The following is a 43,073-nucleotide window of genomic DNA, read 5'->3' as shown; positions in this document are numbered from 1 at the left end:
TGAAGGCTTACGCATGATGGAGGCGGCCTTGTCCCAATTGGTGGAGAGCTGTACTGGCAACACCGACTCAGTATCATGCCCGATTATCCATAAAATCCAACGAGCCGGTACTCGCCTCTTGTTGAGTTCAAGCTATTACAATCTTTAAGGAATCAAAAAACGCAAGTCTTCTATATGCAAATTCTTTTCTAGCTCATCAGGCATTAGCAGGACATAGAGGGCCAGCAATAGGTGGTGAATGCACCCCACAAGCACTAAGGCCGAAGGAAAACGGCATGACAGAAGCTTTGCATTGGGCAATTGAAGCGGATCTGACAGTCACTTTTAATCGGGATAATTGTCTGAGAATATCATGACCGCTCGAGATAAATCATGCCATTCCTCACGACCCCATCTGATTATCGTTTTCCCTGGTACGTGCGGCTTTTCTTTTGGAACCAGAAGCGCCGATACGGCAGAGTGCTGGAAGCCGCTCGCCTATGGGCACGGACACCGAAAGTCTTTGTCGCTCTCGCTTTGCTTTATGGCGCCCTGGACCGCCGGACATCGCCAATTGAGCCCTTGCTGCGCTCACTGATCACTGTGCGTATTTCGCAAATCAATAATTGTCGTTTCTGCGTTGATCTCAATTCTTTCATTGTCCTCAGGCGGGGACTCGAACCTGACAAGCTGGCAGAACTTGCGGAATTTGAGACCAGTCCGTTGTTCAGCGACCGGGAGAAAGCGGCACTGTTATACGCCGAAGCCGTGACTGATTCAAACCGCCGGACTACGCCAGCGCACTTTGAGCAGTTGCATCGTTACTTCGATGATGAGTCCATCGTTGAATTGACCGCCTTGATCGCCTTTCAGAACCTGTCCAGCAAATTCAATGCGGCTTTGGGCGTGGAACCGCAGGGATTTTGTAGTCTCCCGAAAAAGCCGTGATAAAGGCGATAACGATGACAGATAATCGGAGTTGGAGATTCTTCATTATCAGGAGGACTTAATTACTGTTACACTATATTTAGCGTTAAATGGCGCCATGCGTTTTTATCCTTGAGACACATCAGAACCTGCAGGCTAATAGGGCCAAGACTTCACAGTCAAGCCTTATCATCCGTTGCCCGACCCAATAGCCGAATTTCAAGCATTGTTATAGCGTTTTCTGTAAGGCGTCCAAATCTCTCCGCCATGGGCCTATGCGATAGGGCATGTGATTGCCAAACTGAGTCCCAGACCCTATCATTTCCACGCATTTAAGTGAGCAACTCTTTTGTCCACTATGGTTCTTTTCTTGCCAAGCAGGCGTATGGCCGCATTTAAACCTGGAATGTCAGCCAGTCTCAATGCTTGATTTCTATAAAAATAAAAAGATGACTAATCTCCTACCAATAATTACTCAATACAAAGCTGATACGCAAAGCGTTTACAATACTTGGTTTATTGACAATGACCAGCGACTCAAAGCCTTTCGCACCATTCGCAGAGGGGTTTTACAGGTGGTGGAAGATATTAAAAATAAAACGTTTCCAAATGATTTTAAGGGCAGCTCCTTAGAATTTGTTTTGAATTGTATTGCTGAACAAAAACAAGTATTTGTAGGCATATCACATCCTTTTTATTGGAAACCGAAACTACGGATACCGGATATTTACGAAAACCAAAGTAATAAAACTGCCTTCGGTCAATTCTTAGAAAACTGTGTTAATGCTAAATCGGAAGAGCAGATTATCAGGGAAGTCATACAATTAGATGCGCTGAAAATAAAAGGCTTGGGTCCTGCCGTAGCAAGTATTTTATATTTTTTGCACCCCACTTTGTTTCCGCCTTTCAATACCGCCATCGTCAATGGCTTTAACGTCCTATTCAACGACAAAAAGAAATTGGGGTCTTGGTCAGAATATCTAAAAATCAGAGAAATATTGATTGAAACCAACCACAAACACAAATTTCAACTTTCTAATGACTTAGGAGCCATTGCCGGTTTGTGTTTTGAAGTGGGTACGCAAAAAATGCTTATCGGCAATCATGACTATTTAAGTGAAGATGAACGAAATAAGCTAGAGAAAGGCATTGAAAAACGCCAGAAAGAAATTCAAGACGAAAAACAGGAAGAAAGTCTACATTCCGAAATGCAGTTTCATCTGCTGAAAATCGGTCAAAGTTTGGGTTACAACGCTTTTGTTGCTTCCAATGACCGTTCGAGGTCTTATGCAGGCAATAGTTTTTCGTTTATGAGTCCGGATAAATTCCCCGTTCTCAATTGTGATAAAGAAACCGCCAATACCATCAAGTTGATAGATGTATTATGGTTTGAGAAAGGGACGAATAGTGTGATTTGTGCCTTTGAAGTGGAAAAAAGCACCAGCATTTATTCAGGAATTTTACGGCTGACCGATCTTTCTTATTCCATCGCTATCGGTCACGAGACTTTTTATTTGGTGGTACCCGATAGTCGAGAAAAGGATGTGATTATGCAACTCTCGCGTCCTTCGATCAAACAAACAAAAATTCCCATCAAATATATTTTATTTTCAGAACTTCGGCAGCATTGCGATGCGCTTTGTAGGTTTGGTGATAGTCATCAAATAATGACAAAAATTGCCAAAACGGCATGACGTATAACGGTACAAGCTAGAGGTCAAGCGGTAACACTTTTTCTGCTCACCCAACTGATGAACCTACATGCTCTATGAAGTTTTGAGCAGAAAAAGTAGCGCTTTAGGTCCATTGGTTATAGCTCAAGCAGGAAGCCGAATCTCAAATGTCGTTATACCCCTTTCTGAGTGCGCCCAAGCTTCTCCGCCGTGGGCGTGCGCGATAGAACGTGTGATCGCCAAACCGAGCCCAGCACCCTCACCAAAACTCTGCCGCGATGTGTGCACGCGGTAGAAGCGATCAAACAATCTCGGCAAATGCTCAGGAGCGATGGTTTTCCCGGTGTTTTGTACCGCCACTATGACATTCGAGCCATTGGAGTCATCAACGCGCACCTTTATTCGGCCACCTGCTGGCGTATGGCGCACTGCATTGGAGAGCAGATTGTTGATAGCTCTGCGCAGCATCAATCTGTCGCCATAAACAGCACCTTTTCCTGAATAGGTCAGATTAACTTCCTTTTCCTCGGCTAAAGCCTCATAAAAGTCGAATAGGCTGCTCACCTCCGCCATCAAATCGACTTTCTCGCAATGAGGCACGATGAGATTGTTGTCCGATTTGGCCAGGAACAGCATGTCAGCAATTATCCGCGACAAACGCTCTAACTCCTCCGCATTTGAAGCCAGTATGTCCTGGTATTCTGTGACGGATCGGGGCTTGGACAGAGTAACCTGGGTTTGTGTCAGCAGATTGCTGACCGGCGTGCGCAATTCGTGGGCAATGTCCGAGGAAAAATCGGTCAGCCGGCGGAAAGATTCTTCAAGCCGAGCCAGCATTGCATTCAGCGTTTCGGCTACCTCGGCCAGTTCGACGGGAATGGACGCTGCCGACAGTCGCTGATCCAGATGGTCCGCTGTGATGCTGGCCGCACTGCGACTGATATCCCGAAGCGGAGCAAGTCCTTGACGTGCCGCTATCCAGCCCAGAAAACCGGTCAGCAGCGCTGCCAGGCCCATGGCCGTCCATAATGTCGTTCGAAACGAGCGCATGAAATGTTCATGGTGCGACAGGTCGGTGGATACTGCCACGACCACCGGCGCCGCCCCTTGGATATGCGTCGGCAGTTCGGCGGCAATCCCGCGATAACGATGGTTCTCAAGATCGGTCCAGAGCACCGGACGGATGTTTTTTTCTCTGGCTTCAGCCAGCAGTGCGTTAGGTAACTTCGCACCTTCAGCCGGGTACAAAGGCTGACCGTCCGGCTTCAAAACGATTACCTCCAGGCCTGGGTGTCCTACCAGGGCATCTTCAAATTGTCTCGGCAGTGCTTCCAGTTCCTGGTCAGAATTCACTTTTTCCAAAGCGTGCCGGAGAAGTGCCAGCTTGCCATTGAGCAATGCCATGTCCAATTCTTCGAAGTGCCGCTCGACAAGCGAGCCGATCAGCAACCCCAACACTAAGAGTACGGTTGTCGAGGCCGATGCAAACAGCAGCGTCAGCTTGAAGGTGATGGATTTGTTGCCGATCCGCCTCACTCGGCGACCTCCAGCACATAGCCCATACCGCGGACAGTGTGGATAAGCTTCGGCTCCAGGCCATCATCGACTTTTGCTCTCAGACGCCGGATGGCCACCTCGATCACGTTGGTGTCGCTATCGAAATTCATGTCCCAGACCTGGGAAGCGATCAGGGAGCGGGGCAGCACCTCGCCCTGGCGCCGCAAAAGCAGTTCCAACAGAGCAAATTCCTTGGAAGTTAAGTTGATCTTTTTGCCCGAACGAGTCACTCGACGCCGCATCAGGTCAAGTTCTAGGTCTGCGGCCCGTAGAAACTCGGGCTCCTTGATCATGCCGCCGCGTCTGAGCAGAGTTCGGACACGAGCCAGTAATTCGGAAAAGGCAAACGGTTTCACCAGATAATCGTCCGCCCCGAGTTCCAGACCTTTGACTCGGTCATCCACACTGTCACGGGCCGTAAGAAAGAGGACGGGCATGTTCTTTCCCGCCCTGCGGATACCTTGCAGTACCTGCCAGCCGTCGATTCCTGGCAGCATCACATCCAAGATTGCCAAATCATAGGCTTCTGTTAGCGCCAAATGCAAACCGTCCAGCCCATCCCGCGCTAAATCGACGACGAAGCCAACCTCTGTCAGCCCCTGTCTCAGATAATCCCCGATTTTAGGCTCGTCTTCCACGATCAGGATTCTCATATGCACTCTCTCGCGTAGCTTGTCTCGTAATAATGCCATTCTATACGGGCAGCGAGACCAAGTCTCAAAGATTACAGCAATGTAATCTTCGGGTCAGTTTTCCGTTAACTAGGGCCGCGTAGAATACCGCTATACACAACTTGCCAGAGGTTATTACGAAAAAAATCCTGCTAGGCGCACTGGGGCTCCTTGGCCTAGTCACCGTAACCGTGATTGGCCTGCTCCAGGCGGGTACTATCGATGTGGCAGCCGATAAGCCCTACAGCCCCGCGATTCATCGCTTCATTGTGTGGGCACGGGAACAGTCCATTGCACGCCGGACAGTCAATCTCGTTCCACCAACCGACTTGACCGCCCCTGACCGAATTCGTCGGGGGGCAGGCAATTACGACGCTATGTGTGCGAATTGTCACCTGTCTCCCGGCAGCGAAGATTCCGAAATCCGCAAGGGGCTCTTTCCGATCCCGCCGAATCTTTCCGAACCTGCCAATGTCGTCGATTCCGATTGGGCGGACGTCCGTCGATTCTGGATCATCAAACACGGCATCAAGGCGTCCGGTATGCCGGCTTGGTCGAAAGGTGGTATGGAAGACGAAGCGATATGGGATCTGACGGCTTTCCTCAAGATCATGCCGAGCCTATCGCCGCAGGCGTATCGCCGGCAAGTCGAGACCAGCAATGGGCACATCCATGGCGGCCTGGAAAAGCACGGAGCCGAAAAGGAAAGCCAGCCAAACGCCGGACATGCTCACGACACGAAAGCGCATTCCCATAAACACGGCGTTCATAAGCACTGATCTGATTCAGGAAGATTACAGAAATGTAATGTTTCTGTCAGTCCCCGGTAAGGATCCCCTGTTTAAACTGGCCACATTCAAATCACTTAGGAAATCGTCATGAAATCAGTTCTGAAACCCCATCTCCGCTCCTTGCTGTTAATTTTCCTTACCAGCACTGGTACTGCATGGGCGCAAGACACGACGCAGGTAGACGTTTATAAAAGCCCCTCTTGCGGTTGTTGCGGCAAGTGGCTCGAGCACCTACAGCAAAACGGTTTTCAGGCAAGCATCCACGAGGTGAACGATATCCCGGCAGCACGGAAAAAATTGGGTATGCCAGATCGGTTAGGCGCCTGCCATACTGCCCGGGTCGGCGATTATGTGATTGAAGGCCATGTGTCAGCCGCCGACATTCAGCGCCTGCTCAAGGAAAAGCCTAAAGCGCTCGGTTTGGCCGTTCCCTCTATGCCGCTCGGTTCTCCCGGCATGGAAACCACCAAGCCTGTTCCCTACGAAACTCTGCTCGTTCAGACAGACGGCAGTACCCAGGTTTTTGCCAAACACTAAAACCACTAATCCCTAGGAAAGCTCATGAAAAGTTTGATTGCCCCCGTTTTTGTTATCCTCGCCGCCATAGGCTTTTCCGAACACAGCATCGCCATTACGGACCACGACGCTCATGGCAGCCATAGTGCAATGCACATGTCGACTGCTGCCGAAACCCCGCCGGCCGAAGAAACCGTGAAGAAAATCGACAAACTGACTGGCAAAGTCATGGCGTCTCAGGGGGCGCTGCGCAATTCGGAAATTAACGCGAGCCGTTCTGAACCAGCCTCGCCTGGCAGTCATACGCACAAACATACTGACAATCAATAAAAACCCCACACCCAATAATATACCTGAGAAACCTATGAAATATCTGCAATTGGCCTTAATCACTCTTTGTATTAGGCGCTGTTTCTGCGTGGGCAACAGATTCCCCTAGCTCTGCCGATAGATCGCATGACGACAGTCATGCCCAACATGGCGGCAGTGGGCATAGCCATTAAAGTAATGACAGCCTGAGCCTTATGACTGCAACTTTATCGACCCAGATCTAATACTTATCACAATGAAGCCTATCTCCCGAGCTCTCCTGAATTTACCTGATCCTTCCCGTCGGCGTTTTATTAAAGGATTAGCTGTCGGCGGCATGCTATTGGCGCTACCGTCCTGGGTTAAAACAGCGCAGGCAAAGATAGCAACGCCCGCAGAAGTGCTTGTCGGCACTGAATTTGATCTCACCATAGCCGAAACGCCTGTGGATTTTACCGGTGAGCCACGTGTGGCAACGACTGTTAACGGCTCGATGCCGGCACCGACACTGCGTTGGCGTGAGGGAGACACGGTGACGATTCGCGTCACCAACCGACTGGCCGAGGAGACGTCAATTCATTGGCACGGCATCATTCTGCCTTATGAAATGGACGGTGTGCCGGGCATTAGCTTCAAAGGCATCGCCCCTGGGGAAACCTTTACCTATCGCTTCAAAGTCCAGCAATCTGGCACTTACTGGTACCATTCTCATTCCGGTATGCAGGAGCAGACCGGGCTGTATGGGGCGATCATCATTGATCCGGTTGGAGCCGATCCTATTCAAGCTGATCGTGATTATGTGGTGCTGCTGTCAGATTGGACGGATGAAGACCCGATGACGGTTTTCGGCAAGCTCAAGAAACAAAGCGACTACTACAACTTCAATCAGCCTACGGCGTTGGATTTCTCGCAAGACATGGGGCATGAAGGATTAGGAGCCGCTATCAGTAAGCGGCACATGTGGAACATGATGCGCATGAATATGACTGATTTGGCCGATATTTCCGCTTTCACCTATACCTATCTCATGAACGGAACCACCCCAGCCGGTAATTGGACGGGGATATTTCGGCCGGGCGAACAGGTGCGGCTGCGTTTGATTAACGCTACTGCCCAAAACTTCTTCGACCTCCGTATACCTGGCCTCAAGATGCAAGTGGTCCAAGCAGATGGGCAAAACATCGAGCCTGTCACGGTGGACGAAATCCGCCTCGGCGCCGCCGAAACTTATGACGTGCTGGTTACGCCTAGTGACGAGGCCTACACCCTCTTTGCCCAGACTATGGATCGTAGCGGTTATGCGTGCGGTACCTTGGCTACGCGTGCCGGTATGAAGGCTGCACTGCCCTCGCTGGATAAACCCGAGTCACTTACTATGATGGATATGATGGGCAACATGGGGAATGACGACATGGCGGAGATGCATCACGAGGAGGGCATGGATCATCATGCGCATGCCATGGGGCACGTCACTGTGCGCCATGCCAGCACAGAATATGGCCCCAGCGTCGATATGCGGGTCGATACGCCACGCACCAATCTGGATGATCCTGGCATTGGCCTGAGGAATAATGGCCGCCGGGTACTCACCTATGCCGATCTGCATACCCTGGGAGGAGCGCCGGACCCTCGAAAACCAGATCGGGAAATTGAGCTCCACCTCACCGGCAACATGGAGCGTTATAGCTGGTCTATTGACGGCCTCGAGTTCGGTAAATCCACGCCGGTGCACTTTCGCTATGGCGAGCGGCTGCGCGTCATCTTCGTCAACGATACGATGATGGCTCATCCGATGCATTTGCACGGTCTATGGAGTGACCTGGAAAGTCCTGATGGGCATTTTCAGGTACGCAAGCATACGATCATTGTGCAGCCGGCGCAGCGGGTGACTTTTCAGGTTACTGCCGATGCGTTGGGACGCTGGGCATGGCATTGCCATCTGTTTTATCACATGCATGCCGGTATGATGCGTGAAGTCGTGGTGGCCTGAGCATGAAGCCAGCAACAATGGAGCGGGAAGCGATGATGAGCACCCGAATCAATGCAATCGCCATCATAATGATTTTTAAGATATCTTCTGCCTGGGCTCAGGAATATCAGCCCCCTGTCGATCATAATTCTCACAGTCACCATTCTGTAGCGGCCGAGCGTATAGCCCATAATGCAACGCATGGAGGCGACTCAGTGACAGCTCCAGTAGAAACGGCCGTAGACAAGGAAGCTATGCCAGCTATGGCTCACCATGCCATGCCGGACGCAACACCACATGCCGGGCATGCTATGAATCAGAATGGAGAACCTATATCCAAACAAAAAAATTCGGTTCTGCCAAACGTCCGCGATCCGCATGCCTATTCCGATGGCTATGACTTCGGGCCGATTCCAAGGCCCAAGATGGGGGATGAAGATAAGCATGGTTCGCTTTGGGTTGATCGGCTTGAAAGTGTAATGACTCGTAATAGCACGGCTATGACCTATGACTGGCAGGCTTGGTATGGACAGACTTATGATCGCGCACTGATCAGAGCCGAAGGCGAGATTGAGGACGGCAAGTTTAAAGACGCGCGCAACGAGTTGCTCTGGGCCCATGCTGTCACCGCTTATTGGGATACGCAATTGGGTATCCGTTACGACAGCGGCAAGGGTACAGACCGCGGCTGGCTCGCATTCGGCGTTCAGGGGCTGGCACCCTATTGGCTTTATGTGGAAGCAACGGCTTATGTCAACGAGCAAGGGCGTACGGCATTCCGTCTCGAAACCGAATACGACTTATTGCTGACGCAAAAGCTCATCTTGCAACCCCGTGTCGAGATGAATTTTTATAGCCGGCGAGATGACTCGCGAGACGTGAGCAGCGGCTTGTCCAACATGGAAGCGGGGCTGCGCCTGCGTTACGAATTTCAACGGGAGTTTGCCCCTTATATCGGCATTGAATGGGCCAGCCGATTTGGCTCTGCCGCAGATGCTATCCGAGCGTCCGGCAAAGATGCCGAGGAAGCGCGGCTCGTTGCCGGGGTGCGTTTCTGGTTCTGATCTTTTCGTGTAGTCCTGTTCTTTATGTGGAAATCGCGATAAATGGGAAAACTAATTGTCATTACATTAATTAGTATAGAGATTTTTGGCAGGATCTGAGTAAAACGCAATGAAACTCTAGCAGTGAGGAAACTATACACTGAAAGTCAGCAACACTTAAAGCGGTTCTAAGAACAGGTGCTGATGGTGAAAAAGAGGGCTGAATGGCAAACGGATAAAGTAAAGAAGAGGGTATATGATGACGATGCGTTGGTACAAGTTGATGGTAATTGTTTTGTTGATCGGTGCGGTTTTCTTGCTAGCGGGATGTGCTACCACCGACCCCGCATTCTACCGAGCTGCCGAATTTAAGCCGGAATTCATAGACCAGATTACGCTATTGCCGGCGGTCGATGCCAGAACTGATAAGGCTGCCGCGGTCAATCTTGAAGACTGGCTGCGTGTTGAGGCGGCAACAAACCTAAGAAAGAAAGGATATGCTGTCCTTCTGAGCGCTATGGCTCGCGGAACACCTGAACTGACATACGATACTCTGCGGGCAGCGGACCTGGCATTGATCAAACGCCTCGGCCCACCTGGAGAAAGGTGGATCATGATCTTAGCCTTGGTAGATCTGAATGTGGCCGGCAGCAGAGGCAAGGTGGAAGCGGCGGGTTTTCTCTACGACAAAGAAAAGGGCACGCTCCTATGGCGGGACACGAGCATCTGCTTGGTCGGACAAGGAGACTGGATATTTGGAACGTTGACAAGCGAAGTAAGGGGCAAAAGGGTAATTTCGGAAGCAGCCCACTGCTTGTTAGCCAGCATTCCTACGCGGGGTCCGTAGGGGGCAAAGTCATTTCAATTACTTAAACACGCCGTTTGTGAGGCTTGTTTGGTTGTCAAGGCCAATAAAGGTGTCACAGGTGCGGATGGAACCAACTTGGGAGGATTTTTTATTTCTAATGATACACAACCCAATCGAGTTGGTTATAAATAGTCATAACTCAAAACCTTAACTTAACGACATTTGACCTGTAGGGATTTTGCTGCTTTCTGAAAAGATCGATAAGCCCACCATGAAAAAGATTTGGTTCGACCAGCCGCTTCCCGAGATCACCCCGCAATTCGCAGCCTATAGTGATCGTGTGCTAGTCCCGGTAGAGGCATCGAAACGCTGGGCTCAGCAGAGGCCGAACGGACTGGGCAAGGCCCAAGGCATTTCTCCTTAGGTGCTCTTCGTGGCCCGCAAAGTAGGATGCGTTCGACGTGCTGCTTACACCGTAACGCACCCAAACAGTTAATTGAATTCGTCGCGACGGCGACAATTATTAGGAGCATTAATATGGTTTTCAGGACTCATAGTAGCCATACGCATCCATCCGGTTTACGGTATAAAATAGCCCTGGCGGTGCTTCTGGTTGTGGCTCTGTTTTTTCTGCTGACGGAGCACCGTGCGCACTTTTTGGGCATCTTGCCTTACATGTTGCTGCTGGCCTGTCCGCTGATGCATTTTTTCATGCATGGCAGTGGGCACCGCCATGAACACAACCAGGAGGATTAGTTATGCATGATACGTCCGTTTACGGCTTGTGGGGACTGGTAGCCGTCAATTCGCTGTTCTTCATCCTGTTTGCGTTCAGCTTTTTCAAACCGTGCACCGCCCGCGACTGGCGTACTTTCGGCGCCTTTTCGGCCTTTCTCGTCGCGCTGTTCTCGGAAATGTACGGTTTTCCGCTGACCATTTATTGGTTGTCCGGCTGGCTAAGCCGCCATTATCCCGACATCGACTTTTTTTCCCATGAGGCCGGTCACTTGTGGCATACCCTGCTGGGCTGGAAGGGCGATCCCCACACAGATCCGCTACATATTTTGAGTATAGCCTTTATCATTGCCGGTTTCTGGCTGCTGGCCTCAGCCTGGTCGGCGCTTTACGCAGCGCAACGCCACAATGCCCTGGCGTCTACGGGACCTTATGCGCGCTTACGTCACCCGCAGTACGCGGCTTTCATCCTCATCATGCTGGGTTTTTTGCTGCAATGGCCGACTTTGCCGACGCTGTTGATGTTTCCGGTACTGGTGTTTATGTATGTCCGCTTGGCACGCCGAGAGGAAGGCCAGGCGCTGGCGCAGTTCGGCACAGCCTATGCCCGCTATCGAGTGGAAACGCCAGCTTTCTTCCCGCATTTCCGAGCAACCCCCTTGGTTATTCCGCAAAGCCCTGGTGCTGTCCGGCTGCAAGGGCATGACCGATCTCTGGAGGCTCTCGCTGTGGAACTCGAAACCAATTCGGTTCAAGGTTTGACGGCGGAAGACGCCCGGCGGCGCTTGGAGCGCGACGGCCCTAACGCATTGCGCAAGGCCAAAGGTACTTCGCCCTTGATGCTCTTCTTGGGCCAATTCAAGAGTCTGGTGATCTGGGTGTTAATCGTTGCAGCCGCTGTCTCCATTGCTCTCGGGGAGCGGATCGATGGCGGCGCCATTCTGGCCATCGTGATCTTGAATGCCATCATCGGTTTCTTCCAGGAATATCGTGCGAGCAAGGCGGCGGCCGCACTGGCACGCCTTGCAACGCCAAAAGCCCGCGTCATCCGGGACGGGCATGCCACCGTGGTAGCCGCCGCCGAGATCGTAGGCGGCGACATCCTGCTATTAGAGGCCGGCGATCTGGTGGCGGCGGATGCCCGACTTCTGGACGCTTCACAACTGCGCGCGAACGAGGCACCGCTTACCGGCGAATCACAGTCGGTGAAGAAACAGGTCGGGATACTGCCTGGGGATACGCCATTGGCCGAACGTCGCAATATGCTCTTTTTCGGCACGAGTATTGTCGGTGGGTCCGGACGTGCCTTGGTGGTGGCAACCGGTATGAATACCGAGGTCGGACATATCGCTAATCTGCTACAAACGGCGGGAGCCGATGAAACACCGTTGCAGCGTCGGCTAGACAAGGTGGGACGGCGTTTGCTGTGGATTTGTTTAGGCATCGTGGCACTGGTGTTCGGCTTGGGTCTGCTGCGTGGTGATGAACCATTCGACCTGTTCCGTACCGCCATCAGCCTTGCGGTAGCGGCGATTCCAGAGGGATTGCCAGCCGTGGTGACGGTGGCGCTCGCTTTAGGCGTGCAACGCATGGCCAGACGCAATGCGTTGGTCAGGCGTTTACCTTCAGTAGAAACCTTGGGCTGCGCTCAGGTGATCTGTACCGACAAGACCGGCACCCTGACAGTCGGCGCCATGACCGCGCGCAAGATCGTCACGCAAGAGCGTCTGTTCAGTGTCACCGGAGAAGGTTATCAGCCGTCCGGCCTGTTCATTTCTGAGGGACGGGAACAGCGTGACGATCCTGCGCTGTTCGCTCTGTTATGGGCGGCTGCGGCTTGTAACGACGCTGAGTTGACCGTTAAGGATGGGCGCCCTGATATCGTAGGTGATCCGACCGAAGCGGCGCTGCTGGTGGCCGCGGCGAAGTGGGGTATTCACCGTGAAGCTGTTGAGGCTGAAATGCCCAGGTTGGCAGTCTTGCCTTTCGATTCCGAGCGCAAGCGTATGACCGTCATTCGACGCTGGGAAGATGACAAATCGGCAGGAAAGCCGATTTGCACGCCTAGCGCCCGAAGGGTGCGGTACAGGGATGTACCGCATGAGCCCCGTGCTTTCGTGAAGGGCGCTCCTGAAGTCATTCTGGAGCGTTGTAACTCTATACGCACCCAGGATGGCGTTAGACTCATGACGGCCGAGGACCGGGCCGCTATGGTCCGTGCCAGTAAACTGCTGGCCCACGATGCGTTGCGGGTCTTGGCCTTCGCCGAGCGGGTTCTGGAATCGTTCCCGAGCAATCTATCAGCTCTGCCTGATGCGGCTGAAATTGAACAGGACCTGGTATTGCTGGGGTTGGTTGGTCTGCAAGACCCGCCGCGCGGCGAGGTTCGTGAAGCGGTGGCCAAATGCAAACGAGCCGGCATCAAAACCGTGATGATTACCGGTGATCATCCCGACACGGCCAGGGCCATCGCTCATGAATTAGGGATTCTTGATAATGAAGGTCAAGTGGCTTTAGGTGCCGAACTGGAGGCGATGTCCGATGGTGAACTCCAGGAGCAGGTGCGGCAAATCGCGGTCTATGCCCGCGTCACGGCCGAACACAAGCTGCGGATCGTGCGGGCTTGGAAAGCGACCGGTGCCGTCGTATCGATGACCGGCGATGGCGTCAATGATGCGCCGGCGCTCAAGGAGGCATCGATCGGCATCGCCATGGGCATTACCGGCACGGAGGTCACCAAAGAGACCGCCGACCTTATCATCACTGATGACAATTTCGCTTCTATTGTTGCGGCGATCGAGGAAGGCCGAGGCATCTACGACAATATCGCCAAGACATTGGCTTATTTGCTGTTCGCTGCCGCTGCCGAGCTGGCCATCATGCTTTTTGCCGCACTGGTCGGCTGGCCATCGCCCCTGTTGCCTTTACATCTGCTTTGGATCAACCTGGTGACGGGTGGATTGCCCGCATTGGCCTTGGCTACCGATCCGATTGACGCCGATGCGCTTAGCCGGCCGCCGCGCAGTCCTCAGGCCGAGCTGCTGGATCGGAATTTTCTCAAGTTTACCCTGTTCACTGGATTTTTAACTGCCAGCGTCTCCTTCGGCACTTTCGCCTACGAGTTTTATAGAGGAGCCAGCCTGGATCAAGCCCGCGATGCCGCGTTCACTGCGCTGGTCATTGCAGAGCTCATCCGTTCCTTCGGCGCCCGCAGCCGTTACCGCACCATCTGGCAGATGGGCCTGTTTACCAATTTGCGGCTGTTTTTGATCGTAGTGGCCAGTTTTCTGCTGCAACTGGCCATTCACCATATTCCGGCGCTGCAAACTCTGTTTGGTATCGAGCCGATCACGCTTTATCAATGTGCCGCTTGGATCGGGGTAGGTTTTATTCCGTTAACGATCCTGGAGATGGTCAAAGTCGGGCGCCAGTTTTGGGATCGGCGTGCGGCGTCGCGAGCCGTACGCCGACCCACTTCTTAATGCCTAGGCTTATGAAGATTTTATCTAAGTATATTCCGGCACTTCATTTCCATTGGCTGACACCGTGGTACGATGAGGTCATACGGCGCTTGTATCCTGAACAAGCCTTAAAGACCGCATTGATTGCGCAGGCCCGCATCCAGCCTAACCAACGTGTGCTGGACATAGGCTGCGGAACGGGAACACTTGCCCTGTTGATCAAACGCACCCATCCGGCCGCAGACGTCTATGGGCTCGATGTCGATCCTCAAGTGCTCGACATCGCACGCAAAAAGGCCGAGCAGGCACGAGAGACCATCCTCCTGCAACAGGGCACCGCGACGGATTTGCCCTATGATGACGAGACTTTCGATCGCGTGTTCGCGAGCCTGATGCTACACCACTTGACGCGCGAAGATAAACGGCGGACGCTAGCGGAAGCATTCCGTATACTCAAGCCCGGCGGGGATCTGCACGTGGCCGATTTCGGCAAACCGCAGGATCGGACGATGTGGTTAATCTCACTAGCGGTACGTTGGGCCGCGAAGGCCCACGATAATATCCGAGGGCTGTTGCCGGCATTCATGGCGGAGGCTGGCTTTCACTCGGTAGAAGAGGTCAGCCATTATCGAACTATATCCGGCACTATCGCCCTGTACCGGGCTTACAAACCCACCGGAGAAGAGACAGGTGGCCATCACCCAGGAGAAACATCATGAAATCCGCATTGCTGTGGGCCAGTCTGTTGTGGCCCCTATTAGGAGGTGCCGAGGAGGGTATTCAACCGGCTTCATTGGACCAGCTGGTCCAGGAGGTGCTGTCCTACAATCCCGATATCCAGGCGGCCCGCCAGCGCTGGGAATCCGCCAAAGCCGTGATTCCCCAGGTGCAGACACTACCCGATCCCAAGGTGGGCATCAGCTACCGAGATATGGCGCCACAGAAGGAAGTGATGTACGGCATGAGCCAAGAGGTCCCTTTTCCCGGCAAGCTCCGACTCAGGGGCGAGATCGCCTCTCGCGATGCCGAGCGTCTGGAGCAGGATTACCTGTCCACCCAATTGGCGGTCATTGCCCAATTGAAAGAGCTCTTCTACGAACTGCATTTTGTCCATGCTTCAATCAATGTCGTCAGCAAGAACAAGTTGCTGCTGGAGGACTTTGAGCAAACCGCCACGGCCCGTTATAGCGTTGGCCAGACCGCCCAGCAGGATGTGTTACGGGCGCAGACGGAGATTTCGCGCTTGCTCGCCCGCCTTGCTACGCTGGAGCAGCGCCGGCAATCGCTGCATGCCGACATTAACCGTCTGCTGAACCGCTTGCCCAACGATCCGCTCGGTTCCCCGCAGGGCATGCGCTTTACGCCGCTTCGTCACTCGCCCGACGAGCTGAATAAACTCGTGGACCAAACTTCGCCTTTATTGCATGGCCAGCAAAAAGCCCTGGAACGTGGCGATCGGTCCGTCGCTCTCGCCAAGCGGGAATACTATCCTGATTTTGAACTGGATGCGCGAGGGCTTCACGATACGGCCATGAAGATGGACGGCTACCAGGTTATGCTGAACGTCAAAGTGCCGCTCTACTTTGCCACTAAGCAACGAGAGGGCGTGCGTGAGGCGGTCGCCGGACGCGAAGCGTCCTTCCAGGATTTGCAGGCGCTACGGCAGGAACTTCTGGCCCGGATCAAAGATAACCTGGCTCAGGCCGAGCGTTCGGAACGGCTTGTCAAGCTGCTGAAGGATGCCATTATCCCACAATCGCAACTGACCCTGACTTCGGCCCAGGCCAGCTATGCGGTGGGCAAGGTGGACTTTCTGACGCTCCTGAACAGCTTGCTGACCTTGCAGGAAAATGAGCTGGAATACCACAGTGAATTGGCCGAGCACGAAAAGGCCCTGGCCCGGCTGGAAGGCATCACGGGAGAGACGCCATGAGATTACGATTTCGCGACCTGCTCATCGGTATAGTCCTGGGTACCCTGGTGACGCTGGCCTTGTTTTTTTTCTTGCGGCCTCAGCCTCCGGCGATCGTCTCACCACCAGCGCCTGCCGAGCGTGCCGAAGCCCCAGCTCATCAGGGTCATGAGAGGGGAGATGAAGCTCAACCGATGCAAGAAGATCATGCCATCCCTGCTCAAAACCAAGCTTTGGCGCCGCCCGAGAATTCCATGGTCATCAGCCTGGAGCGACTTCAATCCATTGGCGTCAAGTTCGAGCCGGCGGAACAGCGCCTGCTGGAGCGGACAATCCGCACGGTAGGCCGGGTGGAAGTCGATGAGCGCCAGCTTGCCCGTGTCACCGTCAAACTGGAGGGCTGGATCGACCGGCTGTACGTCAACTATACGGGAGAGCATGTCAGGAAAGGCCAAATCCTGTTCACGCTCTACAGTCCGGAGCTGGTGGCCACTCAGGAAGAATACCTGATTGCGCTGCGCAGCAGCCGGACGTTGGGGCAGAGCGAGTTCCCGGAAGTGGCGGCCGGTGCAAAAGCCCTGTTGGCAGCGTCACGCCGCAGGCTGTTGCTGTGGGATATTCACGAAAGCCATATTCACGATCTGGAGCGCACCGGCGAGGTGCTGACCACCTTGCCCATCCATGCGCCCCTCAGCGGCACGGTCATCACCAAGACGGCCGTGGCCGGTTTGCAGACCAAGCCGGGCGACGAGTTGTACACGATCGCCAACCTGTCCCATATCTGGATTGTCGGCGACATCTACGAATACGAGCTGCCGCTCATCGAGACCGGCCAGACCGCCAATGTCAGTCTGTCTTACGCACCGGATGTCTCACTGAAAGCCCGCATCAGCTTTATCTATCCTACCGTCGACCCGCAGACCCGTACCGCCAAGGTGCGTTTCGAGCTGGATAATCCGGGGGAACGACTCAAACCCGGCATGTATACCAACCTGGAACTCAAGATACCGCTGGGCGTGCGGCTGGCTGTACCTAAGGATGCGATCCTGGAATCCGGAGAACGGCAGATCATTTTCATTCATCTCGGGGGTGGCCGGCTCGAATGGCGTAATGCCAAACTAGGCGTGCGTGCCGGGGACTGGGTGGAAGTCCTGGAAGGTGTTCAGGAAGGCGAGCACGTCGTAACCTCAGCGAATTTCCTGATCGACTCCGAAAGCCAATTGAAATCGGCGGTCGGCGGCATGCCGGGCATGAAACACTGAGGTAGGGCCATGGTCGAAAATCTAATTGAATTTTGCGCCAAAAATCGCTTCATCGTCTTTCTGCTGGTTTTTGGCTTGGCCACTGGCGGTTTGTGGGCCATGAAAAACACCCCCATCGATGCGCTGCCGGATTTGTCCGACACCCAGGTGATCGTCTATACCCCGTGGATGGGGCGCTCTCCGGACCTGGTGGAAGATCAGATCACCTATCCCATCATCACGGCCTTGCTGTCCGCACCCAATGTGACAGTCGTGCGGGGATTTTCGGATTTCGGTTACTCCTACGTCTATGTCCTGTTCAAGGACGGTACCGATATCTATTGGGCGCGCTCGCGCGTGCTGGAATATCTCAACCAGTTGGCCGGCAAACTGCCGGAAGGGGTGGCGCCGCAATTGGGGCCGGACGCCACAGCGGTGGGCTGGGTGTTCCAATACGCCCTGGTGGATGAATCCGGGCAGCAGGATTTAGCCTCGTTGCGCTCCTTCCAGGACTGGTATCTGCGCTACTGGCTGCGCGCCGTGGATGGCGTAGCCGAAGTGGCCAGTGTCGGCGGCTTCGTTCGCCAGTATCAAATCAATCTCGATCCCACCAAGGTGCTGGCTTATAAGCTTAACCTGAACGAGATCATCGACAAAGTACGGATGAGCAATCTCGATGTGGGGGGGCGGGTGGTCGAGTTTTCCGGTGTCGAGTACATGATCCGGGGACGCGGCTACATCAAGTCCACTGCCGATATTGAAAAAGTCGCTGTGGGAGTCAACATCCAGGGCACGCCGATCCTGCTGCGCGACGTGGCCTCGGTGAGTTTGGGGCCGGACATGCGACGAGGTGTGGCGGAGCTGAATGGCCGGGGCGAGGCGGTGGGCGGCGTGGTGATCATGCGCTACGGCGAAGACGCGCTGGAAGTGATCGGTCGCGTTAAAGCCAAGTTCAAGGAGATCGAATCGTCTTTGCCCAAGGGCATCAAGATTGTCACTGTCTACGACCGTAGCGACTTGATCCGGGAGTCCGTCGCTACCGCCAATGAAAACCTGATCGAGGAACTGATCGTCGTTAGCGTGCTCATCGTCGGCTTCTTGCTCCACATCCGGTCCGCTTTGATTCCCATCATCACTCTGCCGCTTGCCATCCTGATCGCCTTTATTCCGATGTATTTTCTTAGCGTCGGCTTGAACATCATGTCCATCGGCGGCATCATCGTTGCTGTAGGTGACATGGTGGATGCCTCCATCATCATGGTGGACAACGCCCACAAAAGACTGGAAGAATGGAAGGACAATGGAGGGAATGGCGATCGCAATCAAGTGCTCATCGGTTCCGCCAAGGAAGTAGGACCCGCGATTTTTTCCTCTCTTCTGGTTATCGCCATCGCATTTATGCCGGTGTTCACGCTGGAGGCCCAGGAAGGGCGCATGTTCACGCCGCTGGCGTTGACCAAGAACCTATCTATCGCGATGAGCGCAATACTGGCCGTGACGCTGATTCCGGCCCTGCTGCCGCTCCTCATCCGTGGGCGCATCATCCCTGAACAGCGCCACCCGGTCACTCGGTTTTTGCAGCGGATGTATGCGCCGCTGCTGACCCTGGCGCTGCGTTTTCGGGTCAGCATGGTGGTACTCGCCCTCTTGCTGATGGCCAGCATGGTTGTGCCATTCCAGCGCATGGGTACGGAATTCATGCCGCCGCTGTATGAAGGCACTATCCTCTACATGCCTACCACCCTGCCAGGCATTTCGGTAACAGAGGCGAGCAAACTGTTACAGCAAATGGATCAAAAGTTGAAGTCCTTTCCCGAAGTTGATCACGTGTTCGGTAAAGCCGGGCGCGCTGACACATCCACCGATCCGGCGCCGTTCAGCATGATGGAAGTCGTGGTGGAGCTTAAACCCAAGGAGCAATGGCGTGAAGGCTTGAGTTACGAAGATTTGATCGCAGAGATGGACCGGGCTTTACAATTTCCTGGCGTGACCAATGCCTGGACCATGCCCATCAAGGCGCGTTTGGATATGCTCACCACAGGCGTGCGCACACCGGTAGGCATCAAGATTTTCGGGCCGGATTTGAAAAAGATCGAGGACATCGGCAAGGCCATCGAAATGTTTGCCAAGGACGTCCCAGGTACCCGTAGCGTTTATGCCGAGAGGGTTTCCGGCGGCTACTACCTGGATTTCATCATCAACCGCGACGAAATCGCCCGTTACGGCTTCACGGTCATGGATGTGAGCCGAATTATTGAATCCGGCATCGGTGGCGAAAGCATTACTACGACTGTCGAAGGACGCGAGCGCTATCCCGTCAATATGCGTTATTTGCGCGAACTGCGCGATAACATCAATAAACTGGGTCGCCTGACGGTCAGCACGCCCAGTGGTGCTCAAGTGCCCATCGCCCAACTCGCCGAACTGCGTATGGTCAGCGGTCCCTCGATGATCCGCGACGAGGACGGCATGTTGTCAGGCTATGTCTATGTGGACATGGCCGGACGCGACGTGGGCAGCTACGTGAAGGACTTGAAGCAGGCCATGAAAGACAAGATCGAGCTGCCGGCCGGCTATACTATCGCCTGGTCCGGCCAATATGAGTTCATGGAACGGGTCAAGGCGCGGCTCAAGATTTTTGTGCCGCTGACGCTGGTCATCATTTTTGTATTGTTCTATTTGACCTTCCGTTCAGTGGCCGAGACGCTAATGGTCATGCTCGGTGTGCCGCTTTCGCTGGTGGGCGGACTTTGGTACATGGCTTTACTTGGCTACAACATGAGCATTGCAGTGTGGGTGGGCTTGATTGCACTGGCAGGAGTGGCCGCCGAAACCAGTGCCGTGATGCTCGCCTATTTGGACGAAGCCTGCAAGCGGCGCAAAGAATCGGGGCAGCTTCGAACCCTGCAAGACCTGTTGGAAACCGTGCAGCAAGGCGCGGTCGAGCGTATCCGCCCCATGGCCATGGCGGGGCTGGCCAACATCCTGGGACTCATCCCGGTCATGTGGGCCACCGGCACCGGCGCCGACGTGATGAAACGCCTGGCGGCACCGATGATCGGCGGGATCGGTTCGGCCATGCTGCTGACGCTGCTGGTGATTCCGGCGATTTACGTGATTTGGCGCTGGCATAGGGACATCAAATTTGTGGCAGATAAGTCGGCGGTATGAACGGTTCGGAGGCAACGACGAGGAAGGGCGATGACGTCAGGGCGGATTCGGGAGCCGTGCTGGCCACGAGCCGGTTCATCCATCGGAAAATCCTGATCCGGCTGTTTCTGGGATGGCTATTCCTCAGCGTGGCACTCGGCGGCATCTTCTTATGGCTGGAGCTTGATCGCATCCAGCAGTCCGTCCACGACCTCGCACTCAGAGAATCCGCGACATTCAGCGGGACATCCGCCCACAACCTGGAACGGCTCGACGCCACGGCCTACCGACATCTGACGGACTTGGCGCAGCAACTGGTCAACCAGCATTTCCTGGTCGTTGAGCTGTATGACCGCAATCAGCAACTCAGGCTGGAAATCGTTCGATCGGGACAGGAGCTTGCCGAACAAGACATCGATCGCTATCGCCATGGGTTTCCAAAGGCGGCGAGTGAGTCTTTTCACGAGTTTCATTATGTCCGAGGCGAACTGCTGCTGGTCATCCTGATTCCGCTGCATGATGCCCAGGATGCGCTGACCGGTTATTTCGAAGGCATCTATCAGGTTGATCGCGAGACGTTGAATTCGATCAAGGAAGACCTGACTCGCAGGCTGGTGTTTGTCACGCTCGGCATTACGTTTACGACGCTCCTGATGTATCCGATCCTGCTGACGCTCAGCCGGGGGATGATCAAGTTGTCCGGCGATCTGCTGAAAGGCAACCTGGAGCTGATGAACGTGCTCGGTTGTGCGATCGCCGAGCGCGACTCCGATACCAACAGTCATAACTACCGGGTAACGTTTTATGCGCTGCGGCTGGGTGAGACGATCGGACTCTCCCGAGCGAAAATTCACGACCTGATCGCAGGCAGCTTTTTGCACGATGTCGGCAAGATCGGCATCCGTGATCCCATCCTGCTCAAACCGGGCAAGCTGACACCGGAAGAATTCGAGGTCATGAAAACCCATGTGCCGCTGGGCGCGGATATTTTAAGCCAATCGAGTTGGTTGAGCGGTGCGCGGGATGTGGTTGAATCTCACCATGAGCGATACGACGGCAGCGGTTATCCGCTGGGGCTACAAGGCGAGGCCATCCCTTTGAATGCGCGGATATTTGCCATCGCCGATGTCTTCGATGCCCTGACAACGAAACGCCCCTACAAGGAGCCATGGCCGGTGTTCGATGCCATCACCATGCTCGAGCGAGACAGCGGCAGCCACTTCGATCCGCAACTGGTGAAAGTCTTTGCAACGATTGCCCCCTCACTGTATCAGGAGCTATGTTGCATTGAAGCGCACCAGATGGAAGCCATGCTGCAACACCGCATCGCTTATTATTTCCTGGCCAGCGCTGCTGGCGCCGAGGAAAAGACACGCCACCCTTTGTTTACTCTATTGGAGCACTTGCAAATGGCTACAAAAACTCAACCGAGTACCCCAGCGCCGGTATATACCTGCCCGATGCATCCGGAGATCCGTCAGTCGCAGCCGGGCAGTTGTCCCCAATGCGGCATGGCTTTAGAGCCAATAGCCCAGCCAAGCCCTGAAGCGCGAACCCAATATGTCTGTCCGATGCACCCTGAGATTGTGCGCAATGAACCGGGGAACTGCCCGCTTTGCGGCATGGCCCTGGAACCGCGAACCGCTGAAGTGGAAACCGAAGATCACGAACTCAGAGATATGTCGCGACGCTTCTGGATCAGTGCCGCATTAACCATCCCATTGTTCATGCTGGCCATGGGGCATGACCTATATCCGGCCGCCCTGCCTGGCTTTCTGGATGCGCGCAAGCTGCAATGGCTGCAATTGGCGCTGGCTACGCCGGTGGTGCTCTGGGGCGGTTGGCCGTTTTTCGTGCGCGGCTGGGCTTCCTTGGTCAATCGCAGCCTCAACATGTTTACATTGATCGCCTTGGGCATCGGCGTTGCCTGGCTCTACAGTCTGGTGGCCACGGTCTGGCCCAATCTGTTTCCGGCCAGCTTGCATACCATGGGCGGCTGGGTGCCGGTTTATTTTGAAGCGGCTGCCGTCATCACCACGTTGGTGCTGTTAGGACAGGTTCTGGAACTGCGTGCCCGTAGCCGCACGGGAGCGGCGATTAAAATGCTGCTGGGGCTTGCGCCGAAGACTGCGTGTCTTGTGAGGAAAGACGGCAGTGAGCGCGATGTGCCTTTGGAACAGGTGCAGCCGGGCGATGTGCTGCGGGTGCGCCCCGGCGAGAAAGTGCCGGTCGATGGCATCGTGCTTGAGGGTGCGAGCGCGGTCGACGAATCGATGGTGACCGGTGAACCCATCCCTGTAGAAAAAGGGGCTGGCAGTCGGCTGATCGGCGCCACCGTGAACGGGACCGGTACCTTATTGCTGCGTGCCGAGCGGGTAGGGGCCGATACCTTGCTGGCGCAAATCGTCCATATGGTCGGCGAGGCACAGCGCAGCCGTGCACCTATTCAGAAACTGGCCGATACCGTTTCAGGCTATTTTGTGCCAACGGTCGTGGCTATTGCCATTGCCACGTTCATCATCTGGTTTGTCTGGGGACCGGAGCCTCGCCTGTCTCACGGCATTATCAACGCCGTGGCCGTGCTCATTATCGCCTGCCCCTGTGCCTTAGGTCTGGCGACGCCCATGTCCATCATGGTAGGCACCGGACAAGGGGCTCTGGCGGGTGTCTTGATCAAGCATGCTGAAGCGTTGGAGATCCTAGAAAAAATCGATACCCTGGTGGTGGACAAAACCGGCACGCTGACCGAGGGCAAGCCGCAACTGGTCTCCGTGGTGCCGGCTAAAGAGACAGATGAACGAGAATTATTGCGTTTCGCTTCAAGCTTGGAACGCGGCAGCGAACACCCCTTGGCCGCAGCGATCGTTCAGGGTGCGCAGCAGCGCGGCATTCAGCCTGTAGCCGTGGAGGAATTCCAATCCCTGACGGGACGGGGCGTAACCGGCCAAGTGGAGGGCCACTCGGTCGCGCTAGGCACTGCGTTGCTGATGGCCGACTTGGGCATTCCAATGGGCAGTTTGGCTGAGACGGCGGACAGGCTGCGCCAGGAAGGCCAGACGATCATGTGGGTGGCCATAGACGGCCGGGAAGCGGGCCTGCTGGGGGTGGCCGATCCGATCAAGGCTTCCACGTCGGAAGCTATCGCCGCTTTGCACAAGGAAGGCGTGCATATCGTCATGCTGACCGGGGATAACCGGATTACTGCGCAGGCGGTAGCGCGTCGGCTCGGCATCGATCGGGTCGAAGCGGACGTGCTGCCCGACCAGAAGGCGGCGATGGTCAAGCGACTGCAAGCTGAAGGGCGCAAGGTTGCTATGGCGGGTGATGGCATTAACGATGCACCGGCTTTGGCGCAGGCGCATGTGGGCATCGCCATGGGCACGGGCACCGACGTGGCCATGGAAAGCGCAGGCATAACGCTGGTGAAAGGCGATCTGCGCGGCATTGTGCGGGTGATCCGGCTCAGTCGGGCTACTATGCGCAATATCCGCCAGAACCTCTTCTTTGCTTTCATCTACAACAGCTTGGGAGTGCCCATCGCCGCCGGCGTGTTGTATCCGGCATTGGGCCTGCTGCTGTCGCCCATTATTGCGGCGGCAGCGATGAGCTTTAGCTCGGTATCGGTGATCGCCAATGCGCTGCGGCTTAAATGGGCTCGTTTATGAGTCGCCTAATAAGGAGCTGTGCTATGCGTGAGGTGTCGTTGGATAAATGACTGCGGCGTAAGGCAGGGAATAATCAGAGGCTTATTCCCTGCGTTTCTCAATTTTTGCTTAAAAAACTTCTATTCAAGCTGAGATTCATCCTATAAATACAGCTGTTTTTTACTCAAAATAATCTGTACATCTTATTTACCACGCTTCGTCTGCATCTGTATTGCTTCAGTGTTTGAGGCTTTAGCGGCTTTTTATCAGGAGGATTTATGGCACCCTACCCTCGGTCGGACAAGCGGCCCCTCGTGACAGTCCTTGGCCTGAGCCTGCTTTTTCTAGCCGGGCCGTCAGCGATGGCTTGGGAACAGCGCAATGAGGTCTCCTTTCTGCGGGGGCCTTACAACATAGAATTTTTTGATCGCCATAACCGGTCTTTCCGCTACTCCGCCGCGATCCATTTTGCCCATGCCAAACAGCACGATATCCTACAATTGACCCCTTTAAGCCACCATGAAGAGACAGACCGGGAATCCGACGCCGAATTCGTGCACATGCTCTTCAATCCGCCCAGGACCGAGCCGACCATGGCCTATTACGGCCCTTATATCGCCCGGGTCGCCTGGCAGCTTTACCGGGCCATCGACTGGACGCATATGCATCACGAGCAGACCTACGACATCCTGTCCGACCAGAGCATCCCCTGGCAGGACAAGAAACAATGGACCGACCGGTCCGTGCACTATTATCTGACCCAGCTGGATATTCCCAGGAGTCCTGCGCCCTTGGATGTCACCATGCGCAGGGCCGGGGTCATGATGAAGCCTTACTTTACCTATTTCCGCAATTACTACCCCCAGTCGAACAACTTTTTCTACGTGGCGCACTGGTGGCATCCGGCTATCTATGAAGCCATGATGACCGGCGGCAATGACCGGGAGCAGGAAACAATGGTCGAGCAGACCAATGCCACGATGGAAAGGGAGATACTCAAAGACCGTCCCCAGAGAATGCTGCTGTCTCGCGAGGTCATGCCCCGCTACTCCCGCCTGAGCCCCGAATCGGCCAATATTTTTGACAACCTGCACATGCTCCATGGCATCGCTTATGACATTCTGGCCTACGAAGGCTGGAATCTGGAGCAAAAGCAAAAAGAGCTGTACCGGGTCATCAAAGCCATGAGCTACCAGCCCGGCGACGAAAAGCTGGTCCGGAAATTCAGTCTGCCCCACCCAGACCTGGACATCCGCGTTTACTATGACTGGATGAAAGGCACGGAGGGTGACATGAACAGGATCATGAAGGAGATGCTGGAGGAAATGATGCCCGCCATGATGCCGGAAGGGGTCAAGCCTGGCATGAAGCAGCAGATGATGGCGCAGTTCCGCCTGAAACTGACGCCCGGCATGCAACCGGGCGAAAAGCAGGGCTCGTTAATGGATGCCCTCAAGGCCATCATGCCGGCCATGAAAATGATGCCCGAAGCCATGGAGCCGGGAGCCACACCGACCAAAATGATCGAAACCATGCTGCGGAGCTGGCAGAAGAAATATGCCGATATGCCGGACATGGAGCCTATGGCGATGGCGTTGGAGCCGTCCATTCCCCAGGCGCTAAAGAAGCCCTAGCCATGAATTGACTGGATGAGGATATCTGCAATGAATCGAAAAAAAAGACAGCGAACTCCGAAACGCAGCAATTGGCTGGAGAAGATTTTTCAGGTGCTCGTTGGCGGGCTGCTGGCGATATCAATACTGCCTCCCGCCCAAGCAGCCGACCATACCAATCTAGAAGAAGGGCTGCCCACCCAGGTGGTCGATGCTTACGCCACGGCCTATCTGAATCGGGAAATTCAAGGCCTGTTCCGCTATGAGCATACCGATGACAACAAGGATCGCTTTGTCCTGGCGCCACGTCTGGAATACGGCTTTGCCCGCAATTGGCAGCTGGAAGTGGAGGCCCCTTTCCTATTGGGGGATGCTGACCGGACCGGCAGCGGCAATGTCCGTCTCGGAGCGCTGTATAACTTCAATATAGAAACACTGACTATGCCGGCCTTTGCCGTATCGGCCCGGGTGGACATCCCCTCCGGCAAGAACAGCAATGGCGCTGACACGACCTTGAAGTTCATCGCGTCCAAAATGCTGGTCAGAGGCGACTGGTGGAACGTCCTGCATTTCAATATCGCCTGGAATCACAACAGCGGCCGGCTGGACGATGAGCGGGAGAATTATTACCAAGCGGTTTTAGGCTACAGTTTCCGGATAGGCACGGATACGATCATGATCGTCGATCTGGTGCGTCGGGAGGAACGAAAAAAGCATGAGGAATCGAACCTTGTGGAGCTGGGCCTCCGCCGGCAGATTACCCCGTTAATGGTGCTGACCGGCGGGCTCGGGGCCGGATTCGGCGATGAATCGCCTGATGTTCAGGCAACTGCAGGCTTTCAATATTCATTTTAAAAAATTCGCTCTAGGTGAAAGGAGCGCCTGATCTGTATGGACAGAATCTGGGACTGTTGCCTTGATAGGCCTAGTGTGCCAGCTGATACGCAATGGGCGACCCATGGGACATTAATATTTTTACCCTTGCTTTAATTAGATGCATGTAATTCCGCTCATGCACCATTGCTGTGCAGCTTGTCTCAATTGCAAGCTGAAGAATAGCTAATCGACCGGCTTCAATAATGGCTCAGTTTGTGCTTAAAGTAAAAGCTCATAGCGGTAATGATGAGCCGGGTCTCGTGCCTCTATGAATTATAAAAAACGTGATGAATCAATTGTTTCTTTCACGGCTAATAAATTAGGAGGACATCCATGAAAACAAAGTTACTCATTGCCTTACTTTTAGCCATAGGCTTAGCCACTGCATGCAGCGAAATGGTCTCTCATCCCATGGACATGAGCCAAGCTCTGGAAAACGCAGCATCCAAGGCCGATCATGAAGCGCTGGCAAAGCATTACGAAGACGCGGCGAGAGACATGCAGCTTAAAGCCGATGAGCATAAAAAGCTTCTCAGCCACTATGAGGCAAAAGGCTATCTCTATGGTAAGCGGGCACTAGATCTTCAATCGCATTGCCGAGGATTGGTTAATGCCTATGAAAAAGCGGCCCAAGAAAACCTGGAAATGGCAAAGCTGCACCGTCAACTGTAGTATTTCCCAAGCCAAGGGATGGAGCTTTACCATCCCTTAGTATTCTGATTGATTTGATGTCAGTAATTGTCACTTTTCAAAGTCGACGTCAGCAGTAATCAGTCAGAACCTGCGATCGCCATGATGGACGCAAACTAAAATGTCATAGTCGATATCAGCAAATTTCAAAGCCGATGTCAGTATGTTGCAAATTGTCGAAGGCAATGTCGGCAGATTGCAATAAGAGGGTATATTTAAAGTTTTATGTCTCGCTCAGATTTTCAACTTTCTGCTGACATCAAGCTTGACAATCCCGCTGACGCCGGCTTTGAAAAATGACATGCCTTCTGAAAATGACAATAGCTGTGTTCTGTATGGGTATACTCAAACGGAACAGTGGCATGAAACACAAAAAGTGTCTCATTAGGGTTGTTTTGGCACATTTTAGCTGTTATTGTGCTAGGGTCTAAACCCTAGCGAGACAAATCAGGACTCATGGCTATTTACGGTTACGCCCGCGTCTCCAGTGCGGATCAAGATTATTCTCTTCAAGAACAGGCGTTGCGTACGGCGGGCTGCGAAATTATCCGGGCCGAGAAAGCGTCGGGTACCGCCCGCACCGGCCGCACCGAGCTGGAATTGCTGCTGGAGTTTCTGCGCAAGGGCGACACGCTGGTGGTCACCCGCGTGGATCGTCTGGCCCGCAGCATCAAAGACTTGCAGGATATCGTGTACGCGCTCAAGGAGCGCGGCGTCACGTTACGGGCCACTGAACAGCCGATTGATACGCAGAGCGCGGCCGGCAAGGCCTTCCTGGATATGCTGGGGGTATTCGCCGAGTTCGAGACGAATCTGCGCCGCGAACGGCAGTTGGAAGGGATTGCGGCGGCCAAGGTCCGGGGCGTTTACCAGGGCAGGAAACCTTCCGTTGATAGTGGGGCAATCAAGGCGCTACGCGATCAACAAAAGCTCGGGGCCACCGAAATCGCCCGGCAGCTCGGCATCAGCCGGGCCTCGGTTTACCGGGCGCTCGCCAAGCCTCACGCCGAGACCTGACTTGATCCCGGCCGATTCGCTGTTACGGCTGCGGCAACGGCTGGATCAATTGCCGCCGAAAAGTCCGGAGCGGGCCGCCCAGGTGGCGGCGGTCGCCAATCTCTACGGCGTCTCGTCCAGCACCGTCTACCGGGCACTGAACCACGTCAATAAACCGCGCTCCGCGCACCGGGCCGATTATGGCAAGCCGCGCAAGCTATCGCACTCCGAGCTGGAACGCTATTGTGAACTGATTGCCGCACTCAAGCTCAGGACCACCAACAAGAACGGGCGGCACCTGTCCACCCGGCGGGCCATTGAGCTTCTCGAGGACTATGGCGTGGAAACGGCCGAAGGCCTGGTGCAGGCGCCCAAAGGCCTGCTGACGCGGCCCACCGTGAACCGCTATCTGACGCTCTGGCGTCTTGATCAGCCTCGCCTGACCCGCGAGCCGGCAGCCGTCCGCTTCCAGGCTGAACACAGCAACGACTGCTGGCAGTTCGACATCTCGCCGTCGGACCTTAAGCACATCGACAAACCCGACTGGATTGACCCAGCTAAAGGCCAGCCCACCTTGGCGCTGTTCAGCGTAGTCGACGACCGCAGCGGCGCCGCTTATCAGGAATACCGCTGCATCTACGGCGAAGACGCGGAGTCGGCGCTGCGCTTTCTGTTCAACGCCATGGCGCCCAAGGCCGACGCCGCCTATCCCTTCCAGGGTCGGCCCCAAATGCTCTATCTGGATAATGGGCCGGTGGCGAAAAGCCGGGTGTTCCAGAACGTGATGCAGGCGCTTGGCATCGACTGGCAGACGCATCTGCCGGCCGGCAAGGACGGCACGCGCACCACGGCCCGCTCCAAAGGCAAGGTCGAGCGTCCGTTCCGGACGGTCAAGGAAGCCCATGAAACCCTCTATCACTTTCACAAGCCGGAAACCGAGCAACAGGCCAACGAATGGCTGCTGCGCTACCTGCTGAACTACAACGCCCAGCGGCATCGTTCCGAACCGCACTCACGGATTGATGACTGGCTGACCCATCTGCCCGCCGAAGGGCTGCGCGAAATGTGCACCTGGGAGCAATTCTGCCGCTTCGCCCGCGAGCCGGAACGGCGTAAGGTCGGCAGCGATGCCCGTCTCAATATTGATGGCGCCCAGTATGAGGTAGAGCCCGCCATGGCCGGCGAATCGGTCATCCTGCTCTGGGGCCTGTTCGACGACGAGCTGTTTGTCGAATTTGACGGCGAACGCTTCGGACCGTACCGACCCGTCTCAGGACCGATTCCGCTGCATCGCTACCGGGCCTTCAAACGCAGTCAGGCCGATCAACGCGCTGCCCGCATCCGCTCGCTGGCGGGGCAGCTCGGCTTGCCGATTGCCGCGTTGTCCGGCAACGATGTGCGCCTGGCGGCGCCAGAGCTCTCAGCGGCTATGCCCCGGCAGCCGTTCGATACCGAGGCGCACGAGTACCATTATCCAACGGTCATTGTCGCCAAGCTGGCCATCGCCGGCGAGCTGGCGACACCGCTGGCCAAACTGGCGCCCGAGGATAAAGCCTTCATTGACCAGGTTCTGGCCGAAACGCTGACACGCCGGATTGTGCTGGCGAAAGTCAGGGATTATTTCCGAGATAAAACAGGAGCACAGCATGCGGGTTGAAGTGATGCAGTATTACGGACTGGCCAGGCCCTTTAACCAGGCGGGCTATTATGAAACCGCCCACCACCAGGCACTGATGAAGGACATCCGTGGGGCGATCCACGAAGGGCGGCTCATTGCGCTCTGCGGTGTGGTCGGCAGCGGCAAAACGGTGATGCTGCGCCGGCTTCAGCGCGTGCTGGCAGAAGAGAAGAAAATAACCGTTTCCAAGTCATTAGCCATCGATAAACACCGCATCAAGCTGGCTACTTTCATCGCGGCCCTGTTTTACGACCTGTCTACCGAAAAAAACGTGCGCATCCCCAGCCAGGGCGAAAAGCGCGAGCGCGACTTGCGAGAGCTGGTACGCAAGAACAAGCGGCCAGTGGCGCTGTTCGTAGATGAAGCCCACGATCTCAATGGTCATACCCTGACGGGCCTGAAGCGTCTGATGGAACTGGTCGAGGATGGTGATGGTCGGCTGTCGGTCGTGCTCGCAGGGCATCCCAAATTGCGCAACGATCTGCGCAAACCCACGATGGAGGAAATCGGCTACCGCACCGATGTGTTTTCCCTGGATGGCATCGCCGGCCATCAGCGTGAGTATCTTCAGTGGCTGCTCAAGACCTGCTCGGAAGACCAATCCGAAACCGACCCTATCTTGACTGACGATGCCCTGGAGCTGTTAGCCGCCAAGCTGCGCACACCGCTGCAAATCCAACTGCACCTGACCTTGGCGCTCGAAGCCGGCTATCAGGCGGGCGAACGACCCGTTCCGGTTGAAGTCGTTGATTCAGTGTTATCACGCCAGATTGATGATCTGGAGCCTACGCTGACCCGGCACGGCTACCGCATCAAAGACCTGACGGAGCAATTGGATGCGAAGTCCGCCGACATCAAAGCACTGTTCAACAATACGCTGGATTCGGTGCGGGCAACAGAGTTACGCGAGAAAATGCTGCGGGCCGGGCTGCCCATTTGACGCCTGCGATAGTTGCAGATAATTTGAGCCCGAGAGAATCGATTGCAAGCCCATGCGGGTAAATGCGAGCTCGGTTGCAGATAATGTGAGCCGGGCCGGATTTTCAGTCGCAGCTAATTCGAGCCGAAACTGGGGATAATTGCGAGCCCGGCCATTTTCAAACGCGAGCCACTACATGTATGTTTCCGCTGTGAATACCGTCATGAAGTTGGCCACTCTGGGCGAGTGGCAGTCTGTCAGCCCCACCCGGGATTGCGGGATTCCACGGCGCAACTACCTGCCCGAACACAGCCGGGCTATGCCGGCCTTCCAACACGACACGCTCGTGGCTCGGGTCGATGAGCGTATCGGCGTTCTGCTGACTCTGCAGCGGACGCTGGGTCTTCGCTTCAGGGAATCGGTTCTGCTCGATGCTAGGAAAGCCCTGTGTCAGGCTGCTAAAGACAGCTATGTCATAGTGATCAGCGGCACCAAAGGGGGCCGGCGGCGGGAGATTCCGGTCAGCGGCGAGGCCCTGAAAGCGCTCGAGGCGGCCACCGGCATTCAACACGGACGCTCGCTGGTGCCCGACGATATGTCCTACGTCGATTTCCGCAGCGAATGTTACGCCCTAGCGCAAAAGCACGGCTTCAATTTCCATGCGGAACGCCACCATTACGCCCAGCAGCGCTATCAGGCCCTGACCGGCGTTCCCGCCCCGGTTACCACGGGCGTGCCGCGCAGGGACTGGCTGGAATTCATGGCGGAATTTCTGCAGGTCGAGGTCTCGGCCGCGGAGGCTATCGACCGCGAGGCCCGGCAGACCCTGTCCAGAGAGTTGGGGCACAACCGGCTGGAGGTGACTAATGTCTACATTGGTTAACCAGATTAGATCATTGGCGCACGCTTACGTCCGCGGCGGTTCCAAAACCAACCGCCGCCTGCAGGTGGGACGCATACTCAAATTCGTGGCATTCGTGGAAGAAACTGAGCGGGTGCACAATCTCCATGAGCTAGGTCAACGTCATGTCATTAATTTCTGGAAAGGTCACCGGGACCTGGCCCCCAAAACGGCCCATGACTACTGGCTGGCGCTGTGTGCGCTCTGGCGCCTGGCCGGCAAGCCCGGCAGGCCGCCCAGGCCGCTCAGCTTTTCCGGTGCGGACGCCGGCCGGGGGTATCGCCCTACAGGCCAGAAGCCCGGTTCCTTACCGGACATGGAGCCCTTGCCGTCGCTCGACGACATCAGCCAGGTCCTCAAAGGGCAGCGCCACGCGCAGGCGCTGACCGTCGAGGCCGTGGCCTGCGTCACCGGCGTAGCGCCTGACGCCATCGCCGCCATCGAGGCCGGCAGAGACTTGGCCCGCTACAGCGACATTGCTGCCATTTTCGCGTTTTATGCCACCCTACCCTGCAGGAGCCAATCATGAGCAGAATCATCATCAACAATCGACACTACGACCTTGGGTGGCTGTCCGATCCGGAAAATGACAGCGCGCAGAATCTGTTGCGGAAACACTATCAAAATCCCATCCGCCCCGTCTGCGGTTGCCTGTCCATGCCTGACGGCAGGAATCGCGAACTGTCGATCAGAAAATGCCGCCGGTTTCTCCTGGCCAGGCTGCCGAAAACGGGCGAAAACCACTCAATTTTGTGCCCATTCTATGGAACCAGCGAAAGCCGCGCGACAGCTAACGGCGGAGCGCAGCCGGCCATCATCGAGCGCAACGGCATTGTAAATATCAATCTGGCCAGCTATCTCCGTGTCGCCATGGACCTGAAGGGAGCCGGGGGCGGCGGCCATGCTCCGGCAGGCGCCACTCGCCCGACCATCACGCTGCTCGGCCTGCTGAACGAGAGCCTGCACCAGACCCGGCTTAATATTTGGTATCCCAATCGGCAGCGGAAGCGTAGTCTCACCACCCTGCATAACTGTATCCTGGACATGGCCCAGGACATGGTTATCGAGGGCGAAAGGCGCCGCTTAGCCGACATGCTGGTAATTCCTCACTGGCTACAGGACAAACCCGGGAGCCTGCGAGGGAATCGCGCAACGCTGTTCGTGAAGACGACAAAGCCTGAACGGGCCGCGATCATCATCGGCCACGTCACCCGCTGGATACCGTCGAGGCGGGAAACGGGCGGGATCGGCGTGGGGCTTGACCTGCTCGATGAGCTCCTGTGGATGACCCCGGAGACGGCCGCCGCGGCCGAACGAAGCTTCGGCCAGCTGATCTCCGAGATCGACAAACGCGACCGTCACATCCTGGCCATCTGCACCGTATTTCGCACCGGCAAGTACTGCACGATCGCGGACCTGGCGCTGCTGCGCACCAACCTGCAATTCATTCCGGTCGAATCGGCCTATGAACTGCAGATCGCCGACAAACTGGTCGCGGAAGGCCGGGCGTTTCGCAAACCGCTACGCGTGGACGGCAGTGGATTCAGGCCCGATTTCGTCCTGACCGACGGCGATAAGGATTGGGCGCTGGAAGTTTTTGGCATGACTCGGGATCCGGCCTATCAGGCCCGCAAGGAACGCAAGTTGAAAATCTATCACCAGCAGCGGATCCCTCTCTGGTCCTGGACGCCGGAAGACGACGATGCCGTGCCGGATTTTCCGGAGCGCGAAACGAAGCCGGCGGGGTAGCGGCTATTGTCGGCGGCCGCCATTACCGGTCCGCCCCCCGTCCGCCTGCGCTCTGAAGGGTCAGGATGGGTCGGGGGCGGGTCCGGGTTCGACGCTGGCGCTTGCCTGCCGGTTAAGCCCGAAGGCCGCCGCAGCGCGGCTTTCGGGCTTACTGGCCGGCTGAAGGCCGCCGGCGGCATCGGAATTCACGCAGTTCCTCGTTATCGACCCGCTCATAGATTTTCTCGACCGGCAGCATGAGGCCAATGGACTCGAACAGGGCCTCGTCGTCCAGATAGTAATACGCAGACCGCCAATCATTGGATCGGCGGAGCACGTGCACAGAGATAAAATCAGTCTCGATCAGGACATATTCCTGCAGGGACGGCAGGTTCCGATACCGCACCAGTTTGGTCGTGGTATCCAGGCGCCGGCTGGCCCTGGACAGCACCTCGACAATGAGCACGGGGTTGGTCGAGAACGCATCCTCGCCCGACAGGGAGTCGCAGTCGACCAGCACGTCCGGGTAAAAATAGTCCGGGCCGACGCGCACCCGCAGACCCACCGCAAAGGCCTCGCAGGGCGTGCCTTCCAGGTGGATGCCGAAGTGACGCGCGACATTGCCGGTAATGCGGGCGTGGTTTCGCGTTGAATCGGCCATGGGATAAGCCCGGCCGTCAATATACTCGCGTCTGATGTCCGAGGCGGGCTCCGTTTTCAGGTAGGCCTCCTCGGTCAGGCGATTTTCCGCTTCATCCTGATAGGTCATGGCAGTCTCTCCGGCTGATGCAATTCATGGGATTGCCCGGCATTGTCGGCCAAAAAGGCGGCGAAAACAAGCGTTCTGGACAAGCCTTTGCTTCGGCCGGCATCTCAGCGAGAGCCCGCACGGGCCGAAGACGGGAGCGCGCTCAGGGCATCAGCCTCACTCCAGCCCGGCTTCGTAGTATCGCGGCCGCCCCCTCAAGCAACCGACCCGAAAATGCCCCTGAATCTCTCGCTTTCAATCCGGGCTGCGCCCGTTCGGCCAAACCTCCATGCTGTACGGTCATGCCGGCCAGCAAGGCAGCCGGGCCTCCCCCTGGGCCATTGCCGGCGCCGTTTGCCCGGGAGACCGCTCATCATGTCCAACTCCGGACACAGGCCGGTTTTTTGGCGCCCGGCCGGGGTTGCATCTTTTTCGACCTATAGATAATAGCGGTACAGCCCTTATTTCAGAGGAGAATAAAAATGGACCTGTTAACGGTATACGCCCAAGCCCCAACCCACTTCGACAACCACGCGCGCGTGCGCGTCTACTGGCGCAGCGGCGCCAGCCGCCAGAGCGCCGTCGACGTCACTTTGGCGCTGAGCTGCCAGGACCCGCTCGCGGCGGCCGAGGCCATCGCGATCCGCTACTTGCTGGGCGAGGCCTGTATCTTCAATGCCAACCGCACCGGCATCAACTTGAAGCTGGTGGTTTCGAAAGGCGCTATCAAAAAAATGACCCGCCAGGCCACGCGTAAATTCGACCTGTACGAATACGGCTACCCCCTGCTGACCCGCTATGCCGAAGCCGAAGTGGCCATCTCCAAGGACCGGTCCTGGTTTCCGAACGCTGACCGGTTGGGCGAGATCCCGCTGATCGACGGCGAGCGCCGGCGGGGCATCGAAAAGCTGCACAGCGACGGCATGGGCCTGATCGCGGTGACGCGGCACGCCCTGGAGCGCTATGCGGCGCATTGCGGCACGCTCGACAGGAACACGGCCTGGAAGAACCTGCACCGTCGGCTGAAAGGGCGCCTCGACCAGATCCCGCTTCCCGCCCCCGTGCTTCGGCACAAGCTCAAAAAATACGGCGAGGCGCCGGAAGTCTGGAAGCATCCCGACAATCCCTTGCATTACGTGTTTTGCCATCAGGGCGACCACAAGCTGCTGGTGACGGTATTCAACAAGGATCCCGATGAGCCCCGGGTATTCCGGCCGGCCCTGGCCAACCGATGCTGATAGTCAGCCCGCTTTTTTATGTCAACCCTGTCCGCCGCAGAAAAGGCGGCCCACGCTTCACTTAAGGAAATAACCCTCATGAATTCGCATCTCCGTCTATTCGCCGCCGCAGGTCTGCTGGTTTTAATTGCCGGCTGCACGACCTTCAAACCCTACGCGCAAAACCCGTTTAACCCGAACGCGCGGATCAAAGCCGATTCTCCGGCATCCGGCTCGGGCCAGGCTTCGGACTCGGCGGCGCTGCGGGCCGCAGATCTGAGCCTGGCCGCGGCCAGCCGTCCCATCCCGGGCGCTCTGCCGCACGGCGCCGAGGTCGGGATTGCGGCCGCCGCCCTGCTGCTGGGCGGGACGTCCAGGCCGCCGGTCTCGGCGGACAACGCCAATTATCTGGTCATCGCCATGCCGCTCGCTGATGCTAAGGACGAAGCGGACGCCCAGGTGAAGATGGGCGCCCTGGTCGAGCATGCGATCGTCCGTGCCCTCTCGCCCGCCTACCGGACAAAAATTGTCGAGTATGATGACCACTATGCCTTTGGGCAAGTGCTGAGGCCTCGCTGGCTCCGGGTCGACGGCCCCCAGTGCGAAAACTGGTCGTGCCAGGTGACCGCTCCGATACCAACCGAACAGGCCGCGCAATGGGAAGGCGAGATGGAAACAGCCACGCACAAGGGCCAAGCAAGTTACCAGTATAAGCATGCTTTCGACGAAAAGATCGGCTTCGTGAAAATCGTCAAGGAATATGACAAGGACGGCCTCATCGCCGGTCTTCGGCATTTCGTGGAGGGCCGGGAGCTGCCCGACTTCGATTACCCGGCCTTCTACCAGCGGGTCTCGGCGCAGCTTCCGGACTGGGCCAATTTGCGCGTCGCCCTCGCCGGCCGGGGCCTGGCGCCTTATACGCTCAGCCGGGGCGCCAAAGTCGAATAAGGCTAAGCCGGGCCGGGGCCTGCGGCCGACTGAAGCGCTTGATGGGCCTGATGATTCTGACTATTCAGGCCAAGCGGTTGCCAAATGTCCGGATCCAGTCATGATTGACCACCCAAAAGCACTATGACAAGCGGGAATTTCGTTCGATTTCTGAGGCAGGATTCGCTGCTTTTCTGAAGAGCATAACTACCGATTGATCTTAGCCAAGTCGAATGCTTCACCCTTGACCAGCTAAGCCTCGAACACAATCCAGTGTCTCGGCTAACGAGTCGAGACATTAGTGATGGGCGACCATAAACGTCAAAAAATTTATTTATTGTCTGGCTACCCTTCTTTCCAAAATATCGTTCGAATCGGTTTTTAAAGGACTCGGTTTCAATTAGCTTATTATTGATGTATATACAGGTCCGTTTTATTAAAATATTATTTTTCGCTATTTTTAGCATAAAATTCAAATTCATAATTCTGGAAATAAATGATTATAAAAACCAGAGATTCAAAAGACCAAGATATTGCCGAATTGCAGGCGCTGTTGGATGAAAACATAACCAGCACTCAGCGCTTTCTTATTGAAAGAGAGCTAAAGTCAATAAAAGCCGGAGCGCATGGCGAAGACGATGCGGCTTATTTCATTGACTTCTACTATAGCCATTCCAAGAACTGGGCAGTTATTCATGATTTACGGATTGAGCACAATGGTCAAGTTGCTCAGATAGACCATTTGCTCATCAATAGAATGTTCGAGTTCTTTGTGCTGGAGTCGAAAAGTTATGCTTATGGGGTAAGAATTACTGAGGTCGGCGAATTTGAGGCTTTATACCAAAATAAATATTTTGGAATGCCATCACCTGTTGAGCAAAACAAAAGGCATATTACTGTTCTGGAAAAACTGATTAAGGACAATGATATTTTACCTAAGCGCTTGGGCATAAGAATTCAGCCAACGTTTAGGAGTTTTATCCTCGTGTCACCTAAATCGGTCATCACTCGTCCTGATAACAAGAAGTTTGATACCTCTTCTGTGATCAAGGCGGATACACTAAAAACAGTAATTGATAAAGAACTCGATGCCATAAAGCCAACTGATCTGGCGCAATTAGCAAAAGTTGTATCTGGCAGTACCATACAAGAAATAGCTGAAGTGTTAGCATCTTATCATTCACCCGCTCAGGTGAATTTCAAAGCAAAGTTTGGAATTAAAGAGGTAAATTACGAAACTGAGAATCTAGCAGTGGACGAGATAATTACCGAGCTTGAGCCAAAGGTGGAAGATGCTTTTATGGCTGCTAATAGTTCATCTCAACCTCAAAATTCTTGGTCCAAGTCGAAGTTTTTTTGCGCAAAATGCAAAACGTCAATTACAGAGAAAGTAGCGAAATTCTGCTTCAATAATAAAAAGAAATTTGGTGGCAAGGCTTATTGTTTTGATTGTCAGAATCAGATTTAACCAATAATCACCGTGTTGCTCCAGGAATTTGTCAACTAGCTGGAATTATGGCTGGTGATTTTTTAGTCAATTTAACTAAAATTCATAAATTTCAATAGATTATAGTTCAATGTCAGGATTTAATGACAAGGTTATCCACAGATTTTGTGGATAATTAGATTCAATGCCGTTAATCCTTATTGGCAACAGGTTTATCGATAATAGCCCGATATCTTTTATAGTAAAGACAAATGTAGCAATAGTATGTTGGATACTAATTTATGCTGCCCATCCAGGAACAAGTAAGTATCATCTTTCCTGGACAGGCCAATTATCGTTGTAAGTATGATGCAAGTAACAAATTGCTTTGCTCTATCCAACAATAAATAGCATCAACTGCTAAGCGTCTTGCAATGAATAAAGGGAACTACGCCAGCAGCTTGAAAAAACTTTTTGGAGCGCCACAAATGGGGCAAGCCCAATCCTCTGGAATGTCTTCCCAGCGCGTGCCAGGCGCAATGCCAGAATCTGGGTCACCTTTTGCTTCATCATAGATATGTTCACATTCCTGGCAATGGTATTTACGGTAGTCAGTCATCTCAGCTTACCTCATCAGCATCATTATTTTTTTACCTTATAGGTTAGCTTTTTGGCAGTGTCAATGGGCATTGAATATTGGTCAGTAAATAGGCTCAAAATTATGTCTGGGCCTAAAAAATAGTTCTGAAAAAATGTTATTTTGAAAGTGCAGTATTGCAAAAACACTGCAGGCTGCGTAATTACTCGGCTTCAATCAAGCACTTCGCCTTTTGAAGCTGCAGGATAAGTGCAGAATTCACCGATGAAAATGCAGGGCTGGCTTCACCAGGAAAGTACAATTGCATCTTATCTTTTCCTGGACAGGATAGTTAAGTGACAGTGGACAAAAGAGAAACGGGAAACTCAACAATTTCAATATCTAAATTATGGCATACGCCAGACTTGGCACAACATTAAAATTACTATTTGCTATCAATCCAAAGCAACCAGCCCAAATTGAGCTAAGCTATCTTTTGATATTATTCCGCTTAAAAACCAAATACGAACGATCATGACGAGTTAGGCAAAACTTATCAATCTAGGCTGGCTGGTAAGAGCTAGATTCTGCTCTAGGGTAATGTTGAATTTGCCGCTCATGGTCTATAAAGAGAAAAAATAATAAACAACAAACTTCAATTAAGTAGTCATGCATCTATACATCATCCGTTTTTTCATCCTGCTAGGGATATTTTTTCCCGTACTTGCCTGCGCAATTACTCCGGTCTCGCATCTAGCTAATAGCCGTGTTTTCACCTATGCGGAAGCCAACTATCCAGACATTTTCACTGGCAAGGCGGCAGAGGAAGGCCATTACCAGCAATATCTCTATCGCTACTATCCAACCAGTGGCAACTATTTAGGCATTGACCCAGCAGGCGATATTTTCATGCTAGGCCCTTATACCGATAATGAGCTGACAGCTGTAGGCAACGTGGCTGATTACGACAGTGCTGTCACGGCCTGGGAAGACGCCCAGTCTGTCACCTATGATCGTGTGTTTTCTTATGCGGAAGCCAATTTCCCTGCTATTTTCACCGGCAAGGTAGATGGGATGAGCATCAGTCCTCAATTTCCCTATTATCGCCACTATCCGATCAGTGACAACTCTTTAGGCGTTGACAGGAAGGGTGATATTTTTATCTGGGGGCCATATACAGGCAGCGTACAGACAGCTGTTGGCAACACAGATGATTTCCGCAGTGCCATTCTGGCCTGGGAACACCAACCAAGCTTGAGGCTCGATTATCCGGGCTTTACGGTCTGGCTGGATTGTGCAAAACGAGGTGCTACCAAATTTCAGTATGTAGCTCAACGGGATACAGGCAATGCAGCACGTTACGACAGTTTCTTTCTCGATCCGAATGTTCCGGCTGACTGCCAGCAAACCAGCGCCAGTGCCTATGGCATGAACTATGATAGAGGTCATCTGGTGCCAGCCAACCATCTGGATGCCTCAGCCGAAGCCATCAAGGCCACTAACACGATGACCAATATTCTACCGCAGGCCGCTAATATGAACAGGGGCGCTTGGTTGCAGACCGAAGAGATCGTTGAGTGTTATCGGGATATTGATGAACTATTGGTGATTGGTGGCGTAATCTGGGGCAATGATCCGACCGATGATGCCTTTCTCCAGTCGCATAGTGTCCAGACACCCGATGCATTCTGGAAAGTCATTATTAGGGGGACAGGTCAGGATGAACAGGCGATTGCCTGGATTGTGCCCAACAGTCAGGAAGCCACCCGGGATCATCTGGATCAGTATTTAGTGAGCATATCTGAACTGGAATTTAAAACCGGTGAAAAAATACCGGTGGCTGATTATGCCAAAGATAACAAGCCCAGCCAGTCTTGGATGATTCCGATAGGATGCAACAAAAGCTAGAAACCCGGGGAATTATCAAGATTGGATGTATGGCCGGAATGAGGCGGCTTGAAGCAGCCCTGATCGACTCAAACCGGCCAAGAAGGATCGATCAAGAATTTCAATCAAATGGCAGCTGCAATACAGAAAACTGTTGTTCAATGCGGAAGGTCAGGGGCTGGTGGCCAGCGTAGCTAGCTGACCGTTCCTTGGACCTTTTTGTTGGGCGGATATGGGGCTTATACATGGACACGTGATTAACGCTTTAGGCCCAATTTGGCGGTGACCCGCCAAGTATCATCATAAGCGCCAAGTAAGAGGAATTGTTGCCTCACACTGAGGACATCTCATGGTTTTTTTCCTTGTGGCTTCGGCGATGCCGCCCGCATCCTGAACAGTCATCACGCTACCTTATATCGTGCAATCGGTAGGTTCGTACCATCTGCTGACGATGACTGAGTTTGAGCCGTTTTCTCAAAACGAACGCTTCGATTCGCTTGGCCGGTGCCATTCTGTCGGAACCAATCCGCATTGACTTTTACGCCAGCCTTCCAATACTATTTGCCTAGTATGAAGAAAATATAAACAGTCAAAGTTGCATCGATTGCTTATCCTCTGATACCCAGCTACAAGGGCACTTTTGTTCCAGGAATCAAAAACATGGCAGTTACACAAAAAATCGCAAGCAAGATGAGTAGGGTCCCCTATCACCCGACAACCCATAAATCTCTATTGCTCCGCTATTATTATCTGCGCGTATTGAATGCTTTCCAGCTGACTTGCAGTGTCGAGCATGCCAAGGCTTCCTTAGGCCTTGCCAAAACCTTGCCAGCCGAAACAGACGATGGCAGGAGTCTGGGCCATTTTTCCGAGGCCAGTTACAAGTTATCCCGGGTATATAGTCTGACGATCTGATATCTATCGCCGATCTTTAAAACTACATTAACCACAAAGGAATGTTCATGTCCCAATTGTCAGCGTTTCTAATATGCATACCTCCCCATAACTGCTGGTGTCGTGATTGTGGGAACCCTATGGTGAGGATTGAGGATAATTAGATGTTGATAATTAATCGCTCACAGAAGCATGGCATCGTATTGAATCGTCGTAACTTGCTCATCAAGGACGTTAAAGAACATCTTGCCGAGTACCGCCCTGACCTTTTTCAAATTTATCCAAAGCCTTATCTGCTTTGGGCGATCAATGACAGCATCGATATTGCTTCTTCATTTAATATAGATGACGTCTATTCGATGCGTCTGTTCGTCAGGCTCCGCTGGGATATCGCTCCTGGTTTTTACAAGCAAGCCCAAATTGAAAAAGTGCTGAATCAGACAACTCGTACTGCAGAAGACCGCTTTAACGAGCTGGCAACCGATAACTTTGCCGAAGCATGGGAAGAGGCACAGAAATTTAACAACCCGCGTGAATGGCGCACACGCTTTTGGGAGATGGAAACATGACGGATACCTATAACGATGCGCTTGCCGAGCAAATGAAAAAAAACGTTTGGGATAATCTCAAAAGTGAAGCTGCAAATATGACGCCAATGGAGTATGCCACAGTATCCGCGGATATTGCCGGCATATTTGATCCGACTCCGGTTAGTGACGGCGCAGGCTTTCTACTCTCGGCTGCACAGGGTGATGCCTTAGGCGCATTACTGTCCTTGGGCAGCATGATCCCTTATGCAGGCGATGCGCTGGCTAAGCCTGCCAAGATTGTCAAGCGTGCGCCGAAAACAGCCAAGGCTTTGGAGGCTATGTTACAGGCGAAGGATAATTTAGCCAAAGTAAGCAAAGGCGTTCTCAAGGAGAGCGGTCTCAACCCTGCAAAAATCGCGGAAGCCCGTACAGACTTTTTCAAGAATAGTGGCCTCAGTCTCGAACAAGTTGCCAAGGCACGCAGACAGGCATTAGATAAAGTACAACAAGCCATGCTTGATGCCAAGAACAAAACGCCGGGGGTTGAAACCTGTCCACGCAAGCTTGTAGATGAGGTGACAGGAGAAAAGCGCCAGCTGCAGATGCCCATTAGCGGTAAGAATGGAAAATGGAAAACACCAGAGGGCGAGCAACCGGTAGATGGCAATGGTATTTTCGAATTTGCTGAGCCGAAAAAACTACCCGACGGACGAATGGTAGAAGAAATCGAGTTTCGAAACGGTGCGCCAGATTTCGATAAGTATGTCGAAGGCAGTAAATATGATCTTTGGGAAGTTGATGGAAATGCAAAAATTGATGGTGATCAACTTGCAAAAATGATGCGCGAGACTAACCCCAATTGGAATCCTCCTTCTAAAGATGACTTTGTTTTGCATCATTTTGAAGATGGAAAAGTCGGTTACGTTCCAAAAGTAATCCACAATAAACCAAGTGGCGTCGGACATACGGGCGGTAATTCCATGACTAATAATCAACTTTTTTGAGGAGAATTGTTGTGTTTCAGATTCCAGAATCCATGAAAATTTATTGGGATAGCCGTGGCAAAGCAAAAGCAACGGC

General features: G+C 54.1%; 37 protein-coding genes and 1 pseudogene. 34 read left to right on the top strand and 4 right to left on the bottom strand.

The window, feature by feature from the left end; translation table 11 throughout:
• Positions 1-372 precede the first annotated feature (372 nt).
• Positions 373-927, top strand: a complete 555-nt coding sequence (locus tag IT781_RS14365) for a carboxymuconolactone decarboxylase family protein (protein WP_194970856.1) — start codon at positions 373-375, stop codon at positions 925-927.
• Positions 928-1,328: 401 nt separating this feature from the next.
• Positions 1,329-2,600 (top strand): hypothetical protein, encoded by a 1,272-nt coding sequence (locus IT781_RS14360; RefSeq protein WP_228779161.1) that lies wholly within the window; start codon positions 1,329-1,331, stop codon positions 2,598-2,600.
• 123 nt (positions 2,601-2,723) lie between these two features.
• On the opposite strand, the gene IT781_RS14355 is transcribed toward IT781_RS14360, so the two are convergent.
• Both IT781_RS14355 and IT781_RS14350 read right to left on the bottom strand, forming a co-directional pair.
• On the bottom strand, positions 2,724-4,115 hold the full coding sequence (locus IT781_RS14355) for a heavy metal sensor histidine kinase (RefSeq protein ID WP_194970855.1): 1,392 nt from the start codon (positions 4,113-4,115) through the stop codon (positions 2,724-2,726).
• The gene (locus IT781_RS14350; RefSeq protein ID WP_194970854.1) at positions 4,112-4,789 is read right to left on the bottom strand and encodes a heavy metal response regulator transcription factor; all 678 of its coding nucleotides are present in this window, start codon (positions 4,787-4,789) and stop codon (positions 4,112-4,114) included. The genes IT781_RS14355 and IT781_RS14350 overlap by 4 nt, the downstream gene beginning before the upstream one ends.
• 209 nt (positions 4,790-4,998) lie before the next feature.
• Here IT781_RS14350 and IT781_RS14345 point away from each other — a divergent pair, with 209 nt between their 5' ends.
• From IT781_RS14345 to IT781_RS14235, 24 genes and pseudogenes are all read left to right on the top strand, one after another.
• Positions 4,999-5,586 (top strand): cytochrome c, encoded by a 588-nt coding sequence (locus tag IT781_RS14345; RefSeq protein ID WP_194970860.1) that lies wholly within the window; start codon positions 4,999-5,001, stop codon positions 5,584-5,586.
• A 99-nt stretch (positions 5,587-5,685) separates the two neighbouring features.
• Complete coding sequence (locus IT781_RS14340) at positions 5,686-6,135, top strand: DUF411 domain-containing protein (protein ID WP_194970853.1); 450 nt, start codon at positions 5,686-5,688, stop codon at positions 6,133-6,135.
• A 24-nt stretch (positions 6,136-6,159) separates the two neighbouring features.
• Positions 6,160-6,444, top strand: a complete 285-nt coding sequence (locus IT781_RS14335) for a hypothetical protein (RefSeq protein ID WP_194970852.1) — start codon at positions 6,160-6,162, stop codon at positions 6,442-6,444.
• A 235-nt stretch (positions 6,445-6,679) separates the two neighbouring features.
• Positions 6,680-8,413, top strand: coding sequence for a copper resistance system multicopper oxidase (locus tag IT781_RS14330; RefSeq protein WP_194970851.1), 1,734 nt, complete (start codon positions 6,680-6,682; stop codon positions 8,411-8,413).
• Between the two features lie 2 nt (positions 8,414-8,415).
• On the top strand, positions 8,416-9,456 hold the full coding sequence (locus IT781_RS14325; RefSeq protein WP_228779159.1) for a copper resistance protein B: 1,041 nt from the start codon (positions 8,416-8,418) through the stop codon (positions 9,454-9,456).
• Between the two features lie 235 nt (positions 9,457-9,691).
• Positions 9,692-10,282, top strand: a complete 591-nt coding sequence (locus IT781_RS14320; RefSeq protein ID WP_194970850.1) for a hypothetical protein — start codon at positions 9,692-9,694, stop codon at positions 10,280-10,282.
• Between the two features lie 232 nt (positions 10,283-10,514).
• Positions 10,515-10,667 (top strand): hypothetical protein, encoded by a 153-nt coding sequence (locus tag IT781_RS14315; RefSeq protein ID WP_194970849.1) that lies wholly within the window; start codon positions 10,515-10,517, stop codon positions 10,665-10,667.
• Positions 10,668-10,780: 113 nt separating this feature from the next.
• Positions 10,781-10,999, top strand: a complete 219-nt coding sequence (locus IT781_RS14310; protein WP_194970848.1) for a DUF2933 domain-containing protein — start codon at positions 10,781-10,783, stop codon at positions 10,997-10,999.
• Between the two features lie 2 nt (positions 11,000-11,001).
• Positions 11,002-11,625, top strand: a pseudogene (locus tag IT781_RS22890) (isoprenylcysteine carboxylmethyltransferase family protein); the annotation flags it as partial.
• Positions 11,626-11,637: 12 nt separating this feature from the next.
• Positions 11,638-14,460, top strand: a complete 2,823-nt coding sequence (locus IT781_RS14305) for a cation-translocating P-type ATPase (protein ID WP_370527013.1) — start codon at positions 11,638-11,640, stop codon at positions 14,458-14,460.
• 11 nt (positions 14,461-14,471) lie between these two features.
• Positions 14,472-15,158 carry a class I SAM-dependent methyltransferase gene (locus tag IT781_RS14300; RefSeq protein WP_194970847.1) on the top strand — a complete coding sequence of 229 codons (687 nt, stop codon included), beginning with the start codon at positions 14,472-14,474 and terminating at the stop codon, positions 15,156-15,158.
• Complete coding sequence (locus tag IT781_RS14295) at positions 15,155-16,372, top strand: TolC family protein (RefSeq protein WP_194970846.1); 1,218 nt, start codon at positions 15,155-15,157, stop codon at positions 16,370-16,372. Before IT781_RS14300 ends, IT781_RS14295 begins: the two co-directional genes overlap by 4 nt.
• Positions 16,369-17,613: an efflux RND transporter periplasmic adaptor subunit gene (locus IT781_RS14290; RefSeq protein WP_194970845.1), complete on the top strand. Its 1,245-nt coding sequence runs from the start codon at positions 16,369-16,371 to the stop codon at positions 17,611-17,613. The genes IT781_RS14295 and IT781_RS14290 overlap by 4 nt, the downstream gene beginning before the upstream one ends.
• 9 nt (positions 17,614-17,622) lie before the next feature.
• Positions 17,623-20,763 (top strand): efflux RND transporter permease subunit, encoded by a 3,141-nt coding sequence (locus IT781_RS14285; protein WP_194970844.1) that lies wholly within the window; start codon positions 17,623-17,625, stop codon positions 20,761-20,763.
• Positions 20,760-24,407 (top strand): heavy metal translocating P-type ATPase, encoded by a 3,648-nt coding sequence (locus tag IT781_RS22730; protein WP_194970843.1) that lies wholly within the window; start codon positions 20,760-20,762, stop codon positions 24,405-24,407. Before IT781_RS14285 ends, IT781_RS22730 begins: the two co-directional genes overlap by 4 nt.
• A gap of 257 nt (positions 24,408-24,664) precedes the next feature.
• Positions 24,665-26,020, top strand: a complete 1,356-nt coding sequence (locus tag IT781_RS14275) for a hypothetical protein (protein WP_194970842.1) — start codon at positions 24,665-24,667, stop codon at positions 26,018-26,020.
• Between the two features lie 30 nt (positions 26,021-26,050).
• Positions 26,051-26,854: a transporter gene (locus IT781_RS14270; RefSeq protein WP_194970841.1), complete on the top strand. Its 804-nt coding sequence runs from the start codon at positions 26,051-26,053 to the stop codon at positions 26,852-26,854.
• 354 nt (positions 26,855-27,208) lie between these two features.
• Entirely contained in the window at positions 27,209-27,547 is a 339-nt protein-coding gene (locus IT781_RS14265) for a hypothetical protein (RefSeq protein WP_194970840.1), read from the top strand.
• 474 nt (positions 27,548-28,021) lie between these two features.
• The gene (locus IT781_RS14260; RefSeq protein ID WP_194970839.1) at positions 28,022-28,582 is read left to right on the top strand and encodes a recombinase family protein; all 561 of its coding nucleotides are present in this window, start codon (positions 28,022-28,024) and stop codon (positions 28,580-28,582) included.
• A gap of 4 nt (positions 28,583-28,586) precedes the next feature.
• Entirely contained in the window at positions 28,587-30,218 is a 1,632-nt protein-coding gene (locus IT781_RS14255) for an IS481 family transposase (protein WP_370527012.1), read from the top strand.
• Positions 30,208-31,179 carry an ExeA family protein gene (locus tag IT781_RS14250; protein ID WP_194970837.1) on the top strand — a complete coding sequence of 324 codons (972 nt, stop codon included), beginning with the start codon at positions 30,208-30,210 and terminating at the stop codon, positions 31,177-31,179. The genes IT781_RS14255 and IT781_RS14250 overlap by 11 nt, the downstream gene beginning before the upstream one ends.
• Positions 31,180-31,381: 202 nt before the next feature.
• Entirely contained in the window at positions 31,382-32,041 is a 660-nt protein-coding gene (locus IT781_RS14245) for an integrase domain-containing protein (protein WP_194970836.1), read from the top strand.
• A complete protein-coding gene (locus IT781_RS14240; protein WP_194970835.1) occupies positions 32,025-32,588 on the top strand; it encodes a helix-turn-helix domain-containing protein in 564 nt (187 codons plus the stop codon). The genes IT781_RS14245 and IT781_RS14240 overlap by 17 nt, the downstream gene beginning before the upstream one ends.
• Positions 32,585-33,808, top strand: a complete 1,224-nt coding sequence (locus tag IT781_RS14235) for a DUF1173 family protein (protein WP_194970834.1) — start codon at positions 32,585-32,587, stop codon at positions 33,806-33,808. Before IT781_RS14240 ends, IT781_RS14235 begins: the two co-directional genes overlap by 4 nt.
• A gap of 148 nt (positions 33,809-33,956) precedes the next feature.
• On the opposite strand, the gene IT781_RS14230 is transcribed toward IT781_RS14235, so the two are convergent.
• A complete protein-coding gene (locus IT781_RS14230) occupies positions 33,957-34,556 on the bottom strand; it encodes a Uma2 family endonuclease (RefSeq protein WP_194970833.1) in 600 nt (199 codons plus the stop codon).
• Between the two features lie 26 nt (positions 34,557-34,582).
• Between IT781_RS14230 and IT781_RS14225 the strand changes: the two genes are divergently transcribed.
• The 4 genes from IT781_RS14225 to IT781_RS14210 all read left to right on the top strand — a co-directional run bounded on the left by IT781_RS14225 (position 34,583) and on the right by IT781_RS14210 (position 38,147).
• Complete coding sequence (locus IT781_RS14225; RefSeq protein WP_194970832.1) at positions 34,583-34,978, top strand: hypothetical protein; 396 nt, start codon at positions 34,583-34,585, stop codon at positions 34,976-34,978.
• 39 nt (positions 34,979-35,017) lie between these two features.
• Positions 35,018-35,773 carry a hypothetical protein gene (locus IT781_RS14220; RefSeq protein WP_194970831.1) on the top strand — a complete coding sequence of 252 codons (756 nt, stop codon included), beginning with the start codon at positions 35,018-35,020 and terminating at the stop codon, positions 35,771-35,773.
• Between the two features lie 78 nt (positions 35,774-35,851).
• Entirely contained in the window at positions 35,852-36,700 is an 849-nt protein-coding gene (locus tag IT781_RS14215; RefSeq protein WP_194970830.1) for a hypothetical protein, read from the top strand.
• Positions 36,701-37,175: 475 nt separating this feature from the next.
• Positions 37,176-38,147, top strand: coding sequence for a nuclease-related domain-containing protein (locus IT781_RS14210; RefSeq protein ID WP_194970829.1), 972 nt, complete (start codon positions 37,176-37,178; stop codon positions 38,145-38,147).
• A 406-nt stretch (positions 38,148-38,553) separates the two neighbouring features.
• Here the strand turns inward: IT781_RS14210 and IT781_RS14205 are convergent, their stop codons facing one another.
• Positions 38,554-38,724: a rubredoxin gene (locus IT781_RS14205; RefSeq protein WP_194970828.1), complete on the bottom strand. Its 171-nt coding sequence runs from the start codon at positions 38,722-38,724 to the stop codon at positions 38,554-38,556.
• 627 nt (positions 38,725-39,351) lie between these two features.
• Between IT781_RS14205 and IT781_RS14200 the strand changes: the two genes are divergently transcribed.
• The 4 genes from IT781_RS14200 (at position 39,352) to IT781_RS14185 (ending at position 42,997) form a co-directional block, all read left to right on the top strand.
• Positions 39,352-40,590, top strand: coding sequence for a DNA/RNA non-specific endonuclease (locus IT781_RS14200; RefSeq protein ID WP_228779157.1), 1,239 nt, complete (start codon positions 39,352-39,354; stop codon positions 40,588-40,590).
• Between the two features lie 639 nt (positions 40,591-41,229).
• Complete coding sequence (locus IT781_RS14195; protein ID WP_194970827.1) at positions 41,230-41,484, top strand: hypothetical protein; 255 nt, start codon at positions 41,230-41,232, stop codon at positions 41,482-41,484.
• A gap of 143 nt (positions 41,485-41,627) precedes the next feature.
• Positions 41,628-42,032 (top strand): hypothetical protein, encoded by a 405-nt coding sequence (locus IT781_RS14190; protein WP_194970826.1) that lies wholly within the window; start codon positions 41,628-41,630, stop codon positions 42,030-42,032.
• A complete protein-coding gene (locus IT781_RS14185) occupies positions 42,029-42,997 on the top strand; it encodes a hypothetical protein (protein ID WP_194970825.1) in 969 nt (322 codons plus the stop codon). Before IT781_RS14190 ends, IT781_RS14185 begins: the two co-directional genes overlap by 4 nt.
• Positions 42,998-43,073 lie beyond the last annotated feature (76 nt).

This window comes from Methylobacter sp. BlB1 (assembly GCF_015476545.1).
Classification (GTDB): Bacteria; Pseudomonadota; Gammaproteobacteria; order Methylococcales; family Methylomonadaceae; genus Methylobacter.
Note: the sequence above shows the minus strand (reverse complement) of the source record. Positions and strands in the feature narration are given on the sequence as shown.

What these genes read in the sequence shown, in the direction of transcription:
- IT781_RS14365 (WP_194970856.1), top strand. Translation starts at nt 373, where the DNA reads ATGCCATTCCTCACGACCCCATCTGATTATCGTTTTCCCTGGTACGTG.
- IT781_RS14360 (WP_228779161.1), top strand. Translation starts at nt 1,329, where the DNA reads ATGCTTGATTTCTATAAAAATAAAAAGATGACTAATCTCCTACCAATA.
- IT781_RS14350 (WP_194970854.1), bottom strand. Translation starts at nt 4,789, where the DNA reads ATGAGAATCCTGATCGTGGAAGACGAGCCTAAAATCGGGGATTATCTG.
- IT781_RS14340 (WP_194970853.1), top strand. Translation starts at nt 5,686, where the DNA reads ATGAAATCAGTTCTGAAACCCCATCTCCGCTCCTTGCTGTTAATTTTC.
- IT781_RS14335 (WP_194970852.1), top strand. Translation starts at nt 6,160, where the DNA reads ATGAAAAGTTTGATTGCCCCCGTTTTTGTTATCCTCGCCGCCATAGGC.
- IT781_RS14330 (WP_194970851.1), top strand. Translation starts at nt 6,680, where the DNA reads ATGAAGCCTATCTCCCGAGCTCTCCTGAATTTACCTGATCCTTCCCGT.
- IT781_RS14325 (WP_228779159.1), top strand. Translation starts at nt 8,416, where the DNA reads ATGAAGCCAGCAACAATGGAGCGGGAAGCGATGATGAGCACCCGAATC.
- IT781_RS14320 (WP_194970850.1), top strand. Translation starts at nt 9,692, where the DNA reads ATGATGACGATGCGTTGGTACAAGTTGATGGTAATTGTTTTGTTGATC.
- IT781_RS14315 (WP_194970849.1), top strand. Translation starts at nt 10,515, where the DNA reads ATGAAAAAGATTTGGTTCGACCAGCCGCTTCCCGAGATCACCCCGCAA.
- IT781_RS14310 (WP_194970848.1), top strand. Translation starts at nt 10,781, where the DNA reads ATGGTTTTCAGGACTCATAGTAGCCATACGCATCCATCCGGTTTACGG.
- IT781_RS14300 (WP_194970847.1), top strand. Translation starts at nt 14,472, where the DNA reads ATGAAGATTTTATCTAAGTATATTCCGGCACTTCATTTCCATTGGCTG.
- IT781_RS14295 (WP_194970846.1), top strand. Translation starts at nt 15,155, where the DNA reads ATGAAATCCGCATTGCTGTGGGCCAGTCTGTTGTGGCCCCTATTAGGA.
- IT781_RS14290 (WP_194970845.1), top strand. Translation starts at nt 16,369, where the DNA reads ATGAGATTACGATTTCGCGACCTGCTCATCGGTATAGTCCTGGGTACC.
- IT781_RS14285 (WP_194970844.1), top strand. Translation starts at nt 17,623, where the DNA reads ATGGTCGAAAATCTAATTGAATTTTGCGCCAAAAATCGCTTCATCGTC.
- IT781_RS22730 (WP_194970843.1), top strand. Translation starts at nt 20,760, where the DNA reads ATGAACGGTTCGGAGGCAACGACGAGGAAGGGCGATGACGTCAGGGCG.
- IT781_RS14275 (WP_194970842.1), top strand. Translation starts at nt 24,665, where the DNA reads ATGGCACCCTACCCTCGGTCGGACAAGCGGCCCCTCGTGACAGTCCTT.
- IT781_RS14270 (WP_194970841.1), top strand. Translation starts at nt 26,051, where the DNA reads ATGAATCGAAAAAAAAGACAGCGAACTCCGAAACGCAGCAATTGGCTG.
- IT781_RS14265 (WP_194970840.1), top strand. Translation starts at nt 27,209, where the DNA reads ATGAAAACAAAGTTACTCATTGCCTTACTTTTAGCCATAGGCTTAGCC.
- IT781_RS14260 (WP_194970839.1), top strand. Translation starts at nt 28,022, where the DNA reads ATGGCTATTTACGGTTACGCCCGCGTCTCCAGTGCGGATCAAGATTAT.
- IT781_RS14250 (WP_194970837.1), top strand. Translation starts at nt 30,208, where the DNA reads ATGCGGGTTGAAGTGATGCAGTATTACGGACTGGCCAGGCCCTTTAAC.
- IT781_RS14245 (WP_194970836.1), top strand. Translation starts at nt 31,382, where the DNA reads ATGAAGTTGGCCACTCTGGGCGAGTGGCAGTCTGTCAGCCCCACCCGG.
- IT781_RS14240 (WP_194970835.1), top strand. Translation starts at nt 32,025, where the DNA reads ATGTCTACATTGGTTAACCAGATTAGATCATTGGCGCACGCTTACGTC.
- IT781_RS14235 (WP_194970834.1), top strand. Translation starts at nt 32,585, where the DNA reads ATGAGCAGAATCATCATCAACAATCGACACTACGACCTTGGGTGGCTG.
- IT781_RS14230 (WP_194970833.1), bottom strand. Translation starts at nt 34,556, where the DNA reads ATGACCTATCAGGATGAAGCGGAAAATCGCCTGACCGAGGAGGCCTAC.
- IT781_RS14225 (WP_194970832.1), top strand. Translation starts at nt 34,583, where the DNA reads ATGGGATTGCCCGGCATTGTCGGCCAAAAAGGCGGCGAAAACAAGCGT.
- IT781_RS14220 (WP_194970831.1), top strand. Translation starts at nt 35,018, where the DNA reads ATGGACCTGTTAACGGTATACGCCCAAGCCCCAACCCACTTCGACAAC.
- IT781_RS14215 (WP_194970830.1), top strand. Translation starts at nt 35,852, where the DNA reads ATGAATTCGCATCTCCGTCTATTCGCCGCCGCAGGTCTGCTGGTTTTA.
- IT781_RS14210 (WP_194970829.1), top strand. Translation starts at nt 37,176, where the DNA reads ATGATTATAAAAACCAGAGATTCAAAAGACCAAGATATTGCCGAATTG.
- IT781_RS14205 (WP_194970828.1), bottom strand. Translation starts at nt 38,724, where the DNA reads ATGACTGACTACCGTAAATACCATTGCCAGGAATGTGAACATATCTAT.
- IT781_RS14200 (WP_228779157.1), top strand. Translation starts at nt 39,352, where the DNA reads ATGCATCTATACATCATCCGTTTTTTCATCCTGCTAGGGATATTTTTT.
- IT781_RS14195 (WP_194970827.1), top strand. Translation starts at nt 41,230, where the DNA reads ATGGCAGTTACACAAAAAATCGCAAGCAAGATGAGTAGGGTCCCCTAT.
- IT781_RS14190 (WP_194970826.1), top strand. Translation starts at nt 41,628, where the DNA reads ATGTTGATAATTAATCGCTCACAGAAGCATGGCATCGTATTGAATCGT.
- IT781_RS14185 (WP_194970825.1), top strand. Translation starts at nt 42,029, where the DNA reads ATGACGGATACCTATAACGATGCGCTTGCCGAGCAAATGAAAAAAAAC.